The 57,671-nt window shown below is 56.5% G+C and carries 56 protein-coding genes (2 of these 56 only partly in view); 46 read left to right on the top strand and 10 right to left on the bottom strand.

All coding sequences use genetic code 11. The features are described from left to right. Positions 1-308: the 3' portion of a hypothetical protein gene (locus QP027_RS06160; protein ID WP_284826955.1), read on the top strand. Its footprint begins 157 nt before the window's first position; the window shows 308 of its 465 coding nt (coding positions 158-465); its start codon lies beyond the left edge, outside the window; its stop codon occupies positions 306-308. On the opposite strand, the gene QP027_RS06155 is transcribed toward QP027_RS06160, so the two are convergent. Continuing rightward, the gene (locus QP027_RS06155) at positions 305-790 is read right to left on the bottom strand and encodes a DUF3817 domain-containing protein (RefSeq protein WP_284826846.1); all 486 of its coding nucleotides are present in this window, start codon (positions 788-790) and stop codon (positions 305-307) included. The genes QP027_RS06160 and QP027_RS06155 overlap by 4 nt on opposite strands. A gap of 68 nt (positions 791-858) precedes the next feature. On the opposite strand from QP027_RS06155, the gene QP027_RS06150 reads away from it, so the two are divergent. The 13 genes from QP027_RS06150 to QP027_RS06090 all read left to right on the top strand — a co-directional run bounded on the left by QP027_RS06150 (position 859) and on the right by QP027_RS06090 (position 16,027). Then, complete coding sequence (locus QP027_RS06150) at positions 859-1,740, top strand: acyl-CoA thioesterase (RefSeq protein WP_284826844.1); 882 nt, start codon at positions 859-861, stop codon at positions 1,738-1,740. Between the two features lie 121 nt (positions 1,741-1,861). Next, entirely contained in the window at positions 1,862-2,617 is a 756-nt protein-coding gene (locus QP027_RS06145) for a YebC/PmpR family DNA-binding transcriptional regulator (protein WP_284826842.1), read from the top strand. 114 nt (positions 2,618-2,731) lie between these two features. Continuing rightward, positions 2,732-3,262: a crossover junction endodeoxyribonuclease RuvC gene (gene ruvC / locus QP027_RS06140; protein WP_284826841.1), complete on the top strand. Its 531-nt coding sequence runs from the start codon at positions 2,732-2,734 to the stop codon at positions 3,260-3,262. A gap of 6 nt (positions 3,263-3,268) precedes the next feature. After that, a complete protein-coding gene (ruvA, locus tag QP027_RS06135) occupies positions 3,269-3,880 on the top strand; it encodes a Holliday junction branch migration protein RuvA (protein ID WP_284826839.1) in 612 nt (203 codons plus the stop codon). Positions 3,881-3,889: 9 nt separating this feature from the next. Further along, positions 3,890-4,984: a Holliday junction branch migration DNA helicase RuvB gene (gene ruvB, locus QP027_RS06130; protein WP_284826837.1), complete on the top strand. Its 1,095-nt coding sequence runs from the start codon at positions 3,890-3,892 to the stop codon at positions 4,982-4,984. A 65-nt stretch (positions 4,985-5,049) separates the two neighbouring features. Further along, the gene (gene yajC, locus QP027_RS06125) at positions 5,050-5,403 is read left to right on the top strand and encodes a preprotein translocase subunit YajC (RefSeq protein ID WP_284826836.1); all 354 of its coding nucleotides are present in this window, start codon (positions 5,050-5,052) and stop codon (positions 5,401-5,403) included. A gap of 202 nt (positions 5,404-5,605) precedes the next feature. Next, the gene (gene secD / locus QP027_RS06120) at positions 5,606-7,423 is read left to right on the top strand and encodes a protein translocase subunit SecD (RefSeq protein ID WP_284826834.1); all 1,818 of its coding nucleotides are present in this window, start codon (positions 5,606-5,608) and stop codon (positions 7,421-7,423) included. A 2-nt stretch (positions 7,424-7,425) separates the two neighbouring features. Continuing rightward, entirely contained in the window at positions 7,426-8,607 is a 1,182-nt protein-coding gene (gene secF / locus QP027_RS06115; protein ID WP_284826833.1) for a protein translocase subunit SecF, read from the top strand. A 67-nt stretch (positions 8,608-8,674) separates the two neighbouring features. After that, positions 8,675-10,258, top strand: a complete 1,584-nt coding sequence (locus QP027_RS06110) for an ABC transporter substrate-binding protein (protein WP_284826953.1) — start codon at positions 8,675-8,677, stop codon at positions 10,256-10,258. Next, positions 10,245-10,808, top strand: a complete 564-nt coding sequence (locus tag QP027_RS06105; protein ID WP_284826831.1) for an adenine phosphoribosyltransferase — start codon at positions 10,245-10,247, stop codon at positions 10,806-10,808. Before QP027_RS06110 ends, QP027_RS06105 begins: the two co-directional genes overlap by 14 nt. A gap of 53 nt (positions 10,809-10,861) precedes the next feature. Then, a complete protein-coding gene (locus tag QP027_RS06100) occupies positions 10,862-13,135 on the top strand; it encodes a RelA/SpoT family protein (protein ID WP_284826830.1) in 2,274 nt (757 codons plus the stop codon). Positions 13,136-13,311: 176 nt separating this feature from the next. Beyond that, complete coding sequence (locus QP027_RS06095) at positions 13,312-15,369, top strand: bifunctional metallophosphatase/5'-nucleotidase (protein WP_284826828.1); 2,058 nt, start codon at positions 13,312-13,314, stop codon at positions 15,367-15,369. An 82-nt stretch (positions 15,370-15,451) separates the two neighbouring features. Then, positions 15,452-16,027, top strand: a complete 576-nt coding sequence (locus QP027_RS06090; RefSeq protein ID WP_284826826.1) for a DUF421 domain-containing protein — start codon at positions 15,452-15,454, stop codon at positions 16,025-16,027. Positions 16,028-16,083: 56 nt separating this feature from the next. On the opposite strand, the gene QP027_RS06085 is transcribed toward QP027_RS06090, so the two are convergent. Both QP027_RS06085 and QP027_RS06080 read right to left on the bottom strand, forming a co-directional pair. Beyond that, entirely contained in the window at positions 16,084-16,371 is a 288-nt protein-coding gene (locus QP027_RS06085) for a hypothetical protein (protein ID WP_284826824.1), read from the bottom strand. A 359-nt stretch (positions 16,372-16,730) separates the two neighbouring features. Continuing rightward, positions 16,731-17,603 carry a peptidylprolyl isomerase gene (locus QP027_RS06080; RefSeq protein ID WP_284826823.1) on the bottom strand — a complete coding sequence of 291 codons (873 nt, stop codon included), beginning with the start codon at positions 17,601-17,603 and terminating at the stop codon, positions 16,731-16,733. Positions 17,604-17,740: 137 nt separating this feature from the next. Here QP027_RS06080 and tpx point away from each other — a divergent pair, with 137 nt between their 5' ends. The 3 genes from tpx to hisS all read left to right on the top strand — a co-directional run bounded on the left by tpx (position 17,741) and on the right by hisS (position 20,288). Next, complete coding sequence (tpx, locus tag QP027_RS06075; RefSeq protein WP_284826821.1) at positions 17,741-18,238, top strand: thiol peroxidase; 498 nt, start codon at positions 17,741-17,743, stop codon at positions 18,236-18,238. 95 nt (positions 18,239-18,333) lie between these two features. Further along, positions 18,334-18,981 carry an MBL fold metallo-hydrolase gene (locus tag QP027_RS06070; RefSeq protein WP_284826819.1) on the top strand — a complete coding sequence of 216 codons (648 nt, stop codon included), beginning with the start codon at positions 18,334-18,336 and terminating at the stop codon, positions 18,979-18,981. Between the two features lie 11 nt (positions 18,982-18,992). Then, the gene (hisS, locus tag QP027_RS06065) at positions 18,993-20,288 is read left to right on the top strand and encodes a histidine--tRNA ligase (protein ID WP_284826818.1); all 1,296 of its coding nucleotides are present in this window, start codon (positions 18,993-18,995) and stop codon (positions 20,286-20,288) included. On the opposite strand, the gene QP027_RS06060 is transcribed toward hisS, so the two are convergent. From QP027_RS06060 to ypfJ, 4 genes are all read right to left on the bottom strand, one after another. Beyond that, the gene (locus QP027_RS06060; protein WP_284826817.1) at positions 20,289-20,963 is read right to left on the bottom strand and encodes an FMN reductase; all 675 of its coding nucleotides are present in this window, start codon (positions 20,961-20,963) and stop codon (positions 20,289-20,291) included. After that, positions 20,964-22,079, bottom strand: coding sequence for a CE1758 family FMN-dependent luciferase-like monooxygenase (locus QP027_RS06055; protein WP_284826815.1), 1,116 nt, complete (start codon positions 22,077-22,079; stop codon positions 20,964-20,966). Positions 22,080-22,147: 68 nt separating this feature from the next. Continuing rightward, entirely contained in the window at positions 22,148-22,864 is a 717-nt protein-coding gene (locus QP027_RS06050; RefSeq protein ID WP_284826813.1) for a CBS domain-containing protein, read from the bottom strand. 27 nt (positions 22,865-22,891) lie between these two features. Further along, positions 22,892-23,764, bottom strand: coding sequence for a KPN_02809 family neutral zinc metallopeptidase (gene ypfJ, locus QP027_RS06045; protein WP_284826810.1), 873 nt, complete (start codon positions 23,762-23,764; stop codon positions 22,892-22,894). Positions 23,765-23,904: 140 nt separating this feature from the next. Here ypfJ and aspS point away from each other — a divergent pair, with 140 nt between their 5' ends. The 16 genes from aspS (at position 23,905) to QP027_RS05965 (ending at position 40,606) form a co-directional block, all read left to right on the top strand. Next, positions 23,905-25,695 (top strand): aspartate--tRNA ligase, encoded by a 1,791-nt coding sequence (gene aspS / locus QP027_RS06040; protein ID WP_284826952.1) that lies wholly within the window; start codon positions 23,905-23,907, stop codon positions 25,693-25,695. A 158-nt stretch (positions 25,696-25,853) separates the two neighbouring features. After that, complete coding sequence (locus QP027_RS06035) at positions 25,854-27,104, top strand: phosphotransferase (RefSeq protein WP_284826808.1); 1,251 nt, start codon at positions 25,854-25,856, stop codon at positions 27,102-27,104. Between the two features lie 14 nt (positions 27,105-27,118). Further along, the gene (locus tag QP027_RS06030; RefSeq protein WP_284826806.1) at positions 27,119-28,480 is read left to right on the top strand and encodes a replication-associated recombination protein A; all 1,362 of its coding nucleotides are present in this window, start codon (positions 27,119-27,121) and stop codon (positions 28,478-28,480) included. Between the two features lie 52 nt (positions 28,481-28,532). Further along, positions 28,533-31,202 (top strand): alanine--tRNA ligase, encoded by a 2,670-nt coding sequence (gene alaS / locus QP027_RS06025; protein ID WP_284826805.1) that lies wholly within the window; start codon positions 28,533-28,535, stop codon positions 31,200-31,202. Between the two features lie 129 nt (positions 31,203-31,331). After that, positions 31,332-31,850, top strand: a complete 519-nt coding sequence (ruvX, locus tag QP027_RS06020; RefSeq protein WP_284826804.1) for a Holliday junction resolvase RuvX — start codon at positions 31,332-31,334, stop codon at positions 31,848-31,850. Beyond that, positions 31,837-33,000 (top strand): endolytic transglycosylase MltG, encoded by a 1,164-nt coding sequence (locus tag QP027_RS06015; protein WP_284826802.1) that lies wholly within the window; start codon positions 31,837-31,839, stop codon positions 32,998-33,000. The genes ruvX and QP027_RS06015 overlap by 14 nt, the downstream gene beginning before the upstream one ends. Positions 33,001-33,008: 8 nt before the next feature. Continuing rightward, positions 33,009-33,818: a shikimate dehydrogenase gene (locus tag QP027_RS06010; protein WP_284826950.1), complete on the top strand. Its 810-nt coding sequence runs from the start codon at positions 33,009-33,011 to the stop codon at positions 33,816-33,818. Further along, positions 33,781-34,227, top strand: a complete 447-nt coding sequence (locus tag QP027_RS06005) for a prepilin peptidase (protein WP_284826801.1) — start codon at positions 33,781-33,783, stop codon at positions 34,225-34,227. The genes QP027_RS06010 and QP027_RS06005 overlap by 38 nt, the downstream gene beginning before the upstream one ends. A 60-nt stretch (positions 34,228-34,287) precedes the next feature. Beyond that, on the top strand, positions 34,288-35,499 hold the full coding sequence (gene aroC / locus QP027_RS06000; RefSeq protein WP_284826799.1) for a chorismate synthase: 1,212 nt from the start codon (positions 34,288-34,290) through the stop codon (positions 35,497-35,499). Beyond that, complete coding sequence (locus QP027_RS05995) at positions 35,500-36,036, top strand: shikimate kinase (protein ID WP_284826797.1); 537 nt, start codon at positions 35,500-35,502, stop codon at positions 36,034-36,036. A 22-nt stretch (positions 36,037-36,058) separates the two neighbouring features. Continuing rightward, complete coding sequence (gene aroB / locus QP027_RS05990; protein WP_284826795.1) at positions 36,059-37,129, top strand: 3-dehydroquinate synthase; 1,071 nt, start codon at positions 36,059-36,061, stop codon at positions 37,127-37,129. Positions 37,130-37,132: 3 nt separating this feature from the next. Further along, on the top strand, positions 37,133-37,570 hold the full coding sequence (gene aroQ / locus QP027_RS05985; protein WP_284826793.1) for a type II 3-dehydroquinate dehydratase: 438 nt from the start codon (positions 37,133-37,135) through the stop codon (positions 37,568-37,570). Positions 37,571-37,579: 9 nt separating this feature from the next. After that, positions 37,580-38,671: an aminopeptidase P family protein gene (locus QP027_RS05980; protein ID WP_284826791.1), complete on the top strand. Its 1,092-nt coding sequence runs from the start codon at positions 37,580-37,582 to the stop codon at positions 38,669-38,671. Positions 38,672-38,715: 44 nt separating this feature from the next. Beyond that, positions 38,716-39,279, top strand: coding sequence for an elongation factor P (gene efp, locus QP027_RS05975; RefSeq protein ID WP_284826789.1), 564 nt, complete (start codon positions 38,716-38,718; stop codon positions 39,277-39,279). Further along, complete coding sequence (gene nusB, locus QP027_RS05970) at positions 39,279-39,743, top strand: transcription antitermination factor NusB (protein ID WP_284826787.1); 465 nt, start codon at positions 39,279-39,281, stop codon at positions 39,741-39,743. Before efp ends, nusB begins: the two co-directional genes overlap by 1 nt. A gap of 11 nt (positions 39,744-39,754) precedes the next feature. Then, positions 39,755-40,606, top strand: coding sequence for a PPK2 family polyphosphate kinase (locus QP027_RS05965; RefSeq protein ID WP_284826785.1), 852 nt, complete (start codon positions 39,755-39,757; stop codon positions 40,604-40,606). An 83-nt stretch (positions 40,607-40,689) separates the two neighbouring features. Here the strand turns inward: QP027_RS05965 and QP027_RS05960 are convergent, their stop codons facing one another. The 3 genes from QP027_RS05960 to QP027_RS05950 are packed head-to-tail and all read right to left on the bottom strand — an operon-like array spanning position 40,690 to position 42,977. Next, positions 40,690-41,142, bottom strand: coding sequence for a YbjN domain-containing protein (locus tag QP027_RS05960; RefSeq protein ID WP_284826783.1), 453 nt, complete (start codon positions 41,140-41,142; stop codon positions 40,690-40,692). Further along, the gene (locus tag QP027_RS05955; protein ID WP_284826781.1) at positions 41,132-41,602 is read right to left on the bottom strand and encodes a type III secretion system chaperone family protein; all 471 of its coding nucleotides are present in this window, start codon (positions 41,600-41,602) and stop codon (positions 41,132-41,134) included. Before QP027_RS05955 ends, QP027_RS05960 begins: the two co-directional genes overlap by 11 nt. A gap of 40 nt (positions 41,603-41,642) precedes the next feature. Further along, on the bottom strand, positions 41,643-42,977 hold the full coding sequence (locus QP027_RS05950; RefSeq protein WP_284826779.1) for a TIGR01777 family oxidoreductase: 1,335 nt from the start codon (positions 42,975-42,977) through the stop codon (positions 41,643-41,645). A gap of 129 nt (positions 42,978-43,106) precedes the next feature. On the opposite strand from QP027_RS05950, the gene pyrR reads away from it, so the two are divergent. The 13 genes from pyrR to def all read left to right on the top strand — a co-directional run. Then, complete coding sequence (gene pyrR, locus QP027_RS05945; RefSeq protein WP_284826778.1) at positions 43,107-43,670, top strand: bifunctional pyr operon transcriptional regulator/uracil phosphoribosyltransferase PyrR; 564 nt, start codon at positions 43,107-43,109, stop codon at positions 43,668-43,670. Then, positions 43,670-44,599 carry an aspartate carbamoyltransferase catalytic subunit gene (locus QP027_RS05940; RefSeq protein ID WP_284826776.1) on the top strand — a complete coding sequence of 310 codons (930 nt, stop codon included), beginning with the start codon at positions 43,670-43,672 and terminating at the stop codon, positions 44,597-44,599. Before pyrR ends, QP027_RS05940 begins: the two co-directional genes overlap by 1 nt. A 21-nt stretch (positions 44,600-44,620) precedes the next feature. Next, positions 44,621-45,973 (top strand): dihydroorotase, encoded by a 1,353-nt coding sequence (locus QP027_RS05935; RefSeq protein WP_284826774.1) that lies wholly within the window; start codon positions 44,621-44,623, stop codon positions 45,971-45,973. Between the two features lie 26 nt (positions 45,974-45,999). Further along, positions 46,000-47,175: a glutamine-hydrolyzing carbamoyl-phosphate synthase small subunit gene (gene carA, locus QP027_RS05930; protein ID WP_349293185.1), complete on the top strand. Its 1,176-nt coding sequence runs from the start codon at positions 46,000-46,002 to the stop codon at positions 47,173-47,175. Positions 47,176-47,191: 16 nt separating this feature from the next. Then, positions 47,192-50,539 carry a carbamoyl-phosphate synthase large subunit gene (carB, locus tag QP027_RS05925; protein WP_432418612.1) on the top strand — a complete coding sequence of 1,116 codons (3,348 nt, stop codon included), beginning with the start codon at positions 47,192-47,194 and terminating at the stop codon, positions 50,537-50,539. Then, complete coding sequence (gene pyrF / locus QP027_RS05920) at positions 50,536-51,339, top strand: orotidine-5'-phosphate decarboxylase (RefSeq protein ID WP_284826772.1); 804 nt, start codon at positions 50,536-50,538, stop codon at positions 51,337-51,339. The genes carB and pyrF overlap by 4 nt, the downstream gene beginning before the upstream one ends. A 218-nt stretch (positions 51,340-51,557) precedes the next feature. Beyond that, entirely contained in the window at positions 51,558-51,881 is a 324-nt protein-coding gene (gene mihF, locus QP027_RS05915) for an integration host factor, actinobacterial type (protein ID WP_284826947.1), read from the top strand. Positions 51,882-51,884: 3 nt separating this feature from the next. Next, positions 51,885-52,478, top strand: coding sequence for a guanylate kinase (gene gmk, locus QP027_RS05910; protein ID WP_284826771.1), 594 nt, complete (start codon positions 51,885-51,887; stop codon positions 52,476-52,478). A gap of 6 nt (positions 52,479-52,484) precedes the next feature. Next, entirely contained in the window at positions 52,485-52,778 is a 294-nt protein-coding gene (gene rpoZ, locus QP027_RS05905; protein ID WP_284826769.1) for a DNA-directed RNA polymerase subunit omega, read from the top strand. Positions 52,779-52,872: 94 nt separating this feature from the next. Then, positions 52,873-54,099, top strand: a complete 1,227-nt coding sequence (gene coaBC, locus QP027_RS05900; RefSeq protein ID WP_284826766.1) for a bifunctional phosphopantothenoylcysteine decarboxylase/phosphopantothenate--cysteine ligase CoaBC — start codon at positions 52,873-52,875, stop codon at positions 54,097-54,099. An 89-nt stretch (positions 54,100-54,188) separates the two neighbouring features. Beyond that, a complete protein-coding gene (metK, locus tag QP027_RS05895; RefSeq protein WP_284826765.1) occupies positions 54,189-55,409 on the top strand; it encodes a methionine adenosyltransferase in 1,221 nt (406 codons plus the stop codon). A gap of 21 nt (positions 55,410-55,430) precedes the next feature. Continuing rightward, positions 55,431-57,452 (top strand): primosomal protein N', encoded by a 2,022-nt coding sequence (locus QP027_RS05890; protein WP_284826762.1) that lies wholly within the window; start codon positions 55,431-55,433, stop codon positions 57,450-57,452. 68 nt (positions 57,453-57,520) lie between these two features. Beyond that, a protein-coding gene (gene def / locus QP027_RS05885; protein WP_284826760.1) for a peptide deformylase crosses the window boundary here: on the top strand, positions 57,521-57,671 show its start. Its footprint extends 362 nt past the window's final position; only the first 151 of its 513 coding nucleotides appear in the window; the start codon lies at positions 57,521-57,523; its stop codon lies beyond the right edge, outside the window.

Genomic DNA, 57,671 nt, shown 5'->3' with positions numbered 1-57,671 from the left:
CGGCGGTGTCTCCGGACGCTTCAGAAGCAGCCCGACGCGCGGAACACATGGGATTAGTTCCGGGTGAATTCGAGCAGCGTGCCGAAAGCGAGCGGGCTCTACGACGTCATATCGCAGGCAGTGGCATCAGCGGTTCGGCCGAATTGGCTGATGCGGACGCGCGAGTTATGCTTGCGCTGCGGTTTTACAACGACGCGGTGGCCGATACGCGGGCAGTAAGGCTTCGCCCTGAAGTGAAGTTATTGCGACTTGGCGGCACTGCGCGCCTTCCAGAGTTTTTCGAACTCACCTCGGACGAGCCGAACTAGCCGATACGATCGGCTACGGCGTCAGGATCATAAGGCTGACCAAGTGTAACTAGCAGAGTAAACACCAGTGCGACGATGATCAGAGCGATGATCAGTGATCGAATTGGGTGGCGGACTGCTTGTGCCAAGATTTTGTCTGGCAAGTTGGTTGGTTGCTCGGCGGGGTCGGAGAATCGCCATCCACCTTCGAGTTTGCCCTTCTTATCAGCCCACAGGGTGAAAGCAAGCGCCGCCCAAGGAATGACGGAGACGATGAGTCCCACGAGGCCGAGGCCAAAGGACCATTTATTGTTCACCCACACCAAGATGGTGAGGATGACAAAGCAGAGAAACCCGAAGCCGTGAATACCGCCGGCGATGGAGATCACGGACTCAGTGGTGCCGGAGTATTTCAATACCATGCCGACAATCAGCAGTGTCCAGGTGAAAAACTCGAGAATGCCTGCTGCGAGGTGGAGTTTCTTTGGAGTAAGTCCAGTCATAGTTGACTACGATACCTCCCGTAGTGGTTTGGTCCATAGACGTGAATTGCCTGGTAATCTGACCGACTATGAGTCCGACACCACAATCGATCATCAACATTCTCGATCTTGAGCCAATCGAGCAAGACATCTACCGCAGCAAAGCGAAAGAATCTGTGCTTTCCCGTACTTTCGGTGGACAGGTAGCTGCGCAGGCGCTCGTCGCGGCAACCCGTACTGTCGGTGATGATAAGTTTGTGCACTCTTTGCACGGCTACTTCATTCGTCCGGGTATTGCTGACCAAGACACGGTGTACATCGTCAATCGCATGCGCGACGGTAATTCGTTCGCGACTCGCCACGTTGAGGCGATTCAGAACGGCGAGATCATCTTTTCTATGCAAGCAAGCTTCCACCGTGCAGGCGATGAAGGGCCGGAGCACTCGGACTTGATGCGTACTGTCCCACACCCGGATGAGATCCCAGAGGCGCGGGACACTCTTCCTGCGAGTTCCCGCGCATTGCTTGCCGAGTGGGAAGACTGGGATATCCGCGTAGTTCCATCGGACCTATACGAGCACAACAAATACACCCCGTCACAACAGGTCGTCTGGTTCCGGTCTAAGCGAAGGTTGCCTGATGACGACACTTTCCACGTGTGCACACTTGCATATATGTCTGACATGACGTTGCTATATTCCGCGATGGTGCCACACCCAGGCCATAAGGTTCAGATGGCCTCGCTCGATCATGCGATGTGGTTCCTTCGTCCTTTCCGTGCGGATGAGTGGCTGATGTATGACCAGGTGTCCCCATCGGCGCATGGTGGCAGGGCGTTGACTCACGGCAGAATCTTCGACGCGCAAGGACGACTTGTTGCGATGGTGACTCAAGAGGGGCTGACCCGCACGTTGCGCGAAGGGGCTCAGCCTGTGCCGTCGAAACTGCCACGAAATGAGTCTCAGGACTAGTAGAGTCCAGGCACTTCAACGGCAAATGAACGCCACGCGGACCTAGGCGGGTAGTAATAATTGGGCCTTACCCGCGTATACTCGGCAAACGAACTATTGGGAAATAGAAAGGGAGACGGTCATGGCAGGCCACTCAAAGTGGGCAACCACTAAGCACAAGAAGGCCGCTAACGACGCTAAGCGTTCGAAGCTCTGGGCGAAGATGATCAAGGATGTCGAGGTGGCAGCGCGCACCGGCGGCGGCGATCCTGCAGCCAACCCAACGCTCGACGACATGATTCGTAAGGCCAAGAAGGCCTCCGTTCCCAACGACAACATTGAGCGAGCACGCAAACGTGGTTCCGGCGAAGAAGCCGGTGGCGCGAACTACGAGAACATTACATACGAGGGCTACGGCCCCAATGGTGTCGCCGTTTTCATTGAGTGTCTAACCGACAACCGCAACCGCGCCGCTACCGAGGTTCGCACCGCGATGACTAAGAACGGTGGCAATCTTGGCGAGTCTGGCTCCGTTGCCTACATGTTCACCCGTACCGGTGTTGTCACGGTGAAAAAGGGCGAGCTTTCCGAGGATGACGTTCTCATGGCAGTGCTCGAAGCCGGTGCTGAAGAAGTTCAAGACACCGGTGAAGAATTCGAAATCATTTGCCAGCCGACCGATGTGCAGGCAGTAAAGGAAGCCCTCGTCGAAGAAGGTTTTGAGGTGGAAGAAGCTGGCCAAGAGTTCCGCCCTTCCATGGAAAGCGATGTTGACGTGGAGACCGCCAAGAAGATGATGAATCTCATCGACGCGCTGGAGGACTCCGACGACGTTCAAAACGTCTACACCAACATGAACATGTCCGACGAGGTGCTAGCTGCGTTGGACGCAGATTAATCATTTGCTTGACGACGCCCCGCCCGGCAGGTTTTCCCTGCAGAGCGGGGCGTTTCACGTGTTCGTCGTCGGCGTGTGGTAGAACAAGTGTGTGAGAAACAATGGGAGGCGGGAATGAACCTCGAAGGGCTTCGGGTAATGGGCATTGACCCTGGTTTGACCCGTTGTGGCCTCTCCGTGGTCCAGGCGGGCCGCGGAAGGCAAGTAATTCCTATCGCAGTAGGGGTGGTGCGCACACCGTCTGAGGCAGAACTGGCAGAGCGATTGCTCCGAATGTCTCGCGCGGTGGGTGAGTGGATGGACGAATACAAGCCGGACGTTGTTGCGATGGAGCGCATTTTCGAACGCGGAAACGTCTCCACAGTGATGCACACCGCTCACGCTGTAGGCGTAATGGTTCTTGCCGCAGCCGAACGCGACATCCCAGTGCACATGTACACCCCTTCTGAAGTGAAGAAAGCAATTTCTGGCAACGGCCGCGCAGACAAGAAACAAATGACGATCATGATCACCCGTATTCTGGGACTCAGTGAGGCGCCGAAGCCAGCCGATGCTGCTGACGCACTGGCAATTGCTGTGTGTCATTGTTGGCGTGCACCATTGCTTGCTCGAACCGCCCAAGCCATGAAAATTCAAGGAGCGTAATCACAGGTGATTGATTCACTCAACGGAGAGGTTGTCTCCATCGGCCTAGACCACGGCGTCATCGAATGTGGTGGCGTAGGTTACCGCTTCTTGGCTACTCCGCCAACATTGGCGCGACTGGTCCGCGGCGAAAAGACTCGTGTGCTTACGTCGATGGTGGTCAAGGAAGACGCGATGACCTTGTACGGGTTTATCGACGATGACGCGCGCATGATGTTTCACCGGCTGCAAAGCGTCAGCGGACTCGGCCCAAAGCTTGCACTGGCTTCGCTAGCGGTCTTTTCGGCAGGCGAGATTGCGGGGCACATTACCAACGAAGACGCCAAGGCTCTCCAGGCGATTCCCGGGGTAGGCAAGCGGATGGCAGAACGCATGGTGGTAGAACTCAAGGACAAGCTGAAAGATATGGTCGCGGCTAAGTCTGAATCGACGCAGCCCGCTGCAGACGTCCCGGCAGGAGCAGGTGCCGTTGTGGAGCAGGTAGTGGAAGCCCTCGTGGGGTTGGGTTTTACCGACAAAGCGGCCCGTCCTGCAGTAGAGGCCATCGTTGCCGAGCAGCCTGACCTGGAAACCGCAGCGCTCCTGCGCTCAGCATTGACCCAACTCGGCCGGAACTAGGGGTAAGAATTGTCTGACGTTGAGAAAACAGAATTTAGCCTGCCGGAGGGACTACTCAACCGGGGCGGGCAAGGACGTGACGACGACGCTGCAGTTGATGCCCGAGAGCAGGTGGATGATCGTGACATCGAAAAGACTTTGCGCCCTAAAGCCCTTGAGGAGTTCATTGGGCAGCCAAAGGTTCGCGAACAGCTCGACTTGGTCCTAACCGGAGCAAAGCGACGTGGGGTCACCCCTGACCATATTTTGCTATCGGGCCCGCCTGGCCTTGGCAAAACAACGCTGGCAATGATCATCTCGCAAGAGCTGGGAACGTCATTGCGTATGACATCCGGACCAGCCCTCGAGCGCGCCGGTGATCTTGCTGCAATGCTGTCGAACATTATGGAAGGCGATGTCCTTTTCATCGACGAAATTCACCGCATCGCACGTCCGGCGGAAGAAATGTTGTACATGGCAATGGAGGACTTTCGCATCGATGTCATCGTCGGAAAAGGCCCCGGTGCCACCTCAATTCCGTTAGAGATTCCTCCGTTTACCCTTGTCGGCGCGACGACAAGGGCAGGCATGTTGACAGGGCCGCTGCGCGACAGGTTTGGTTTTACCGCTCAAATGGAGTTCTACGAGGTAGAAGATTTGACGCGAGTGGTAACTCGTGCAGCATCCATCTTGGGAGTCAGCATCGACAACGATGCGGCCGTGGAGATCGCCTCCCGCTCGCGTGGCACTCCACGAATTGCCAATCGGCTCCTGCGCCGTGTGCGCGATTGGGCGGAAGTTAACGGAGATGGGCATGTCGACATCCCAGCAGCACAGGCGGCCCTTCGGGTCTTTGATGTCGATGAACTTGGACTGGATCGCCTGGACCGCGCAGTATTAGGGTCATTGATTAAGGGACATGGTGGTGGTCCCGTCGGTGTGAACACGTTAGCCATCGCCGTGGGGGAGGAACCCGGAACGGTAGAAGAAGTCTGCGAACCTTACTTGGTTCGTGCCGGACTAATGTCGCGCACTGGTCGGGGTCGCGTTGCTACCGCCGCTGCATGGCATCACCTTGGGCTCACCCCGCCTCCTGAGGCTCCGGGCCAGCTGAATTTCCGGTAGGAGTTTGCCAATCAACCACCATGCGGTTCTGCCACGTGGTGGTGGGCGTGTCACAATGGGACGTTATGGAACTTCTTACTCTTGTCCTCATCCTCGCTATTTTCCTTCTGCCGTCCATTTTCATGATGCGTAGTCAGAAAAAACGTCAGTCCGAAATGATGGCGCTGCGCAACTCTTTGGTACCCGGTGATCGCATTGTCACTGTGGGTGGTCTACACGGAAAGATCGTTGCATCGCGTGATACCGAAGTTGATCTTGAAGTGTCCCCGGGCGTAGTCATCACGATTGACTCCGCAGGAATCATGCGCAGAGCTGAACCACAAACGACTGAACCGCAGGCTACAACCGAAAGCTACTGGGAGAATCGCGAAGCGAGACCAGACGCAACTGATGGACAGTCGCACCCTGAGAATAACTAAGGGGCGTGCGCAGGTTTTCTGCACGCTATGACGTACGATGTTGGTTTGTGCGCTCTCTCAGATTCCGTGGAATCTTTTCCCTGAACTGAAAGAGCCAGAACCAGAACTAAATCCCAACACTCACACAAACCGTGTTTTCTAGGCCACAAGACCTTCCGACGCGTAAGACCGGTGAGCGTTTCATCTGGAGGAGTAACCTTAAGTGTCCGTTTCAAATCGGCGCACGAGCGAGCGCGCGTCGCGAAGAGCATGGCCAAAGCGAGCCCTTGCCTTCTTCCTTCTGCTCGTGGCAATCGTGTGGGCGCTGGTGTTTTTCACCGGTGACCGTCAAGCATCACCCAAACTAGGTATCGATCTCCAAGGCGGTACGCGTGTAACACTTGTGCCACAGGGCGAGGAACCTACCCAAGAGCAACTCGACCAGGCGCGCATCATTCTGGAGAATCGTGTCAACGGTATGGGTGTCTCAGGCGCCGACGTGGTGGTCGACGGCAACACCCTAGTAATCACCGTCGCTGGCGACGACACCTCCGAAGTACGCTCGATCGGCCAGACCTCACAACTGATGTTCCGCCCTGTCGCTCAACCTGGCGTGCCAGGTGAAAACTTCGCCGAACTCTTGGGAGAGACGGCGAACGATTGGGTTGAATACGGAATCATCACCAAAGATCAGGCGACGGAATCTCTGGATCAGATCGCATCCAGCCTGCAAGAGATGCTTGGCGACGAGGGCGCGATCGAAGTACCAGAGATTACAGCCGAGCCCCTAGACGAGCCTGCAAACTCCATTGAGGCAGGGGATCGTCGACAAGCACTCAATGAGATGCTGCGTGAAGATCGCCAATCCGAAGATCCAACGCAGCAGCTCGCAGCCATGTCGCTGATGCGCTGTGACCCAGATTCCACCGACCCGCTAGCTGGGACAGACGAGCCACAACTGCCCTTGGTGTCCTGTGATCCAGGTGCTGGCACTCCGTTGATGCTCGAGCCTGTTCCGCTGCTCAGCGGCGTGACTGATGAGAACGGCCCGCGTTTGACAGGTAGCCAGATCGATACTGGTCAGCCGATCACTGGTGGCCTTAACACTCAAACTAGCCAGATGGAAATCAGCTTTGCATTTAGCCAGAAGGGTGAGTTCAACGGCTCCCAGACGTGGGCCGAACTCACGAGCAACTTGATCGGCCAGCAGATTGCGATCACTCTTGACTCCCAGGTGATCTCCGCACCAGTAATCCAAGGTGCTACTCCAGTGGGCTCTGCGACGTCCATTACGGGTGACTTCACTCAGGAGGAAGCACAGAACCTAGCGAATAACTTGCGCTATGGCGCTCTGCCACTGTCGTTTGCCGGTGAAAACGGCGAACCTGGTGGTACCGCTCAAACCGTCCCACCATCTTTGGGTGAGGCCTCGCTGAAGGCTGGCTTGATCGCTGGCCTTGTCGGGCTCGCTTTGGTCGCGGTATTTGTCTTCGCCTACTACCGAGTATTCGGGTTCGTGTCTTTGCTGACACTGTTCGGCGCAGGCCTGCTTGTCTACGGATCGCTGATCTTGCTGGGTCGCTGGATCGGATATTCCCTTGATCTTTCGGGTGTGGCCGGTTTGATTATCGGTATCGGCACCACGGCCGACTCGTTCGTCGTCTTGTATGAGCGCATTAAGGATGAAGTCCGCGAAGGAAAAACTTTCCGCTCGGCCACCGCCCGCGGTTGGGATCGCGCAAAGCAAACTATCGTGACAGGCAACATGGTCACCTTGATCGGCGCTGCGGTGATCTATTTCCTCGCGGTGGGCGAAGTCAAGGGCTTCGCATTCACCATGGGGCTGACCACCATCTTCGACCTTGTTGTGACCTTCCTAGTCACCGCACCTCTGATGATTTTGGCCTCGCGCAAGCCGTTCTTCGCTAAGCCAGCTGTTAACGGTATGGGCAAGATGTTCGCACTAGCAGATGCGGATCGCAAGGAATCTCGTGAAGCTGCTCAAACTGAGGCAGTTGCCGTTGAAGGCGAGGAGAAGTAGCAATGACAACATCTACAACCACCACTCCAGTACAGAAGCCGAATAAGTACAATCTCAACTTCTTCGACAAGCTATATACCGGTGAAGGCGGCTTCGACTTCATTGGTCGATCGAAACTGTGGTACCTCATCACGCTGTTCTTCGTCGTCGTGAGCATCGCATCCATGGCGTTTCGCGGGTTCGACCTTTCGATCGATTTCGAAGGCGGCACCAAGATGTCCATGCAGGCAGGTGACCTCGTCGCCGAGCAGGTGGAGGAGACTTTTACCGAGGCCACCGGCGTCACCCCTGAAATCACCCAGATTGTGGGTGCCGGAGATTCCCGCACGCTAGAGATCAATTCCGAACACCTGTCGCAAGATCAAATCAACGCGGCTCGCGAAGCAATCTTCGAGGAACACCAGCCGCTCGATGCGGAAGGCAATCCGACTCCAGACGCGATCGGCGATTCCACCGTGTCTGAATCCTGGGGTTCCACCATCACCCAACGCATGTTGCTGGCTTTAGGAGTCTTTCTCCTTGCAGCAGCGGTGTATGTTGCTGTCCGTTTGAAGCGAGAAATGGCTGTGGCGGCTATGGCCGCATTGCTGGTTGACGGCATCGTGATTCTCGGTCTGTACTCGGTGTTTGGGCTTGAAGTGTCCCCAGCAATGATCATTGGTTTGCTCACCGTATTGACGTTCTCGATCTATGACACCGTCATCGTCTTTGACAAGGTAAATGAAAACACCGAAGGCATTTTGGGTTCGCGGACTTCAACCTATTCAGAACAAGCGAACCTCGCAGTGAACCAGACGGTTATGCGTTCGATTTCGACTTCGGTTATCTCGGCGCTGCCGATTGTCGCACTTCTGGTCGTGGCCGTATGGCTGCTTGGCGTTGGCACGCTGAAGGACCTCGCGTTGATCCAGCTGATTGGTGTGGTCGAAGGCATCTTCTCCTCGCTCCTTCTCGCCACACCACTCTTAGTAACGTTGGTCAATCGACAGAAGAAGTATCAGGAACATAACAAGCAGGTCGCCGAGTTTCGCGCGCAGGCTTCCAGCGGGGAGCTTGACGACGAATCCTTGGCGGACGCGACACCTGCAGCAAAGCGCACAGTGCACACTCCGGTGCACCACTCCGTCGATGGTGACGATGATTTACCTCACCGCACATCGACGTGGCGCCCAGACAGAGGTTAGGAGGCCATTCTTGGCAAGTCGACGGAAGAACTCGAAAGCACTAGGCAGTCTTATTGCTTCTGCCGCGATGGTGGCAAGCCTTGTTGCTTGCTCAACTCCGGAACCCGAGCCTGCTCCCGAGCCAAAGTCCACTGACTACTTTGGCTATCAAATTAACAACCCGCTGCTGACCACAAATGCAGCAGCCAACGATGGTGTGGCGACGAACGCCCAGGTGCTATCCGGTCGCCTCTATCCCGCCCCTTTTGTGCCGGGACCAAGTGGTCAGACGATCCCGAATTCGGATTTGGTCACCACTCAAATGCTTCCTGGTGCAAACCGACAAGTAATTTACACTTTGTCGGCGGATGCAGTTTTCTCCGACGGCAAGCACGTCACCTGCTCGGATTACCTCTTGGCGTATGAGGCTGGATCTAATCCTGAGCTGTTTGGCTCGCACCTGCCTCTGATGGAACAAGTGGAAAAGGTGACCTGTCTGCCGGGCGCGAAACAGTTCACCGTGGTCTTCAAAGAGGGCGAGGGAAGCCGTTGGCGCGAACTCTTCGGGCCCGGCACAGTGCTTCCTGCTCACGCCGTGGCGAAGAAGGTTGGCATGGATTCGACCGCGTTCTTTGAGGCGCTACAATCTGACGACCCTGATCAGATCAGACCCATCGCGGAAGCTTGGAGAAATGGCTTTACGCTCGATGAGTTCGACCCCGAAATGCAGGTGTCCTTCGGCCCGTTCCGAATCGAAAGCGTCGGTGACGAGGGGGAGGTCAAGCTTGTCAGTAATGAGCATTACTATGGCGACCAACCTTCCATTGAGACTCTCGTCGTGTGGCCGAGTACTGCAGACTCCAAGGAACTCGTCGATAAGAAGGCTTTGCGCATCGCCGATGGTTCGGCGGCTGAACCGCAGTGGCTGGACCTCAACGCTGAAGGCAGTCCCTATGACATTGAGACCAGCGTGGGCGAGCTGACCGACACCTTGCGATTTGAGAATGCCGGTGAGTGGGCTGACCAGGACGCCCGTCAGGCCCTGGCTAAGTGTATTGACCCAAACACGGTGGCAGGCGAATCCTCGCGAGTTTCTGGCGTCGATGTTCGTCCGGTGGGAGTGCATGTGGTGAAACACAATGATCCTTTGGCACGCCACTTCCAAGATATCGTCGGGCCGCATATGGCCGTTGACCATGAAGGAGCCGAGAAGGCCCGAGGTATGGAGATCAAGGTGGGCTATTCCCGCGAGGATGAGCGCAAAGCTGCGATGGTCGAAGCTATGCGTGTCTCGTGCGAGCCATCCGGCATTACCGTCATCGATGCGACCGAGGAAGGCAAGACTCTCGACGACCTAGGCAAAACCGGGATCGGCGAGTGGGGCGAAGAAACCGTTGAGGATGGATCCATTGATGCCTTCCTCGGTGCGGTAGACCCCATGGTCGAGTACAACACCGTAGATGCCCGCGCGAATGAGATGGAGAAGTTGCGCGAGGCCGAAGAGAAACTCTGGGAGGAGCTTCCCGCGATTCCCCTTGCTGCCCAGCCCCGTGCGTTCGTTATTGATAGAAATGTGAGTAACGTAGTTGTGTACACGGGTGCAGCCGGCATTGGCTGGAACATGGACCGTTGGCAAGTAGCGAATGAGGAACCAGCTAGTGAAAACGAATAAGTATGCCTCGGCGCGTGATGCACTCGCCGATAAGATGCGTTTTGTACAAGACTTCCCTGAAAAAGGCGTTTTGTTTGAGGATCTCACCCCAGTACTGGCTGACGGTGATGCTTTGCAGATCGTTGTCGATGAGCTCTCCGTGGCATGCCAGGAGATGGGCGCGGACATCATCGGCGGACTCGACGCTCGAGGATTTTTGCTCGGATCTGCAGTCGCGTACAACTTGGGTCTTGGTGTCTTGGCAATTCGCAAAAAGGGCAAACTGCCTCCACCTGTAATTACCCAGGAATATGAACTTGAGTACGGAACCGCTGCTTTGGAGATTCCAGCAGATGGCTCCGACCTTCATGGCAAAAAGGTAGTGCTTGTCGACGACGTGCTGGCCACAGGTGGCACTCTCGTTGCCGCGACGGACCTGATCGAACGGGCCGGTGGTTCTGTCACAGGTTACGTCGTAGTTCTTGAAGTGGATGGTCTTGGTGGTCGCGCACGCCTTGGAGATGCCCCGTTAGTCGTCCTTAACGGCGATAGCGCAGCAGCATCCTTGTAGAATAAAGCTTCTCATTTCATTCCCGAATTAAGACGCAAAAAGGGGAGACCACTATGACGCAGGAGAAAACGCAACGTATCTCAGGAATGCGCAGTGTGTCTGCTCGCCTCGCCCGATCGCTGACTGGCGGTCGATCGCGTACGAATCCCGTACTAGACCCACTGCTTTCAATTCATCGCCAGTTTCACCCCAAAGCTGATGCCGAAATTCTGACTCGTGCCTACGACACCGCGGAAGAGCTGCATGAAGGCGTCTACCGAAAGTCCGGCGATCCTTATATCACGCACCCACTAGCGGTAGCGACAATCTGTGCCGAAATCGGCATGGATACGACGACACTCGTGGCTGCGTTGTTGCATGACACGGTGGAAGACACCGACTACTCACTCGATGATCTCACCGTAGATTATGGCCCAGAGGTTGCGCGCCTTGTTGATGGTGTGACCAAGTTAGACAAGGTTGCTCTCGGTGCGGCCGCGGAAGCGGAGACAATCAGGAAGATGATCGTCGCGATGGCGCACGACCCCCGCGTCTTGGTGATCAAGGTTGCCGACCGGTTACACAACATGCGCACGATGCGCTTTCTTCCCCCAGAAAAACAGGCAAAGAAAGCGCGACAGACGCTAGAGGTCATTGCTCCACTAGCTCACCGTCTGGGCATGGCGAGCGTCAAGTGGGAGCTAGAGGACCTATCGTTCGCGATTCTCTATCCGAAAAAGTACGAGGAGATCGTCCGACTTGTCGCAGATCGTGCTCCGTCGCGCGACCAGGCGTTGCAAGAGATCTCTAACAAGGTCAGCTCGGAATTAAAGGCCAACAACATCAACGCCGAGGTGATGGGTCGGCCGAAACACTATTGGTCGATTTATCAGAAGATGATTGTTCGCGGCCGTGAGTTTGACGAGATCTTTGACCTTGTCGGAATTCGGATTCTTGTGGATAACATCAGCGATTGCTACGCAGCGATCGGTGTTGTGCACTCGATCTATTCGGCGCTGCCAGGGCGCTTCAAGGATTACATCTCGAACCCACGCTTTGGCGTGTACCAGTCGCTGCACACCACTGTGATGACCGATGGTGGCCGCCCGCTTGAGATCCAAGTGCGTACCCACGAGATGCATTACAACGCTGAGTTCGGAGTGGCTGCGCACTGGCGTTACAAGGAAACGAAAGGTTCACACAAAGGCGATCAAGCTGAAGTTGATCAGATGTCGTGGATGCGACAATTGCTGGACTGGCAAAAGGAAGCAGCTGATCCCAATGAGTTCCTCGACTCCTTGCGTTATGACCTGACTGCGCAACAGATCTTCGTGTTCACTCCGAAAGGCGACGTGATCAACTTGCCTGCGGGATCTACCCCCGTGGACTTTGCCTACGCGGTGCACACTGAGGTGGGGCACAGGTGTATTGGCGCCAAAGTCAATGGCAAGCTTGTTGCCTTGGAATCGAAGCTCCAATCTGGCGACCGCGTCGAAGTGTTTACCTCCAAAGACATCAACGCCGGCCCATCCCAAGACTGGCAAGACTTCGTCGTTTCTCCTCGCGCCAAGGCGAAGATCCGTCAGTGGTTTGCCAAGGAGCGTAGGGAAGAGCATCTTGAGCTGGGGCGCGATGCGCTGGCCACCGAGGTCCAACGTGGTGGCTTGCCGATGCACCGTCTGTTTACTGCAGAGTCAATGCGGACCGTTGCCACTCAACTGCACTATCCAGATGTAGACGCTTTGTATACCGCCATCGGTGCAGGACACGTCTCTGCGCAGCACGTGAGCCATCAGCTGATGGCCTTGTTCGGCGACGAAGACGATGCCGTCGATGCTTTGACTGCGCGGACACCGATGTCGAAGCTGGTGACTCCAGAAAACAAGCCGACTACCGAGGGTGGAGTACTCGTAGACGGCACACCGGATGTCATGGCGAAGATGGCTAAGTGTTGCCAGCCGGTGCCTGGCGACGAAATTCTCGGTTTTGTGACACGAGGTGGAGGAGTTTCCGTCCACCGCACCGACTGCACAAATGCCCCGAAGTTGTTGGAGGAACCTGAGCGGATTATCGAGGTTCAATGGGCGACCGATGGCTCCGATGGAAATGGATTCAACGCGACGATGCAGTTGGAAGCTTTGGACCGTCACGGACTGCTGGCCGAGCTCACCAAGGCGCTGAGTGAGCAGAAACTTTCGGTGGTCGAGTTGTCGTCGCAAATTGGTGATGACCGCATTGCCACAGTTCGGTTTACCCTCATGGTGTCTGACACAAAGCAGCTGGGGTCTCTTATGAACCAGATCCGCAACATTGAAGGAGTCTTCGACATTTACCGCGTGACAGCCTAGTTTATTGGTTCCTGTGTGAAATGAGGGTCAATCCTCGGTGTCCTGAAGATGAATTCTTTGGGGTGGTTGGGTAAAGAACTGGGGAAATACATGTTCATACATGTGCCCTTATGTCTCTTTTGGGTTAATACTGTAAAGGAACTGAAGTTTCTCTACTAAAATCCGAGGAGATTTACGTGTCTAAATTCCGTCGCATGGGACACCTGATCGCCGCAGCAACCACCACTGCGTTGGTTGCACAGGGCGTTGTCGTCGCGCAGGCACAGGAAGAAAATCCTGACCTGGTCACCATTTCTATTTCCAACTTCACTGACTTCCACGGTCACCTAGAAAGCGGCATCGACCTAGCCGAACTGGAAGCTGGCCAGGAAATGGGTGCAGCAAACATTGCTGCTCTCATCGAGTATGTCAATCAGGGCTCTGACGTCTCCATCGCTACCACCACTGGCGATAACGTTGGCGGTTCCGCGTTCGTCTCCGCAATCTCCAACGATGAGTACACCCTGGATGCGCTGAACGCCATGGGCATCGACGTTCACGCTGCCGGTAACCACGAGTTTGACCAAGGTCAGAACGACTTGGTAAACCGTATCGTTCCGCAGTCAGCTCCAATTCTCGCAGCGAACGTGTACAAGGCTGATGGTAGCCGCCTTCTCCCGGCTTCTCAGGTTTTCGACCAGGGTGGGGTGAAGGTCGGCATCGTCGGCACCACTTCGAACCTGACTCCACAGAAGGTTTCCCCTGCTGGCATCGAGGGCCTAGTGTTCAAGGATGCTTCTGAAGAAGCAAACAAGGAAGCACAGCGTCTGAAGGAAAGCGGGGAAGCAGACATCGTAATCGTTCTGCAGCACGACCCAGCTGAAGTAGATAACCTGAAACTGAATGCTGAATACGTTGACTTCCTGTTCGGTGGCGACACCCACCTGCAGCAGCTTGACACCACTGCAGATGTTCCTTACGCGCAGTCGTGGGACTACGGCAAGATGGTCTCCGACCTTGACATCACCTACAACAAGGCGACCGGCGAGATCGTTGAGTTGACCGTAGAGCAGTACGACGCGACTGATTTTGTCGCTCTTGGTCTCGAACCTAATGCTGAAGTTGCGACAATCGTTGCAGCGGCAGTTGCACAAGCCGAGGAACTCGGTTCTGAGGTACTCGCAACTACTACCGAGTCCTTCTACCGTGGCTCCAACCCAGGTGAAACCCCAGGTTCTAACCGCGGCGTTGAATCGACTGCGAACAACATGCTCGCTGAGTCCAACCGCCAAGCAATGTCTGACTTCCTGGATGTAGACATCGACCTGGGTCTCATGAACGCTGGTGGCGTCCGCTCCGATCTCCCAGCTGGCGACGTCACCGTGGAAGATGCGAAGACCATGCAGCCATTTGGCAACGAGCTGGTTTACGCAACCATGTCCGGCGCTGCAATTATTAAGACTCTTGAAAGCCAGTGGCAGGATCCAAACTCCGGACGTCCTCGTCTTTCCCTCGGCGTTTCTGACAACGTAAGCTACGTTTACGATCCAACCAAGCCAGACGGTGAACGTATCACTCACGTCACCATCAACGGCGAGGCACTTGACCCTGCTAAGGATTACACCGTCGCTACAGCGACCTTCCTCTTCGAAGGCGGAGATCGACACATCGATCCTGCCGATGTACGCGACATTGTCAACGTTGGTTACCTCGACGTCACAGCATTCAGCGACTACTTGAAGTCCGGCGAGGCACACGTCCGTCAGGGCCAGGGCGAGGTCGGCGTAGTTCTCCCAGAGGGAGGCCTCGTTGCGGGTGAGACCGCAACCATCGAGCTGTCTTCTCTGAACTACTCCTCCGAGGGCGAGCCAATGGCAGAGACCGTCACTGTGAAGCTGGGCGACACCGAGGTCACTGCTGAGATCGACAACTCGAACGCAGCTAAGGGCTACGGCGAAAATGGAAAGGCGACCATCGAGCTGGCGGTTCCTGCGGGACTTTCTGGTGAGCAAACCCTGACCATCACAACTGATGCTGGCACTGACATCTCGATGCCAGTAACCGTCGGCGCGGGCGACACCGACACCCCAGGTGACGACAACAAGGGTTCCACCAGCCCATTTTCCTACATCATCACCAAAATCATGGTGATGCTTCAGGCATTCCTGGGTACCACCATCTTCGCTAAGCTTTTTGCTCCGAAGTTCAGCGTTGTTCCATCCAGCTCTCTGGTAGGTCTTTCTAGCCTTCGCTAGGTAACGCCACAAGCTAAAGAGATGCCCCAGTGTCCCGTAGTGGACGCTGGGGCTTTCTGGTTGCAGGGTATCGTCGATAAGCATGAGCGTTGAACAAACCTGGTGGGAGATGGCAACTGAGCAGTGGGGGATAGAGCTTGCGCGCATTCCAGTTGTCATGGTTTCGGCGTTGGGTATCTATCTCGCCTTTATGCTGTTGGTCAAAGCGTTTGGGTCTCGGATTCTGACACCAATGAACGCCACTGACACGGTCGTGGTGATTATGTTCGGCGCAGTAGCGGGACGCGTCATTATCGGGCATCCTCCGTCGCTTGCTGCAGGTATCGTCGGTCTATCGACTCTCATGGTGCTGGAGGCGGTATTCGGTACCGTTCGTCGCAACACCCATGTGTACCGACTCTTTGATCGCGCGCCGATCCTTGTCCTTGCACACGGTGAGCCGATTCAGGAACTTATGGACTATGCGCACGTTAGCGATCACGATCTGCAAGCTGTCGCTCGGTCGGCGGGTGTGGGGAGCACCAGCGACTTTGCCGCCATCGTTCTCGAACCTACAGGGAACTTCTCGACGATTCGGCGGGGCGTCCAGATCCTGCCAGAGACTTTTGAAGACGTGAAAGGTGCTCAGAAATACCTATTCAGTGAAGCCCACGAATAAGTAGAGCCACTCCCTATCGCGGGGAGTGGCTCTACTTAGTCTCGAGTAAGTAGTTCTTACTTGATGATGTACTTGGTGACGAATGCGAAGAGCGCGCCGAGTGCGGAGATGACAGCGGTGAAAACACCGATCCAGTTCTTGATGTCGTCAGGGTCAGAGGAAGCGTCGGTTGCCTCAGCATCGTCTTCTTGAGCACCGTCTTCTGGGGTGTCTGCGGAGGAAAGGGAAGCGGAAGCTGCCGGAGCCAGGGTATTGGTCTCTTCAGCGAAAGCTGGTGCGGAAACGCCAGCGGTTACAACGGTCAGGGCGGTAGCAGCTGCTACTAGGGACTTACGGATCTTCATGAAATTCCAATCTTAAGAAGAGGATCAATTACTGTTTAGTAACAATAGACACGAACTTTAGAGTCCGCAACCGTTTCAGACAGTCCCTACCCTTGTCGAATCTCCGCACTTACCAGCAAAAATGTATTGCTCAGGTAATTTTACGGTAATAAGTAAGCGGCTGGGGGTCGGCTGGAGATAGTCCGAGAATGATTGACAGGGGCAGTATCGTGCGGATTCTGCAGGAATTACGTCAACGGCGCTCAAGCAAAAAGAGTTGACCAAATAATTAGGTGTCCATAATTACAAGCCTGAACGACACAGCAGAAAAGGAAACCCCGGCAGCTACGGGGGTAGTGCCGGGGGAGAGTCAGTAGAGATTACTCAGCGATTGTGGCCTTTTCAATGCGAACCTCTTCTGCCGGTGCGCCGTCGCCGGGTCCCATGGCTTCGGTGGCTGGATCGACGCCCTTCTCGGCGATAGCGTCGAGGGTGTTTAGGCCTTCGTCGTCAATCTTGCCAAAGTAGGTGTACAGCGGTGGCAGGGTGCTCTCGCCGTAGTTCAAAAAGAACTGGGAGCCGTTGGTGTCGGCTCCTGCGTTGGCCATTGCGATGGTGCCGCGCTCGTAGATGAGTGGCGTGTTGGTGTCCTCAAGCTCATCGGTAGGGTACTCATTGGCAAATTGGAAGCCAGGGCCGCCAGAGCCGGTGCCGGTCGGATCGCCACACTGAAGAACCTTGAGGCCTTCGCTCGTGGTCAGGCGGTGGCAGACGGTGTCGTCGTAATACTCGTTCTTTGCAAAGTGCTCGAACGCGTTCACGGTGCAAGGCGCAACAGAGCGGTCGAGTTCCATTCCAATTGGTCCGGCGGAGGTTTCCAAATTGATGGTGACGGTGCCCTCGGTCGAAATGCCCTCGGTCTCTGGCAAGCCGATCTCGCGTGCAGGTTCGCCCAACTCTTCGTATGAGCACGACACCTGAGGTTCGAGTGCAGTTGCACGCTCGGTAGCCAGAGGCTCGTAGGTTGGTGCCTCGGAAGTCTCAGAGGTGGAAGTTTCTCCGTCTGCCACGATCTCTTCGTCATCGTTTGTGTAAGTCGCAGCCCAGTAGATGCCGCCGACGATCGCCACGATTGCTAGTGCTGCCAGAAGAACAACCGTCAGCGGTTGAGTCTTCTCTTTGCGATCTCGTGCGTTGAGCTCATGCTCAAGTGCTTTGAGAGCTTCCTTGCCTCGTTGTTCGTTGCTACTCACCGGGAAGAACCTCACTTGTAATCGGTACGGCGGACATCATGTCAGAAACTTTTCCGCTCATACTCTACCCTGCGCTTTCAGGTTCTTAACATCAGGGATCATGGCACGATGGCACCGACATCATTACTGTGGGGCGCATGGCTAACGTAACTTTTGATTCCACTCCAGCAACTACCGCGGGCGAACTTCCAGCAGTTGGCGACCAGCTCCCAGCATTCGAGCTCGTCGGAACCGATCTACAAAACGTAACCAACAAGGGTTTTGAGGGTAAGCGACTCGTCCTGAACATTTTCCCTTCCATCGACACCGGCGTGTGTGCGGCTTCCGTGCGCAAGTTCAACGAGCTCGCTGCCGGTGCGGACAACACCGCAGTTCTGTGCATCTCCAAGGATCTTCCTTTCGCCCAGGGCCGTTTCTGCGCAGCTGAGGGTATCGAAAACGTCACCTCCGCGTCCGCATTCCGTTCCACCTTTGGCGAGGACTACGGTGTGACCTTGCAGGATTCTCCGCTCCAGGGTCTGCTGTCTCGTTCTGTCGTGGTGACCGACGAGAACCATAAGATCGTTTACACCCAGCTTGTCGACGAAATCACCACCGAGCCTGACTACGACGCAGCTCTCGAAGCTGTGAAGTAGACACACTTTCGACAAGAGTTTTTCCAGCGGCACCGAGAGGTTTTTCGGGGCCGCTGGTCGTCGTTAAGCACACGTGAGCGCTAGGATGATCGACTATGGACATCGCTGGTTTTGCTGCAGGCCCGTACAAAACGAACACCTACGTTGCGATCAACGGTGGGGAAGCCTTTGTGGTTGATCCCGGGATGCATACCCATGATCGCACTGTTGAGTACCTCCAACAGGAAAACGCGACGCTCCAAGCTGTGCTTTTGACTCATGGTCATTTGGATCACACGCGCGATGCGGGCTCGCTTGCGACGCAGTTCAATGTTCCCGTATATATCCACCCCGATGACGAATTCATGCTGTCCGGCGGCGAAGGCGTGTCCGATCACACGAAACTGCTCTTCGATGCTGCAAACATGACTCCGATCCGCAAATTGCGATATTTCGAGGACAACACCACCATCACTATCGCCGGTATCTCGCTTGAAGTTAAGCATGCTCCGGGGCATTCTCCGGGCTCCGTTTTGCTTATCGACGAGCGCTTCGTTTTCTCCGGGGATGTCCTTTTCCGCGGAACTATTGGCCGGACAGATCTGCAGCACTCTGATCCCAAAGCAATGGATCGAAGTCTCGCAGGTCCCGTGTGGAGCCTTGATGACAACCTAGCGGTCTTGCCTGGACATGGCCCAACGACGAGCATGCGCATGGAGCGAACAAGCAACCCGTATCTCCGCATGGCGCATGACAACCGCTAAGATTTGGCTCTGTGAGCGAAAACAAGTCTGAGAAGCAAGAGAAGTTCAAGGCGCTGTCGGCCCCGAAGGGCGTACCTGACTATGTTCCACCGGCCTCGTCGACGTTTATCGCGGTGCGCGATGAGTTTGTACGCCAGGCTCATCTGGCTGGCTATCAGCATATTGAGCTGCCGGTCTTCGAAGACACCACCTTGTTCGCACGTGGCGTGGGCGAGTCCACCGATGTTGTCAGTAAGGAAATGTACACCTTCGCCGACCGAGGTGATCGATCCGTGACCTTGCGTCCGGAGGGCACCGCTGGTGTCATGCGTGCGGTGATCCAGCACAACTTGGATCGTGGCTATCTGCCGGTCAAGCTGAACTACTACGGTCCGTTCTTCCGCTACGAGCGTCCGCAGGCTGGTCGCTACCGGCAGCTGCAGCAGGTGGGCGTGGAAGCCATTGGTGTAGACGACCCGTTCCTCGACGCAGAGGTCATCGCGCTCGCGGACCGCTGCTACCGTTCAGTCGGTCTAAAGGATTTCCGTCTAGAGCTCACCAGTCTTGGTGATAGCAACTGTCGTCCGGCATACCGTGAGAAATTGCAGGAATTCTTGTTCAATCTTCCTTTGGATGAAGAGACACGTCACCGCGCGGAGATCAACCCACTGCGTGTACTCGACGACAAACGCCCCGAGGTCCAGGAAATGACCGCCGATGCGCCACTCATGTTGGACCATCTTGATTCCACCAACCGCGAGCACTTTGAGACGGTCACTGGCACCCTCGATGACATGGGTATTGCATATGTGATCAACCCACGGATGGTGCGCGGCTTGGACTACTACACCAAGACCTGTTTCGAGTTCGTCCACGACGGCCTTGGTGCTCAGTCGGGCATTGGCGGTGGCGGGCGCTACGACGGCCTCATGGCTCAAATCGGCGGCCAGGATCTGTCCGGTATCGGCTATGGTCTGGGTATCGACCGCACGGTGCTCGCGCTCGAGGCGGAGGGCGTGACCCTCGACGGGGTTGACCGTCGAGTTGATGTTTTCGGCGTTGCGTTGGGCGCAGATTCTCGCCGACGCATGAGCCTGCTTGTCGACGAGCTCCGGGCCGCAGGGGTGTCCGCCGACATGTCCTACGGCGACCGTGGTCTCAAGGGAGCCATGAAGGGCGCAGATCGGGCCGGTGCACGATTCACCTTGGTGCTTGGCGATCGTGAACTAGAAGCGGGAGAGGTCTCCGTGAAGAACATGGAAGACCACTCCCAAGATCCGATTGCGCTGGATGAGGTAGTAGCCACGCTTCGCGGAAAGCTGGCTTAGTTAACTATTTCCATCATGGCCGGCGAGCAACTCGGAGAAGGGAACTAGATTCTCCTCCGGGTCAACGCCGGTTTTTCTTCTGCGTGTCATGCCTTGGCCTTCTGCTGTGACCCCGCCGAGGCCACCAACAGAATCATTGGATGCAACCATCAGGTTTGCCAGCTCGCCGGCTGCGCGTGCGATGCGGCGCTCCAACGATTGTCCTTCTTCGCCTCCGAAGTCATCTGTGGCGGCAAAAAAAGAGGTGGGGACTACGACGGCTCGCATATAGGTCATCAATGGGCGCAGCGCGAATTCCGTGACCAACGAGTGGCGTGGAGTACCCGCGGTTGCCGCAATGATCGTCGGCATGCCGTTGAGCGCGTCGGCATCGAGCGCGTCGAAGAACATCTTGAACAAGCCTGAGTAACTTGCTTTGAACACTGGCGTTACAGCGACGAGACCGTCGGAGCTTGAAACCAGGGTCTTAACTTCGTCGAGGCGCGGTGTAGACATGCCCGTAGTAAACACTTGGGCTAGGTCGTTGACTAGCTCCCGCAGTTCGATAGTGGTGACCTCGAGCGCCTCGCCGCGCGCAGTCACGGCAGCATTGACGGCCGCAGAGATTTCGTCTGCAACCTGGCGTGTCGACGACGGTGTGGAGAGTCCGGCCGTGATGACGGTAAGGGTTCTCATCTAGTTCTCCTCTGCGCCCGGATTGACCTTGAAGTGTGGCATGTCTCGATTGTCCCTGAGGGTGGCAAACGTCGGAGGGTTGGACGGAACGTGCTCTGGGCGGCGCTCCTCCATACGGCGACGCACCTCGGGAACGACCTGGGTGCCGAGGATCTCGACCTGCTGCAAGACGACCTCGAGAGGCAGGCCGGCATGATCCATGAGGAACAGCTGCCGTTGGTAGTCGCCGACCCAGTCAGCAAACTCCATCGTGCGCTCGATGACCTGCTCGACAGTACCCACGGTGAGCGGGGTAAGAGAGGTAAATTCTTCCAGGGACGGACCGTGACCGTAAACTGGGGCGTTGTCAAAGTACGGGCGAAATTCCTTTTTCGCCTGTTCCTCGCTGTCGGCGATGTAGACTTGGCCGCCAAGACCGACGATGGCTTGATCCGCTTGGCCGTGGCCGTACTTTTCAAAACGACGGCGGTAAATGCCGACCATCTTCGCGGTGTGCTCCTTATTCCAGAAGATGTTGTTGTGGAAGAAGCCGTCGCCATAGAACGCTGCCTGTTCTGCAATCTGTGGGGAGCGGATGGAACCGTGCCAAACAAACGGAGGAACGTCTTCCAGTGGACGTGGGGTAGAGGTAAAACCGTTCAGTGGAGTGCGGAACTTGCCTGACCAGTTGACTACGTCCTCTCGCCAGAGACGTCGAAGCAGATGGTAGTTTTCTACGGCGAGAGGGATGCCTTCACGAATATCCTTGCCAAACCACGGGTACACAGGGCCAGTGTTGCCTCGGCCCATCATGAGATCCATGCGACCACCGGAAAGATGTTGCAGGAAGGCGTAATCCTCCGCGATACGCACAGGATCGGTGGTGGTGATTAATGTCGTGGCTGTAGACAGGTGAATGTTTTTCGTCTGCGCGGCGATATAAGCTAGGTGAGTTGTCGGTGCCGAGGGGATAAATGGCGGGTTGTGATGCTGGCCGGTAGCAAATACGTCTAAACCGACCTCTTCCGCTTTGAGCGCGATCTGGGTAATTGCGTTAATACGCTCGTGCTCAGTAGGGGTGATTCCTGTTGTTGGATCCTTGGTGACGTCACCAATGGTGAAGATTCCGAACTGCATAATGTCACTAACTCCTTAATGTTTAAAGTAATGACAAGAGTATATGACACGACAACATCCGTCAAGGATTAGGAAGCGTCGAGAAGCGCCTTGATGTCGCTGCCGCCAATTACGCGGAGCGGTTTCTGAGTTACCTTGCCATGCTCGGTGATCACAGCCGCACGCGGCAACCCGCCCTCTGGGAAAGGCGTCATCATCGCATCTAGGGCGGCAGCTGCGGTTATATCGCGAGGAAGGAACACCGCACGGTCGGAGTTCTCGGCGTATTCCAGCACTTCGCGGACGGTGCGGGCATCTAAGTGGTCATTATCATCTAGATCGGCGGAGACCCAGCGGGCGATGGTGTTCGTCGTCAGTATTCCTGTGCATTGACCACCGTCGTATACCGGGAACTGGGAGATCGTCGTGCGGCGTACCCATGAGAGAGCTTCGCGCACGTCATCGTCGGGGTGAACAGTAATAACTTCCTGTGCCTGGAGAACTTCCATTGCCAAAGGGGGATGGAGAAGTAGATCGCGAATGTGCTCGATCTCGTCCACGGTTTCTTGAAGGGGTTCTGCAATCGGAGCAAAGTCGCGGTAGGCACCGTGGCTAATCGCATTGCGGAGGTCTGCGAATTCCTTGAGATCAGCGGCTTGATCGCCGGTGACGAGGTGCTTGCGCTCTGCGTGGCGCAGCATCCAAGAAAAGCCGTCCGATTTCTTGGCGTTGAGCTCGTCGCGAAGAAAGGCTTCGATTTCGTTAAAGGCGGAAAGAAAAGCAGTGGCGCGATGAGGGGTGGTCATGCCCACCCACTCTAGTGGCGATCGGACTTAGCTGCGGTAGTTGCCAGTCTCTAGGTAGTCACAAGCAGCCATTGTGCCCTCGTTGTAGCCCTTGAGGAATGCATCCTGGCGCTGCTGGGACGAACCGTGCGTCCATAGGTCAGGCTGGACTTCGCCGGTAGAGCGCTTCTGGATATTGTCGTCACCTACCGCGCGTGCAGTGTTGATCGCGGACTCCACCTGTTCAGGAGTGACCTTCTCTAGCGCAAATTCTTGGTCCTCATCTGCACGGTTGACCCACATACCCGCGTAGCAGTCAGCCTGAAGTTCGAGCTTTACGGCGGTTGAGTCTTCGCCAGGGTTGTTGTAATCGATCATGCCGATGGTGCCTTCAAGCTTCTGGATGTGGTGGCCAAACTCGTGTGCCACGATGTACATCTGGGCCAGAGGAGCATTGTCGCCACCAAGACGTTCCAGCTGATCAAAGAAGCTGACGTCGAAATACGCCGAACTGTCGCCACCACAATAGAAAGGTCCAGTGTTCGAGGAAGCAAAACCACAGCCAGACTGAGTCTGTCCTTCGAAGACAACAAGACCAGGTTCTTCATATTCGATTCCGGCTTGCTGCGGAAGGACCTCTTCCCACATGGCATCTAGATTGAGCGCAGTAAATTCAACACGACAATCCGCGTACTTGTTCGCGTCGTCAGTGGTTTTGCAGTGGACAAGGCCAGGGTCTTCGCCCTGTGGCTGCTGACCGCCACCCGTAATTTGTCCCAAGTCCGCTGGGTTGCCACCCAAAAGAAGAAACAGACCGACCATCAAAAGGCCGCCGATGCCTCCGCCGACAGCCATCTGTCCGCCGCGACCACCGGTGCGCGCGCGGTTACTACTCTTTTCAATACCGCCTTTAAACGTCATGAGCTGATCATGCCACAAAATTGATCGTTCATGGAACAACAAAGCAGCTAAACATGGGGTGGAACCAGAAACTCTGGAGGCGAGGGGGTAGACTTTCGTCCGTTCATAATCTCTACACGTGGAAGGACGTGGAAGAAACCGTGCTGCGCACTCACCTCGCGGGTGACCTCCGCAAAGACATCGCTGGCCAGTCCGTAACTCTGACTGGTTGGGTAGCTCGCCGTCGCGATCATGGTGGCGTGATCTTCATTGATCTGCGCGACCGCTCGGGCCTGGCACAGGTTGTGTTCCGCGAGTCCGCGGTTGCAGAGGCAGCCCACGATCTTCGTAGCGAATACTGCATCCAGGTCACCGGTGTCATCGAACCTCGTCCAGAGGGCTCTGAGAACCCGAATCTCGCGTCCGGCGAGATCGAGGTCAACGTTACTGACCTGACTGTCCTGAACAAGGCTGCGGCTTTGCCATTCCAAATCGAGGACTTTTCGAACAACGAGGTTGGCGAGGAAACCCGGCTGAAGTACCGCTACCTTGACCTGCGCCGCGATCGCCAAGCTGATGCACTGCGCCTGCGCTCCGCAGCGAACCGCGCAGCACGTCAGGTACTGGATCAGCACGATTTCACCGAGATTGAAACCCCAACGTTGACGCGTTCCACGCCAGAGGGCGCACGCGACTTCCTAGTTCCAGCTCGCCTGCGTCCGGGTTCTTGGTACGCGCTTCCGCAGTCGCCGCAGCTGTTTAAGCAGCTGCTCATGGTAGCGGGCATGGAGCGCTACTACCAGATCGCTCGCTGCTACCGCGATGAGGATTTCCGCGCAGACCGCCAGCCAGAGTTCACCCAGCTTGACGTAGAGATGAGCTTTGTGGATCAAGACGATGTGATCGCTTTGGCCGAAGACATCCTGAAGGCACTGTGGAAGCTCATCGGATATGAGATCACGACTCCGATCCCACGCATGACCTACGCAGACGCAATGGAGAAGTACGGCTCCGACAAGCCTGACTTGCGTTTTGATATCCAGCTGGTCGAGTGCACCGAATTCTTCAAGAACACCACCTTCCGCGTCTTCCAGAACGAATATGTTGGCGCTGTGGTCATGGAAGGTGGCGCATCGCAGCCTCGCCGTCAGCTGGACGCATGGCAGGAGTGGGCGAAACAGCGTGGTGCCAAAGGACTTGCGTACATCCTGGTCGGCGAAGATGGCGAGCTCGGTGGCCCAGTGGCCAAGAACATCACCGAGGAAGAGCGCGCAGGTATTGCAGAGCACGTCGGTGCAAAGCGAGGCGACTGCATCTTCTTCGCAGCAGGAGAAACCAAGTCTTCTCGCGCACTGCTTGGCGCCGCGCGCGGTGAGATCGCCCAAAAGCTTGGTCTGATTAAGGATGGCGATTGGGCATTTACCTGGGTCGTCGACGCACCGTTGTTCGAGCCGGCCGCAGACGCAACCGCTTCTGGCGACGTTGCTTTGGGCAATTCCAAGTGGACCGCAGTCCACCACGCATTTACCTCGCCAAAGCCTGAGTTCATCGACAACTTTGACAAGGAACCGGGCGAGGCACTGGCGTATGCATACGACATCGTCTGCAACGGCAACGAGATCGGTGGTGGCTCTATCCGAATCCACAACCGCGACGTTCAGGAACGTGTTTTCAACGTTATGGGGATTACCGAAGAAGAGGCTCGCGAAAAGTTCGGCTTCCTCCTCGATGCGTTCGCGTTCGGCGCACCGCCACATGGTGGCATCGCCTTCGGCTGGGATCGCATCGTCTCTCTTTTGGGCGGATTCGACTCGATCCGCGACGTCATCGCTTTCCCTAAGTCTGGTGGCGGCGTAGATCCGCTTACCGACGCGCCTGCGCCGATCACCCCAGAGCAGCGCAAGGAAACCGGCGTTGACTTCAAGCCAAAGAAGGAAAACGCCGAAAAGTAGTCTGACACTACACACACCTTCCTTGTCGTTTTGCCGTGGCAAACCCACACGCTGGGTGAATCGCCTCGAGGCAAAACCATAAGGAAGGTTTGTTGTGTTCTGAGCCATAAAAGGTCTTTAAATGAGGCACACTGGTAGGGACACGAAGGAGAAGAAACGTGGACACCCAAGAGATCGTCACTCTCGCTGAAGATTTACTTACCCGTCGCTATGGCGGAGCGTTGAAATTTCACGATGTGACCCAGCTTTCTGGTTCGGGAACCGCCGTGGTTCTGCAGGCTAAAGTGTCCACGAACCCATTTTTTCCGCACAGATCGGTCGTCGTTAAGCATTCGCCGGTAAGCGGTGATGTGATCGACGATGCCGCCTTCCTGCGTGAGGTAGTGGCGTATCAGTTCACCACCTCGCTCGCCGAAGAAGTCCGCCCAGGCCCGGTCCTGTTTGCTTATGACCTACAAGAGCGAATGATCGTCATTTCGGATTCCGGCGAAGGCGACAATTTCGCGGATCTACTCCAAGAGGGCGATCCCGAAAAGCGCGTACAAGTGCTGCGCAACCTAGGCACAGCTTTGGGCAAGATGCACGCAGGGACCGCGAGCAAGGAAGATGCTTTCACCATTTTGTTCAAGCGCATGCTGCGCCAGCATCCAGAGTTTGCGCGGATCCAGGAACTCAGAGAAGGCCTTCTTGACTATGCAACGCGTTCCGGCATGGATGCGATAACTGAGTCGGGCATCGAGGTGCCCGCGGCGGTCAAAAGCGTAGTGAACAACATCCAAGATCGTGTTCGTCATGGTCGCAACCGAGCGTTCACGCCGTTCGACCTCGCTCCAGACAACATTATCGTGGGCGAGCGCACTGAATTCTTAGACTATGAGTGGGCCGGTTTCCGCGATGTGTCTTTTGATCTGGCTTGCGTGATTGGCGGATTCCCGCAGTTCATTTCGACGCGTCCGATCGCCGACGATGAGGCAGTTGCATTCGTGGAGGCTTGGGTCCAAGAAGTCAATGAGTTGTGGCCTGCGGTAACCAACGAAGATACCCTGCACGCACGCATTACCGCTGCGCTCATTGCATGGGCATTTGCCTCCGTTTCACTGATGTACCACGGATCCATTGCTCGAGGGATCGCTCTTCGCGAGGATGCGCGCGAAGCCCTGCAGCTGACAGACGAAGAGATCACCAACCTAGGTTTGATCACTCCCGACAACTTCGAAGTCAACACCAATATCCTGCAACCTGCATTTGAAGCAGATTTCAACCAAGACGAATTGCTTATCCGCAGGGACCTGTATGAAACGTTCGAGGCATTGAGCCGATTCGCAGCTGCAGGGCGTGATTCCAGTTACGCGGTCATCTCCGAGTTTGCCTTCGAACTGGCGGAGCGAATCAACGACCAGCTGATCTAGGTAGGCTCGTCTGTATGCAAGAAGGACTGTTTGGGGATCCTGGGCCCCAGGAGCCCGACTCTCCGCACCGCGGTTCGGCCTTGTTTGAAGCAGGCGCAGGGGCGCCACTGGCTGCGAGAATGCGTCCTCGCTCGCTTGACGAGATCGTTGGTCAACGCCACCTACTCGGTGAGGGCAAGCCACTGCGACGTCTCATCGAAGGTTCCGGCGATGCTTCCGTGATTCTCTACGGCCCACCGGGCACCGGCAAAACGACGATTGCGTCGTTGGTTGCCCAAACTATGGGACAGAACTTTGTCGGGCTTTCTGCTCTGTCATCGGGCGTGAAACAAGTGAGGCAAGTTATCGAAACCGCGCGGCGCGACCTCCTCCGAGGCCACCGGACCGTGCTATTTATCGATGAAGTCCACAGATTTTCCAAGACCCAACAAGATGCACTGCTGGCTGCGGTAGAAAACCGTACCGTCTTGTTGGTCGCAGCAACCACAGAAAATCCGTCCTTTTCCGTCGTCTCACCGCTGCTGTCGCGCTCGCTTTTGCTGCAGCTTGAACCTCTTAGCGAGGATGACCTGCGCCACGTGATCGCCCGAGCAGTGGAGGATCCACGAGGGCTAGACAATCGCATTACGCTTGACGACGAAGCCCTCGAACAACTTGTCTTGCTCGCAGGCGGGGATGCGCGTAGATCATTGACGTACCTGGAAGCTGCGGCAGAAGCTGTAGAAGACGGTGGCACTCTTACGCTGGATACTGTGCGCCACAACGTTAATCGTGCGATCGTGCGATACGACCGCGATGGCGATCAACACTATGACGTTGTTTCAGCATTTATCAAGTCCATACGTGGTTCGGATGTTGATGCGGCCCTGCATTATCTTGCCCGCATGATTGAGGCGGGGGAAGACCCTCGCTTCATCGCGAGACGTCTTGTGGTCCATGCCTCCGAGGACGTCGGCATGGCCGATCCTTCAGCCCTTCAGACCGCCGTAGCGGCTTACCACGCAGTGAGCTTCATCGGAATGCCAGAAGGGCGATTGGCGCTGTCTCAAGCCACGATCCATCTTGCAACGGCGCCCAAATCCAACGCGACGTATGTCGCTATTGATCGTGCATTGGCCGATGTCCGCGAAGGTAAAGCTGGGCATGTCCCTGCGCACCTACGTGACGGACATTATGAGGGTGCGGCGCGCATGGGTAACGCCGTAGGTTATGTCTATCCGCATGATGCACCCCTTGGAGTAGTGCAGCAAAGATACATTCCTGAAGGCTTGGACGATGCCGTGTATTACGAGCCTACGGACCATGGTGCCGAGAATCGGATCCGTGATTTCGTCGGCAAGCTACGCAGAATCGTCCGTGGAAAGTCGCGCGGGTAAGCTGTACCACGTTCATTAGATTCGACCAGATTTTTATCGGAGGAAACCGCTCGTGCAGACCCATGAGATTCGGGACCGTTTTACTCGACACTTTGTAAAGTCCGGCCACACCGCGGTGCCGAGCGCCTCTTTGATTCTCGACGATCCCACCCTGCTGTTTGTCAATGCAGGCATGGTGCCATTTAAGCCATACTTCTTGGGTCAGCAGAACCCGCCGTTTGAAAACAGCACTGCTACTTCGATTCAGAAGTGTGTGCGCACCTTGGACATCGAAGAGGTGGGCATCACCACCCGTCACAACACATTTTTCCAAATGGCGGGTAACTTCTCCTTTGGCCAGTACTTTAAGGAAGGCGCGATTCGCCACGCGTGGAGCTTGCTCACAAGCTCTGTAGACGAGGGTGGCTTCGGCCTTGACCCAGAGCTCCTTTGGGTCACCGTTTTCCTCGACGACGATGAAGCCGCAGAGATTTGGGAAAAGGAAATCGGCGTACCCAAGGAGCGCATTCAGCGTCTGGGCATGGAGGATAATTTCTGGCACATGGGCGTGCCTGGACCTTGTGGTCCGTGCTCCGAGATCTACTACGACCGCGGCCCTGAGTATGGCATCGAGGGCGGCCCAGAGGCGGACGATAACCGCTACATGGAGATCTGGAACCTGGTCTTTATGGAGTCCATTCGTGGTGAGAGCGATGCCAACGGCAACTTTGAAGTTGTCGGCGAACTACCAAAGAAGAACATCGATACCGGCATGGGCGTTGAGCGCGTCGCATGCCTCTTGCAGAACGTGGAAAATGTCTACGAAACAGACTTGCTCCGCCCCGTCATTGAGGCCGCTGAAGACCTCACCGGAACCAAGTATGATGCTGGTTCCCAGCAGAATGACGTGCGCTTCCGAGTGATCGCGGACCACTCTCGTACCGGCATGATGATCATCCTGGACGGTGTCACTCCATCGAACGAAGGCCGCGGATATATCCTTCGCCGCTTGCTGCGCCGCATCGTTCGATCGGCTCGGCTCCTCGGGGCTACGGGCGAAACCCTTGAGACCTTTATGAACACCATTATGGACACGATGACCCCGTCATTCCCAGAAATCGCTGACAACCGAGAGCGCATCATTCGCGTTGCGGTGAACGAAGAGCGCGCGTTCTTGAAGACTCTGGAGTCCGGAACCCAGCGATTTGATGTCGCGGCCACCGCGGCAAAGGAAGAGGGCGCTCAGGTCCTATCTGGAGAGCAAGCTTTCGAACTCCACGACACGTATGGTTTCCCGATCGATCTGACGATGGAGATGGCTCGCGAAGCCGGTCTTGAAGTGGATATGGCTGCATTTGATCGTGCGATGTCTGAGCAGCGCAACCGCGCAAAGGCTGACAACCGTGCGAAGAAGCATGGTGCCGCAGACGAGTCCCTTTACCGTGACTGGGTGGACAACCAGCCGACGGAATTTGTCGGCTATGACAATTTGGTGCATGACTCCAGAGTGATCGGGCTTGTCCGCGACGGCGAGACCGTCAACGAGGCCAAGGCCGGCGACGAAGTCGAAGTCATTTTGGATGTGACTCCAATGTACGCAGAGTCCGGTGGCCAAACTGGTGACCGTGGCCGCATCGTCATGGGTGACACGGTATTAAGCATCAATGACGTGCAAAAGATCGGCAAGAAACTCTGGGTACACAAGGGCGTCGTTGAAGCCGGTGGACTCGATCTTGGATCTACCGTGCGTACCGAGGTGGATGAGAAGTGGCGCCACGGTGCCCGCCAAGCTCACACAGCGACACACTTGGTCCATGCGGCGCTGCGCGAGGTGCTTGGGCCAACCGCCGTCCAGGCTGGATCCTTGAACAAGCCGGGATATCTACGCTTCGACTTCAACTACACCGAGCAGCTCACCGACGCACAGTTGGAAGAAATCACCACGATTGCCAACCAGGCTGTCGATGCTGACTTCGCGGTGAACACGCTGGAAACTAGTCTCGAGGAAGCCAAGGCGATGGGTGCCATGGCGCTCTTTGGCGAAAACTACGGCAATGAAGTTCGCGTCGTCGAGATCGGCGGCCCATTCTCGATCGAGCTGTGTGGTGGCACACACGTAGCGCACTCTTCGCAGATCGGCCCAATTGCCGTCTTGGGCGAATCGTCGGTCGGTTCCGGTGCTCGCCGTATCGAAGCGTACTCTGGCATGGATTCCTTCCGCTACTTCTCCAAGGAAGCGGCTCTAGCGTCCGCTCTGGCTCAGGAGTTCAAGACTCCGTCCGAAAAGCTGCCAGAACGCATCGCAGAACTGGCGGACAAACTCAAGGCAGCCGAAAAAGAAATTGCCCAGCTGCATCAGCAACAGCTTCTGTCCAACACGGCTGATCTGGTGAACCAGGCGGAGACTATCGGCGAGTTCGCTGTGGTGACGGTCAAGCTTCCCAATGGGGTGAACGCCGGTGACCTGCGCACCATCGCGCAAGATTTGCGGGGCCGAATGGTGGAGCAGGCAGCGGTGATCGTCGTGGCTAGCGACAATGGCGGCAAGGTACCCGTCGCAGTAGCCGTAACTCCAGCTGGTGTAGACAAGGGCATCAAGGCTGGGGACATGATTAAGCTCATTGGTGGCTACATTGATGGCAAGGGTGGCGGAAAGCCAGACTTGGCTCAAGGCTCCGGCTCCAATGTGGAGGGCCTGGATGATGCATTCCGCGCGGTCAAGGACGAGATTTTCACTAAGTAGCCCCAGATCGGGTATTGTAACGAACTGATTACGGACACGCCGGTATGTCTACGCATTACCACCGGTTTGTCAGTTAGGTTTATCAGGAACGAAGATCAATGTTGCCTACAGGAGACTTTCCCACCCCTTATGTCCCAACGCATTAGCCCTGATACTCCAGGTGTCGATGACCCAGGCCCAGGCCGGCGCATCGGCATCGACGTGGGCACAGTGCGCATGGGGGTTGCCTCATCGAATCGCGAGGCAACGTTGGCTACTCCGGTGGAAACAGTTCAACGTCAAACTGGCTTTAAAGATCGTGACAAAGCTGACATTGACCGGCTGCTTGAGATCGTCAATGAGTACGACGCTGTCGAGATCGTAGTGGGATTACCGCGAGATCTTCAGGGGCATGGTTCTAGCAGCGTCAAGCACGCCAAGGAGATTGCCTTTCGCCTCAATCGTCGTCTCGGCGGATCGATACCAGTGCGCATGGCAGATGAGCGGCTGACAACCGTCGCAGCCACCGCTGCGCTGCGGGCGTCTGGTGTCTCAGAAAAGGCTGGTCGGAGCGTCATAGACCAAGCCGCAGCGGTAGAAATCTTGCAATCGTGGCTCGACGGTCGCATTGCTTATCTAAATAAGGAGATGCCTCATGACCACGCGTAGAACTACACGATCACGCACCACAGGGCTCGCTGTGTTTGTGACGTCTCTGTTGCTCATCGTCGGTGCGGTGGCGTACATCGGCTACGCGCTCACGTCGTCGTCAAGCGAGGCAGTACCGAGTGACTTCGAGGGCACCGGCAACGGTGTAGAAAAAGTCGTGCGTGTTCAAGAAGGCGATTCCATGTCGGCGCTAGGACCACGGCTTGAAGAAGACGGCATCATCATGAGCACCGCAGCTTTTGAAACTGCCGCGATGAATAACCCAAACTCGGGGGCGATTCAGCCGGGCTTCTATCGTCTGCAGGAGGAAATGAGCGCCAAATCCGCTGTTGAAGCACTTTTGTCTCCTGACAATAAGATCGATCTACTAGACATTCCCGGTGGAGCAACGCTCAACGACGTCGTCGTGGTCGGAGGGGACACCCGCCTGGGTATCTACTCCCAAGTCGCGGAGGCAAGCTGTGGACACAATGGCGAAACGACATGCGTCTCCAAGGAAGAACTGGAAAACGTGGGAGCAAACGCTGATCCCGGTGCACTTGGTGTTCCTGAGTGGGCTCTGGCGCAGGTTAGTGCTCATGCTGGTGACCCAAAGCGACTCGAAGGTCTGATTGCTCCCGGACAGTACGTAGTTGACCCAGAGATGTCTGCTCAGGACATTCTCACTGATCTGATTACGCGCACGGCCAATAAGTACAACGAGACCGGAATCGTGGAGCGTTCGAGCGCCATCGGTTTGTCGCCATACGAACTGCTCACCGCCGCATCCTTGGTTGAGCGTGAAGCGCCAGCAGGGGAGTTTGACAAAGTGGCGCGCGTCATCTTGAACCGTTTGGCAGAGCCGATGCGCCTTGAGTTCGACTCTACGGTTAACTATGGCTTAGAAGACGTGGAGATCGCCACCACAGATGAAGACCGCGCGCGTGTGACCCCTTGGAACACGTACGCGATGGATGGCCTGCCAGCGACACCAATTTCTTCGCCATCGGAAACTGCTATTACATCGATGGAAAACCCCGCCGAAGGCAACTGGCTCTTCTTCGTCACGATCAGCCAAGATGGCACTACAGTATTCAATGACACCTACGAGCAGCACCTCGTCGATGTTGAACGCGCCCAACAATCCGGCGTATTGGACTCCAACCGATGAACCGACCGATGAAAAGGGCAGCTATTCTCGGGTTTCCCGTAGAGCACTCTTTGTCGCCGATTCTGCACAACGCGGGGTATACCGCGGCCGGACTCGACGACTGGATCTACGAGCGCATTCCCTGTACAGAAAAAGACCTGCCCCGTATCGTCAGCCAGGCGGATGATAGTTATCGTGGCTTCTCCGTGACGATGCCTGGCAAATTTGCTGCTCTGCAGTTCGCAGACGAGGCAACTGAACGCGCGCGGTTGATCGGCTCCGCCAACACTCTCACACGCACAGAACATGGGTGGCGTGCTGACAACACAGACTGCGAGGGGATTCAAGCAGCCCTCGATGAGCTTATCGACGACACCGTGTTACCAACGCGCGCCGTACTTATCGGCGCTGGCGGCACTGCTCGTCCGGCCATCTGGGCACTGGGGCAGCGCGGCATCACACACCTCACGGTAATTAACCGTTCTGATCGTCGCGCCGAGCTCCAATCGCTTGTTGAGCACTTTGGTTTGGACTGCGGGTTCACTTCATTTGACGATGACATTGAGCAGATCACGATGGCAGCTGATGTGATCATTTCTACAGTTCCCTCGGCTGGAATTGAACCGCATATTGCGCAGTTAGGTCACGCGCCTACTTTTGATGTGATCTATGAACCGTGGCCAACGCCATTGGTGGTGCGTTCCGCGGCAAATGGGCACCGCACGGTCGGCGGTCATGTGATGCTAGCTGCGCAATCATATAGCCAATTTGAACAATTTACGGGCATTTACGCTCCCCGCGATGCCATGCGCCAAGCGCTGGAGGCGTACCTCAGTTAGGCTGCCCGATGTGTGGGTACTCGGGGGAATACTCTGGTCGGTTGCGTTGTGCCACTTTGACGTGACCCAAAGGCGCCTGCCCAATTGGTTGACGGTGCCAGCTGCCATCGTCGCTTTAATATTCGCGGCAATAGTTGCACCACATTCCTTTGCTGGGTTGATTTGGCCGCTAACCTACCTCTTCGTCGGTTTAGTACTTGGTGGTGTGGGTGGGGGCGATATCAAGCTTGCGATCTCGCTGGGCATCGTCGTGGCTTTCCATGCAGGCATTCTTGGAGTGTGCGTGGCTATGGCAACCTCAAGCATGATCACAGCGCTCGTGGCTTGGGCACTGAAACAAGCAGCAACCGCCCACGGGCCTTCGATGCTGATCGCAAGCTGGCTGTGCGCAATAATCGTGCACCATTGATGGTGCTACTGCCTAGGCCACAAAGTGGTGAAAACAACTCCATGTGCGATAATACTTGGCATGCTTCGTTGGACTACTGCAGGTGAATCCCACGGCCAAGCTCTCATCGCCATGATGGAGAACATGCCAGCGGGAGTTCCCGTAACCAAAGACGATATTGCCTACCAGCTTGCGCGTCGACGCCTTGGCTATGGCCGTGGCGCACGCATGAAGTTTGAGGCAGACGAACTCACCTTGCTCACAGGTTTTCGCCATGGATTGACCCTGGGTAGCCCAATCGCTGTCATGATCGGTAACACCGAATGGCCAAAGTGGACCACAATCATGTCTGCGGAACCACTCGACATGGAAGACCCTGAAAACCAGGAAGCAATGTCTTCTGGTCGTGGAGCCAAGCTCACACGTCCACGACCAGGGCACGCAGACTTCTCGGGAATGGTCAAGTACGGCTTCGATGAGGCTCGCCCTGTGCTCGAACGGTCGTCGGCACGCGAAACTGCAGCCCGCGTCGCTGCGGCGACAATTGCCCGCAACTTCCTGCGCGAGACGCTTGGGGTTGAGGTGTTCTCCCACGTCATTTCCATTGGTGAGTCAGCGCCTTACCAGGGTGATTCACCTACTTTCGACGACATCACTGCAATTGACGAGTCGCCGGTGCGTGCGTTCAACGCCGAATCCGAGGCCGATATGATCTCGTGCATTGAGTCAGCCAAGAAGGCGGGAGACACGCTCGGCGGAATCGTCGAAGTAATTGTGGATGGTTTGCCCATCGGTCTTGGTTCGCATGTCTCAGGTGACAACAGACTTGATGCACAGCTGGCTGCAGCCCTCATGGGTATCCAAGCCATCAAGGGTGTCGAAATCGGTGACGGTTTTGAGGAAGCACGACGCCGCGGCTCCGAAGCTCATGATGAAATGGTGCGTAACGACGAAGGCGTGCGCCGCTTGACCAACCGTGCAGGCGGTATTGAGGGCGGCATGACCAACGGCGAGCAACTTCGTGTGCGAGCAGCCATGAAGCCAATTTCGACGGTCCCTCGTGCCCTTCGCACGGTTGATATGTCCACCGGTGATGCCGCAACGGGTATCCACCAACGTTCCGATGTCTGCGCTGTTCCAGCCGCGGGCGTAGTCGCTGAGGCGATGGTTGCCCTGGTGCTAGCCCGAGCGGTACTTGACAAATTCGGTGGAGATAGTCTTGAGGAAACAAAGCGCAATATTTCCGCCTACAAAAACTACGTGGAAAAGCGCCTAGCGTTCGGAGAAGAGTAAATGGAAGCGCTTTCACATTCTGTTTGTCATTCACGGCCACGCGTCGTATTGGTAGGCCCTCCAGGAGCGGGGAAATCGACCATCGGTCGCCGACTTGCGCGTGCTCTTAATCTTCCGTTGGTGGACTCTGATCAACTGTTGGAAGAGGGCGAAGGTCTAGCCTGCGGAGAGTTTTTCTCCAAAGTAGGTGAAGAGAAATTCCGCGAAGTCGAAGCCGGGTATGTGGCTCAAGCTCTAATGACTGGGGGAATCGTGTCGCTGGGTGGTGGGGCTGTGTTGACAGAATCCACGCGTGATCTGCTGCAAGGCCACACAGTGGTGTGGATCGACGTGAGCCCAGAAGAAGGAATTCGACGCACAGCACGCGAGGCGACTCGCCCGGTGCTAGCGTCGAAGGACCCGTCAGCGCATTACCGTGCACTGTTGGAACGCCGAGAACCGTTGTACCGTGAAGTAGCGGATTACCGCGTGCGTACCGACGAACGCCCACCACAAAGAGTTGTTGCTGAAGTCCTAGGGATCATCGAAGCCGAATAGGCCCACAGAAAGGTGTTGACTCATGGCAACCATCACAGTTAAGGGCCCAAGTCCCTACGATGTTCAGATCGACCGTGACCTCACTGATCAGGTGGCCGCACGCGTCAAAGAACTCGGAGCAGGGCAGGCCGCGATCGTTCACCAGCCCACCCTTGCCGCACCCGCGCGTGCCCTGGCCGAGGTGCTCAACGCTGCCAACATTCGTGTCACGATGGCCCCCGTGCCCGACGCAGAAGCCGGTAAAACGCTCGAGGTCGCAGGCAAGCTCTGGGATACGCTTGGCAACGAAGCCTTCACACGTCACGATGTGATCATTGGTTTCGGCGGAGGGGCTGCGACCGACCTCGCAGGCTTTGTCGCTGCCGCGTGGATGCGTGGCATCAAGGTAGTCCAGGTGCCGACGACGCTATTGGCTATGGTCGATGCTGCTGTAGGTGGAAAAACCGGTATCAATACTGAGGCGGGTAAGAATTTAGTCGGGGCCTTCCACGAGCCCAGCGGTGTCTATATCGACCTTGATCGGATCTACACTCTTGATCCTGACGAGCTCATCGCAGGCAGCGCGGAGGTAATCAAAACGGGCTTCATTGCCGACGAGCGGATTTTGGAGATTTTCGAAGCGGATCCAGAAAAGGCACTCGACGTCGATGGCGATCTCCCGGAACTCATTGAGCGATCTGTCGTGGTAAAAGCGAAGGTCGTGGGTGAAGACCTGAAGGAGTCCGGCCTGCGCGAAATGCTGAATTACGGACACACCTTCGGTCACGCCATCGAAAAGCGTGAAAACTATCAGTGGCGTCACGGCCATGCTGTTGCTGTCGGCATGATGTTTGTTGCGCACCTCGCCCACAACCGAGGCTTGATCAACGACGAGATCGTTGAACGCCACCGCGACATTCTTCAATCGGTCGGTCTTCCCACCACCTATCCGGCCGGCGCGTTTGATGAGCTTTACGAGGGCATGCTCCACGACAAGAAGAACCGCGACGGGTTGATTCGTTTTGTCGCACTGACTGGTGTTGGTGAGGTCACCCGTATTGAAGGACCATCCATCGAAGAGCTACAAGCCGCATACGACGCGATTTCGGAGTAGAACATGAAGGTTCTTGTACTCAATGGCCCCAACCTGAACCGGCTGGGCAAACGGCAGCCAGAGATCTACGGTTCGACGACCTTGGAAGACGTTGAGATGTTCGTCGCCAAGCGTGCTGAGGAGCTCGGTTTGGACGTCGAATGTCGCCAGTCCAACTACGAAGGTCAGTTGGTCGAGTGGGTACACGAGGCAGCGGATCAGAAGTGGGCAGTGATCATCAATCCCGGTGCCTACACCCACACCTCGGTTGCGTTGCGCGATGCTTTGGTGGAGCTACAGGACAATAACGGTTTTGTAGAAGTCCACATCTCCAACGTGCACGCCCGGGAGGAATTCCGAAAGCACTCGTACGTGTCGGACATTGCCCGTGGCACCATTGCGGGGTTGGGAATTCAAGGTTATCTGCTTGCCTTGGAGTATTTTGCGTCACAAGCAAGCTAAGCTTTCCGTATGGCTTTAGCAGATACACGTTTTGCTACTCGACGACGCAAGCTCTCCGCGAAGCTCGCGTCCATGCGTATCGACGACATGTTGGTCACACACATGACTCATGTACGCTATCTCTCGGGCTTTTCTGGTTCCAATGGCGCATTGGTGCTGTCAAAAGACTTGTCGGCGGAAATCGCAACTGATGGGCGCTACACCACACAGATTGCTGAAGAAGTCCGCGACATAGAGGCACTGATAGAACGTCCATGCGCCGAAGCCTTACTGCAGCGGATCGAGCCCGGGCGTCGTGTCGGATTTGAGGCAGATTATGTGTCAGTTGCCGCATTGGAACGCCTGAAGAAGGTGCTTCCAGAAGACGTGACGCTAGTGCCTGTTTCCGGAGCGATTGAGGAAATCCGCATTACGAAGGATCCCATCGAGCTGGCCAACCTAACTGAGATTGCGGCGTTTACTTCGGCTGCCCTCGAAGCACTTGTCAACGCAGGCGAACTGCGCGCAGGCCGCACCGAGCGTGAAGTAGCAGCTGACCTCGAGTACCGTCTGCGGCTCGCAGGAGCAGAGCGCACGAGTTTTGATACGATCGTCGCCTCCGGGCCGAACTCGGCAAAACCACATCATGGGGCTGGCGACCGAGTGCTGGAAGATGGCGACCTGGTCACGATCGATTTTGGCGCACACCGGGCTGGTTTCAATTCGGATATGACTCGTACCTTTGTCATCGGCGAGGTGACCGATTTCGCCCGCGAGATTTATGAGGTGGTGCTTGCAGCGCAGGCCGCAGGCGTTCGTGCGGCGACGCCGGGCCGCGCACTTGTTGATGTGGACAAGGCGTGCCGTGACATCATCGAGGAAGCCGGTTACGGAGATTTTTTCGTGCACTCGACAGGCCATGGGATCGGTCTTGATGTGCACGAGGCTCCCAGCGCCTCGACAACTGGTGTGGGTGAACTGACCGAGAATATGACTCTGACAATTGAGCCGGGAATCTATGTACCGGGCAAGGGTGGAGTGCGGATCGAAGACACATTGATTATTACGTCAGGTGCCCCGAAGATCATCACCGGTGCTAGCAAGGCGCTAACAGTGGTGTAACATAGGGCCGTTCACATCGCAGCAACTTTGAGGGAGATAACTCCGTGGCTAGTACCGCCGATTTTAAGAACGGCCTTGTGCTGAAGGTTGATGGAAAGCTTCAGCAGATCGTCGAATTCCAGCACGTCAAGCCAGGCAAGGGCCCGGCTTTCGTACGCACCAAGCTGAAAGACGTTGTCTCCGGAAAGACTGTGGATAAGACTTGGAACGCTGGCGTCAAGGTTGATACCGCTACCGTCGACCGCCGCGACATGACCTACCTGTACAACGACGGTACCTCCTACGTTGTTATGGATGACAAGACCTACGAGCAGTACGAGCTTTCCGCGGACAAGTTTGGCGACGCTGCAAAGTTTTTGCTGGAAAACATGCAGGTCCAGGTCTCCTTCCATGAGGGTGAGGCACTGTTTGCCGAGCTGCCAATCTCCGTTGACCTGAAGATTGAGCACACCGAACCGGGTCTGCAGGGCGACCGCTCCACTGGTGGCAACAAGCCTGCAACCCTAGAAACCGGCGCTGAGATCCAGGTGCCGCTGTTCCTGGAAACCGGCAACGTGGTCAAGGTTGACACCCGCACTGGCGAGTACCTCTCGCGCGTAAACAACTAATGGCTGATTTCAAACGCCACGGTGCCCGCTACAGGGCACGCCGTCGCGCCGTCGACATCATGTTTGAGGCTGAAGCACGCGACCTTGATCCAGTGGGGATTGTCGACGAGCGCGCGCAGCTGGCTCGCGACCCGGAGAACGCCGTAGCGCCTATTGCGGACTACACACGGCAAATTGTCACCGGTGCCGCAGAAAAGTTGGATGATCTTGACGAGTCTATCGAGCGGTTTCTCTCAGACGACTGGGAGCTGGGGCGACTTCCCGCGGTTGATCGGGCGATTCTTCGCGTTGCAGCATGGGAAATCATGTTTAACGACGAAGTAGACGGCCCAATTTCAGTTGTCGATGGGGTAGAGATGGCCAGTCAGTACTCCGACGACCAAGCGCCACCGTACATCCACGCGGTGCTAGACGACATTCTGCAGGCGCAAGCTGCAAATGCACCGACCAAAGAGGACGAGTAAAATAGGCGGGCATGTCCGATTTTACGATTGACGATGCCCTAGCCCTTCGCGTCGAAGAGGGTTTTCACCTCTCCGACGTCGACCCGTCGGAAACTCCTGGTTTTGAGGGTGATTCCGACGAACTCGACGAGGCTTTCCACTCCTTTAACGATCTTCTCGATGAGGAGCAGGAAAAGCTTTTCGCCAATGGGCGTAAACACCCCGAAACAACAGGTGGCATCCTGTTGGTATTGCAGGGAATGGACACGTCCGGAAAAGGCGGTGTCATTCGCCACGTCGTGCGCCAACTAGATCCACAAGGCGTACACACGGTGGGCTTTGGCCGACCGACCGAGGAAGAAGCAGCACATGACTTCTTGTGGCGCGTTGAAAAGCACCTTCCCGGCCCCGGCTTGATTTCGGTTTTTGACCGTTCGCATTACGAAGACGTACTTGTTCAACGCGTAAACGCTCTGGCCCCTCCCGAGGAAATCGAGCGTCGCTATGGCGCGATCGTTGACTTTGAGTCTCGAGCAGCAGCGAATGGCATCACAATCATCAAGGTGATGCTTCACATCTCCCGGGCCTTTCAAAAGAAGAACCTGATGGAGCGGCTGGAGCGACCAGACAAGCACTGGAAGTATGATCCGGGCGACCTGGAGGATCGTGCGAAATGGGAGCGCTACCAAGCCGCATACCAGATCGCTTTGGAACGGACCTCGACCGACGATGCACCCTGGTACTGCGTTCCCGGGGACAACAAAAAGTACGCGCGCATGGTGGTCAAGGCACTCATCGCCGACGCGCTCAAGTCCATGGAGTTGGAATGGCCTGAGGCCGATTTCGATCCAGAGGAAGAGAAGAAGCGACTCAAAAAGTCCTAACTGTTTCAGCCCTGTTTGCGAAAAAGCCCGCTACGCCGATCACGGCTAGTAGCGGGCTCGTATTGTCCGAAGGGGAAAAAGGACTAAGAGTTGATGTCCTTCATGATCTCTTCGAAGTGCTCGATAACCGTCACCATGGCGTCTTGAGACGCCAGCACTGCGTCTACGGCGGACTTGAGGGTGGTGGACAGCTGCTCGTCGTTAAGCCCCGCTGCGATCGGAAGTTCACGCTCTGTGCGTACGACGAGTTTCTCTGTGCGGTTGACGACGACTGCGCGCGCGCCGAACGCTGTGGAGTTGACCTGATTAGCGGCGAGGTAAAGAGTCGCATTGGGATCATCGTTCGGAATGTCGGTCATTGCATCGGCGCGGACGATTAGCACGGAGGACAGTAAAGCAAAACCGACCAGGAAACCGTTGAGGTTGGCTGTTGCCATGTCGCGGCTATCATCGCGGGCAAGTTCTACGCCGTGTTCTTTCATCGCTGCTTCGATGCGATCTAGTGTGACTGGCGCGACAGGTGAACTAGTGGTCATGGTTTTCCTCCCAGGTAACTAGGTCAGGGAACTGTTCGGAGAGGAAATCGAAGGCCCCGACAGTGGCGTCCAAAGTGGACAACACAAAGGCTCCCACCTGGTTCAAGGATGCGCCCTGTGAAACGTCTAGGACCCGGAAAGCATTAGCGGCCACGTGGTGCTCGCCACTTTCGTAGAAGCGGAGGGTCGGTGCGAACTGTTGTTGGTTGTACTCGTTGCAGGCAAACAGAAGATTTGTCGCGAGTGCCTTGGGGAACTCACCGCGCCACAGCGCCTCACACACGAGATTGTTTCCCTCATGCACGAATGCGATCGCGGAGTCTGCGAATCCTGTGCGAATGACTTGCGTAGTCCCATCGGGGGTCGGAACTTCTTCGAGCCTGTACTGCAGATTCTCCTCTGCGAGGATGTCTCCCACGCGTTCGATATTGAACGCCTCGGGAATATTGTTCTCGTCCATTCCACAAGGGTAGCAACGAGCGCGACCGGCCGGTTGGATGCTACGCGCCGAAAAGCTTCTCGGTTCCCAGTTCGTGTGCCAAAGCTTCGGTCAAATGTGGGTATCTAAACGTATGTCCAAGGGTTTGCAGCACGCTGGGGGTAACGTTCTGGTCTGCGAGGACGAGTTCCTCAGCGCCTTCCTTACCTAGGAGGATGCGCGGTCCAAAGGTGGGAACGGGGATCAGGGTCGGAGTTTTCAACGCGGAAGAAATTTCTCGAGAAAGCTCGCTGTTCATCACAGGAAACGGCGCGGTTGCATTGACGGGGCCGGCGAGACGGTCGTCGATAAGCGCTGTGAAGTAAATGTCGGTGAGGTCATCGAGGGCGATCCACGACATCCAGAATTCTCCATCCCCGAATCGACTTGACAGGCCCGTTGCGGAAACGGCGCGGAAAATCGGCAGAACACCACCGTTGCTGGCCAACGCAATGCCGGAGCGAATGTTCACCACGCGGATCCCGGCATCGCGTGCTGGTTGGGTTGCATTCTCCCAATCTGCGACGGTGTCGGCGAGGAAGCCATCGCCGCGTTCGGTTGTTTCGTCAATGGGGGATTCGCTACCGCCTGGGCCGTAGTATCCAATGGCAGAAGCCGAGACGAACACTTTCACGTCCGACTTGGCTGCAAGCTTGGAAAGCATGTGCGTCGGTTTCACCCTAGACGAGTAGATCGCCTCTTTGTGAGACTCGTTGAAGCGGCCGAAGAGTGGCTCTCCGGCAAGGTGCACCACTGCATCGACTCCTTCTAGTAGGTCGGATGCGGGGTGCGTCGGATGCCAGTGGCGTTGGCCAGACTTGGGCTCATTGCGTACCAGCTGAATCACCGTGTGTCCGGCCGTGGTCAGCTGAGCGGTCAGGGCACGACCGACATGTCCGCGCGAGCCGGTCATCGCGATGGTCAATGGCTCGTGCTCACCACTTCGGTGAAGAAAATCCAAATCCTTGAGCAGCTGCTGTTGCCTGTATGCGATGACGGGCTCGAGCGTGCGAGCGGGAAGGCGACTGGAGATTTCGTCGGTAATGCGTGTGCCTTCATCGTCGTCGGAAAAGCGGTGGACATGCTTCCAGTTGGCTACTGCTCGAATGGGGGCATTGATGCAGACATCCGTAAATACGTGGCCCGCTTGATACCCAGACAAATCGTGGCGGGCGACCCACTTCAAACCAGCTGGAAGCGAGAAAATCGTTGTGCCGTTGGAGAGGCGCTCGGCTTGCTTTACTGGTTTCAATGGGAGGAAGTTCGGAGTGAGGCGTGCGACGGCTCCAGGGCGGGTATGCCAATCCCACACCGTTGAGCGCTCGAATGGGACGAGATGATCAGCAGTAATGCCCATGAGTGATTCCTCCGTCCGAGTGCGGTTATATGCTAAAGTAACAACCGTTCTAAGCATTCAAGCATAGACAATCTAATTCAACATTGACATCCTTTAATGACCGCACAGTGAGGCGGGGAAGGAGGTTCGATGAGTGATAACGACAACCGCGTGACCGTCGAGCTTTTAACAGCCGATGAGGTCGCGCGCACTGTTGCACGCATCGCGCACCAAGTGATCGAAAGAACAGCGCTTGACGACGAATCCGACGTCATCCTGCTTGGCATTCCCTCGGGTGGAGTACCGCTGGCTGAGAAACTCGCCGCATCCATCCGAGATTTCTCCGGTGTCGAAGTGCCCGTGGGAAGTTTGGACATAACCCTTTACCGCGATGACCTTCGCGATAAGCCACACCGAGCTCTTCAACCGACTAGGATTCCGGCGCCGATCGACGGGGCTACAGTCGTGCTTGTCGACGACGTCTTGTTCTCGGGTCGAACCATCCGCGCAGCCCTGGATGCGTTACGTGACCTCGGAAGACCGCGCGCGATCCAGTTAGCAGTGCTGGTGGATCGCGGACACCGCGAACTCCCGATTCGCGCGGATTATGTGGGAAAGAACATCCCCACTGCCCGCAACGAAGATGTCTCTGTGACCTTGCAGCCTCTTGACGAGGCGGATGCAGTCTTGCTGACCCGCGAACAGGAGAACTAATGAAGCACCTGCTTAATATCGGCGATCTAACACGTGACGAAATCGTTGGACTAATGGATGAGGCCGATCGCTTTCGCGAGGCGCTCGAAGGCCGTGAAGTGAAAAAGCTCCCGACTCTGCGGGGCAGGACCATTTTCACCCTATTTTATGAAAACTCCACCCGTACTCGCGCGTCTTTTGAGACAGCGGGTAAGTGGATGAGCGCTGATGTCATCAATATCTCGGCTTCATCGTCATCGGTAAAGAAAGGCGAGTCCCTCAAAGACACTGCGCTGACTCTGAGCTCGATCGGCGCTGACGCGATCGTCATGCGACACCCTTCGTCGGGCGCAACCCAGTTGATTGCGGATTGGGTGGCACCGGGTGGTAACGGCCCTTCGGTAATCAACGCGGGAGATGGGTCACACCAGCACCCAACTCAAGCGCTCCTGGACGCGGTGACGATGCGCCAGCGACTGGGCAATATCGAAGGCCGCAAGGTCCTCATCGTGGGTGACTGCCTGCATTCCCGCGTGGTGCGCTCAAACGTTGACCTGCTGTCGAAGCTTGGTGCCGAGATCGTGCTTGTCGCGCCGCCGACGCTGCTGCCTTGGGGAGTGGATACATGGCCAGTGCGTACTTCCGTCGATTTCGACGCGGAAATCGCTGATGCCGATGTCATCATGATGCTGCGAGTACAGCAAGAGCGCATGAATGGCGGTTTCTTCCCATCGCATCGCGAATACGCCACCTTGTTTGGTCTGTCAAAGGCCCGCGCAGCGATGATGAAAGACGATGCGATCATCATGCATCCAGGTCCGATGCTCCGCGGCATGGAAATTAACCACGCGGTTGCGGATTACGACGAAACCGCAGTCCTGCAGCAGGTAAGCAATGGTGTCCATGTCCGCATGGCTGTGTTGTTTACCCTACTGGCGGCCGGAAACTAACAGGGAAGCGAGGAATTAGTCATGACAGACAAGAACTACCCAGCAACCGGCACTCTGGCTCCACCAGCTGCGCAGGACGTTGTGATAGTAAACGTTCGGCCATATGGCGAAGGCGATCCGGTGGATATCCTGATTCGCGATGGAGTCATTGCCGAGATCGGATCAGTTGACACCTCTGGGGCACACGTGATCGATGCCCAGGGCAATGTGTTGTTGCCCGGTCTCGTCGACATTCACGTCCACCTGCGTGAGCCAGGCCGTGAAGATACCGAAACCATTGCTACTGGTTCGCAAGCTGCGGCGAAGGGCGGGTTTACCGCGGTATTCACGATGGCAAACACGCTTCCGGTCATGGACCAACCAGTGATTGCAGAATCCGTGTGGATGAAAGGACAGGCGTACGGACTGTGCGATGTGCATCCGATTGGCTCAATTACCCTGGGGCTTGAGGGGAAGCAACTCACTGAATTCGGGATGATGGCGCGCTCCGAGGCGAAGGTCCGCATGTTCTCCGACGATGGCAAGTGCGTCAACGACCCGCAGATCATGCGACGCGCCGTTGAATACGCCAAGGGATTCGACGTTTTGCTCGCGCAGCACTCCGAAGACATGCGTATGACCGAAGGGGCCGTAGCCCACGAGGGACCAACCGCATCCCGGTTGGGCCTGCGCGGTTGGCCTCGCGTTGCCGAGGAATCAATCGTTGCTCGCGATGCGATCATGTCACGCGACTACGGCGGACGTATCCATTTGTGTCACGCCTCTACTGAGGGGTCGATCGATCTGATCCGTTTGGCAAAAGAGCGAGGGGCGCAGGTCACCGCTGAGGTCACTCCGCACCACCTCGCGCTTACCGACGAAATGCTCGAATCCTACGACGGTCGGTACCGTGTCAACCCTCCGTTGCGTGAGAAGCGTGACGCTGATGCCCTGAAGCAGGCCTTGCTCGATGGTGTTATTGACTGTGTCGCGACCGATCACGCGCCACATGGCTCGGAAGAAAAGTGCGTTGAGTTCGACCATGCAAAACCGGGGATGCTGGGACTGGAAACCTCACTGTCTGTGATTGCGAAAATCTTTGTGGAGTCCGGCTTGGCAGACTGGCGTTTCGTCGCCAAGGTGATGAGCGAAAAGCCTGCGGAGATCGTCCGCCTTCCAGGCCATGGTCGCCCAATTGAGGTCGGGGAACCTGCGAACCTCACTATCGTGGATCCTGACTCGCCGTGGACTGTCCGAGGCGAAGACATGGCATCCAAAGCGGAAAACACCCCTTATGAGGGCATTGAATACAAGGCGAAAGTCACCCACACCATTTTGCGTGGTCGTGTGACTTGTGCTGACGGCGAGGCCTGCGTGCCCGAGACCCACCAGTAGCCCCTGATCGCATACAATACAAAGCAATGAATAATTTACAGTCTGAAAGGCATACTGTGACTGAATCTCGCACTCCCGCCATCTTGGTGTTAGGCGATGGAACAACGTACCCAGGATTCGCGTTCGGCGCACAAGGCGAAACTTTTGGCGAGGCCGTCTTTACAACCGCAATGACCGGCTACCAAGAGACCATGACCGATCCTTCCTACCACCGCCAGATCGTCGTTACTACGGCACCACAGATTGGCAATACTGGTTGGAATGATGAAGATAATGAGTCCCGCGATGGCAAAATCTGGGTCGCCGGCCTTGTTATCCGAGACTTGTCCAAGGGGGTCTCCAACTGGCGAGCGGACCGTTCGCTCGAAGATGAATTGACCGCGCAAGGCATCATCGGGATCTCTGGTATCGATACCCGAACTGTCGTTCGTCGGATCCGCGACTTCGGCTCTATTCCCGCAGGCATCTTCTCAGGTGACGCCGCACTTCTCGACGCTCAAGAGCTCGTCGATAAGGTCAATGCGCAGCCGTCGATGGCAGGCGCAGATCTTTCCGCCGAGGTGTCTACCGATGCTCCGTACACCTTCGAAGCCGAGGGGGAGAAGCTCTACACCGTCGTCGCCTATGACATGGGAATCAAAACTGCAACCCCGAAGCAGTTCTCGGCGCGCGGCATCGAAACTATCGTCGTGCCAGCGAACACCCCAGTAGAAGAGATCAAGCAGTACAGCCCAGATGGCGTGTTGATCTCCAACGGTCCGGGTGATCCAGCGACCGCGGATGCGATGGTCGAGATCACCAAGCAGATCATCCGCGTTGGAGTGCCACTATTCGGAATCTGCTTTGGCAACCAGATTCTCGGACGTGCGCTCGGCATGAATACGTACAAGCTCAAGTTCGGTCACCGTGGCATCAACGTACCGGTAAAGAACCACCTCACGGGCAAGATTGACATCACCTCCCAGAACCACGGCTTCGCGCTCGAAGGCAAACCAGGGGAGACCTTCGATACCGAGTTTGGACCAGCAGTGGTTACCCACACCTGCCTTAACGACGACGTAGTGGAAGGCGTGGCTCTAGAAAGCGGTCGCGCATACTCCGTGCAGTACCACCCCGAGTCTGCCGCTGGCCCTCACGATGCGAACCCACTATTTGACCAGTTCATCGCGTTGATGGACCAGTACTCGCCAAACAAGAAGTAACCAGGAAGGTAAAATCATGAAACGCGAAGATATTAACCACGTCCTGGTGATCGGCTCCGGCCCTATCGTTATCGGCCAGGCATGCGAATTCGATTATTCCGGCACCCAAGCGTGCCGCGTACTGAAAGAAGAGGGACTGCGCGTCACTCTGATTAACTCCAATCCGGCAACGATCATGACGGATCCAGAGTTCGCCGACCATACCTACGTTGAGCCGATCGAGCCTGAGTACATCGACAAGATTCTGGCCAAGGAAGCAGCTGAAGGTCACAAGGTTGACGCTATCTTGGCTACGCTTGGTGGGCAGACAGCCCTGAACGCAGCGATACAGCTGGACCGCATGGGCCTTTTGGAAAAGCACGGCGTTGAGCTCATCGGCGCAGACATCGACGCTATTGAGCGAGGCGAAGACCGTCAGAAGTTCAAGGACATCGTTGAGAAGATCGGTGGCGAGTCTGCTCGCTCCCGCGTGTGCTACACGATGGACGAGGTCCACGAGACTGTCGAGGAACTCGGCTTGCCGGTTGTCGTTCGCCCTTCGTTTACCATGGGCGGTCTAGGCTCTGGGCTTGCCTTCACGATGGAAGATCTAGAGCGGATCGCCGGTGGTGGCTTGGAAGCTTCCCCTGAAGCAAACGTCCTAATTGAAGAGTCCATCCTAGGTTGGAAGGAACTCGAGCTCGAGCTGATGCGCGATGGCGATGACAACGTCGTAGTGATCGCCTCTATCGAAAACGTTGATGCGCTTGGTGTTCACACGGGTGATTCTGTCACCGTGGCACCTGCTTTGACGCTGACCGACCGCGAATTCCAGAAGATGCGTGACCAAGGCATCGCTATTATTCGCGAAGTCGGTGTGGATACCGGTGGCTGTAACATCCAGTTTGCCATCAACCCGAAAGACGGCCGCATCATCACCATTGAGATGAACCCTCGCGTGTCCCGCTCCTCGGCACTCGCATCGAAGGCAACGGGCTTCCCAATCGCAAAGATTGCGTCAAAGCTAGCGATTGGCTACACACTGGACGAGATCACCAACGACATCACCGGTGTTACACCAGCGGCGTTCGAACCGACCTTGGACTACGTGATCGTCAAGGCGCCACGCTTTGCGTTTGAGAAATTCGTTGGTTCCGACGACACCCTGGGTACCTCGATGAAGGCCGTCGGTGAAGCGATGGGTATCGGCCGCAACTACATTCAGGGCTTGAACAAGGTCCTGCGCTCGATGGAGACCAAACCCGCGGGATTCTGGACCAAGCCTGATGAGTACTTCGCGGGCGAGCGTGCCAACGATGTCCACGCAGTACTTGAAGACCTGCGCCGCCCAACCGATGGCCGTCTCTACGACGTGGAGTTGGCAATGCGCCTCGGCGCCACTGATGACGAGATCTACGAGGTTTCCGGTATCGATCCTTGGTTCTTGGCCGAGCTGCGCGCCCTTGTTGAATTCCGCACTGTGTTGGAAAACGCTCCAGTCCTCGACGCTGATCTGCTGCGCGAAGCAAAGGTCTTTGGCCTGTCCGATGCCCAAATCGCTGCACTTCGCCCTGAGTTGGCTGGCGAAGACGGGGTCCGCTCCCTGCGTTGGTCTTTGGGAATTCGCCCTGTGTACAAGACCGTCGATACCTGTGCTGGTGAGTTTGAGGCACAGACTCCGTACCACTACTCGGCATACGAATACGATCCGAACGCTGAATCCGAGATTGCGCCTCAGACCGAAAAGGAAAAGGTCATCATCTTGGGCTCCGGCCCGAACCGCATTGGCCAGGGCATCGAGTTCGACTACTCGTGTGTCCACGCTGCGCTGGAACTGTCCCGTATTGGGTACGAAACTGTGATGGTTAACTGCAACCCAGAAACAGTCTCAACCGACTACGACACGGCAGACCGTCTCTACTTTGAGCCACTGACCTTTGAAGACGTGATGGAGGTCTACCACGCCGAGACCCAGTCAGGCACCGTCGCTGGCGTCATCGTCCAGCTGGGTGGGCAGACTCCGCTAGGTCTCGCACAGCGATTGGCCGATGCCGGCGTTCCGGTCGTAGGCACCACCCCTGAGGCGATTGATCTTGCAGAAGACCGTGGAGAGTTTGGTGAGGTGCTTGCAAAGGCACAGCTTCCGGCTCCGGCGTTTGGCACCGCAACTAGCTTCGAAGAGGCGAAGCAGGTTGCCAACAGCATCGGCTATCCAGTATTAGTTCGCCCGTCGTACGTTCTTGGCGGTCGCGGCATGGAAATCGTCTACGACGAAGCTTCGCTGGAGGATTACATCGACCGAGCCACCGAGCTCTCGCCAGACCACCCAGTACTCGTCGATAGGTTCTTGGACTCTGCGATCGAAATCGATGTTGACGCACTCTGCGACGGGGAGAATGTCTACCTAGGCGGAGTTATGGAACACATCGAAGAGGCTGGTGTGCACTCTGGTGACTCCGCTTGTGCATTGCCACCGATGACGCTTGGCCCCGAGACCATCGAGCAGGTGCGCCGATCCACCGAAGCCCTTGCTCATGGAATTGGTGTCAAGGGCCTGATGAACATTCAGTTCGCTCTGAAAGACGACATCTTGTACGTCATCGAGGCCAACCCTCGCGCGTCCCGCACCGTACCATTTGTCTCCAAAGCAACCGGCGTCCACTTAGCAAAGGCAGCCGCACGGATCATGCTTGGTGCAACAATTCCAGAGCTTGTCGACGAAGGCCTCCTACCTTCCAACTATGACGGCGGCACCCTGCCGTTGGACCACCCGATTGCCGTGAAGGAGGCCGTCCTTCCATTCACTCGATTCCTGCGAACCGATGGCACCTTGCTAGATACCATCCTGGGGCCCGAGATGAAATCCACCGGTGAGGTCATGGGCTTGGCACCAAGCTTTGGCGAGGCTTACGCAAAGTCCGAGGCAGCCGCATTCGGTGAACTACCTACTGAAGGCACTGTGTTCGTCTCTGTGGCCAACCGCGACAAGCGCACCCTGATCTTCCCAATCCAGCGTCTTGCGACGATGGGATTCAAGATTTTGTCAACGTCGGGTACCGCACAGATGCTTCGTCGTAACGGCATCGACTGCGAAGTCGTCCTGAAGGCTTCTGAGGCACGCGAAGGTGCTGAAGGTACCTCGATCATCGATCGCATCAAGAACGGTGAGATCGACATGATCCTCAACACTCCTGCAGGATCCTCGGGTGCCCGTAACGATGGCTACGAAATCCGTGCGGCAGCAGTCTCGTCCAACGTGCCACTCATGACCACCGTCCAAGGTGTTACCGCCGCAGTTCAAGGCATTGAGGCGATCAAGGCCAACGAGATCACCGTCCAGTCGTTGCAAGAGCTTGATCACACTGCGGAGGGCGGTTTGCGATGACCTTCGGTGAACGCCTCGCTGCAGCGGGCGAACGGTACGGCAGGTTGTGCGTAGGCATTGACCCGCATGCGTCGCTGCTCCATTCGTGGGGACTCCAAGACTCCGTGGAGGGTTTACGTGATTTTTCACGCCGCTGTGTTGAGGCATTCTCCGGGCACGTCGCTTTGGTCAAGCCACAAGTAGCGTTTTATGAACGGTTCGGCGCCCACGGTTTTATGGTGCTCGAAGAGACAATCGCTTCGCTTCGTGAGACTGGCACATTGGTCGTCGCAGACGCGAAGCGTGGCGACATCGGGTCTACCATGGCTGGTTACGCCGAGGCGTGGCTGGGGGAGACGTCGCTGCGTTCGGATGCGGTGACAGTGTCCCCCTACCTGGGCGTTGGTGCCTTGAAGCCAGTTTTCGACGAGGCTCAAAAGCACGAGGCTGGGGTATTTGTGCTCGGAGCAACATCGAACCCGGAGGCCGTTGCATTTCAATCTCAGCGGTTGGAGAACGGGAAAACAGTGGCACAGTATATGGTCGACGAATGTGCGGCGCTCAACGTAGGTGAGACGGTTGGGTCCGTCGGCGTCGTCGTCGGTGCAACCCTGGAGAACCCACCGGTTCTCGACGCGCTCAACGGCCCGGTTTTGATGCCTGGTGTCGGTGCTCAAGGCGGTACTGCAGATGACGTGGCTAGGATTGCTGGAAAGAATTTTTCCAACGTTTTTCCAAGTGTTTCTCGGTCTGTTTTGGCTGCTGGTCCCGATGTTCGCGACCTGCGGAAACATGCAATTGACCAGGCAAAACAGTATTAGCGGGGAAGTATTTCACCACTTTTATAAAAAGCCTGGTAGCTTAGTACCGTCAAGGCTATGACGTGGCGAAACGCCGACGTCGTTATCCTGAAACAGCAAACCCAGTGTTAAACTTGCCGGAGTCAGTGAGTCACACCGTTGAGATTCGACGGTGTGGTGAACTGTAGCCAGTGCAATAGCTGGGAGTAATGACTACTACGAAAGCATGGAGGAACCCCGTGGCCCTTCCCAAGTTGACCGATGAGCAGCGTAAGGAAGCCCTTGCAAAGGCTGCTGAAGCACGCAAGAAGCGCGCAGAGCTCAAGGCATCCCTGAAGCGTGGCGAAACGAACCTCAAGGAGGTGCTGGACAAGGCAAGCACCGATGACATCATCGGTAAGACCAAGGTCTCCGCACTTCTCGAGGCACTTCCAAAGGTGGGCAAGGTTAAGGCTCGCGAGATTATGGAAGAGCTTGAAATCGCTCAGACCCGTCGTCTGCGCGGTCTGGGTGACCGTCAGCGTCGTGCGCTGTTGGAGCGCTTCGGCTTCTCTGAGGACTAATCCGTGCCAGAGGAAGTCAAGCCACTCGGGCGACTGGTTGTTCTAGCTGGTCCGTCCGCTGTGGGCAAGTCGACCGTGGTTCACCGACTACGCGACGATATCAAGGACATGTATTTTTCAGTGTCCATGACTACGCGTTCACCACGGCCTGGCGAGCGCGATGGTGAGGATTACTTCTTCGTCTCCCCGGAATATTTCCAAGAGCGCATCGACGCCGGCGAAATGCTAGAGTGGGCCGACATTCACGGCGGTCTGCAGCGTTCCGGAACACCAGCGGGACCCGTTCGCGAGGCGTTGAGCCAGGGGCGCCCTGTCTTGGTTGAAGTTGACCTCGAGGGGGCTCGCAACGTGAAGGCCTTGATGCCTGAGGCTGTGACAGTATTTCTGGCACCTCCTTCGTGGGAGGAGCTAGTCGATCGCCTCACTTCGCGTGGCACAGAGTCGGCGGATGTCATCCAACGTCGCCTGGATACCGCCCGGGCAGAGCTGGCGGCAAAGGAAGAGTTCGATGACATCGTGGTTAACGATGACGTGGATTCAGCCGTAGCTGCTATCGGTGCTATCCTATTGGGCGGAAATACGAACAACTACGAGTAGGTGTATGTGAGCAACGTAACCAACGAGCTGGGTGCGTCTGACGACCTGGTGTATGACACCCCGGAGGGCATTACCGCACCTCCGATCGACGAACTGCTGTCTAAGGTTTCGTCGAAGTACGCGCTGGTGATTTTTGCAGCTAAGCGCGCACGTCAGATCAACAGCTACTACCAGGAACATGACGAGGGCGTTTTCGAGTTCATCGGACCCCTCGTTACTCCGGAACCAGGCGAGAAGCCTCTATCCATCGCATTGCGTGAGATTCAGGCCGGTCTGCTCGAACACGAGGAAGGCCAGTAGCCACTCAGTATTAACCCGCTATCTACGACCACGTAGATGGCGGGTTTTTCAGTACCATCGGAAGAAAAATCTCAAGCGAAAGTGAGGCGCGAGCATGTCTCCGCGAAAAATCGTTGTTGGTGTGTCAGGCGGGATCGCAGCGTACAAGGCTTGTGCCCTAGTTCGTGACCTTAAGGAGTTTGGGGATGACGTTCGCGTCGTGCCAACACCGAGTGCGCTGAACTTTGTCGGTGCCGCGACTTTTGAGGCATTATCCGGCCATCCTGTGTCGACCACGGTCTTTGATGCGGTGGATGAGGTGCAGCACGTTCGCGTTGGCCAAGAGGCTGATTTGATCGTCATTGCTCCGGCCACTGCCGACGTGATGGCCCGACTCGTCGCCGGACGTGCCGACGATCTCCTTACCGCTACGGTCCTCGTTGCAACTTGTCCCGTCGTAATTGCCCCGGCGATGCATACCGAAATGTGGAACAATCCGGCGACGGTGGCCAACGTAGCCACGCTGCGTGAGCGTGGAATTATTGTCCTTGAACCAGCACATGGTCGCCTGACTGGGAAAGACTCGGGTCCCGGCCGATTGATGGAACCGGCTCAGATTGGCGAGATTGCGCGCACCATCCTGTCGGGGGTTGAACTTCCTCAGGACCTTAGGGGAAAAAAGGTCGTAGTTTCTGCCGGTGGAACGCAAGAAAATATTGATCCCGTCAGGTTCATCGGTAATCGAAGCTCCGGTAAGCAAGGATTCGCTTTAGCAGATATCGCCGTGCATCGCGGGGCCGAGGTGACCATCGTCGCTGGTGATACCGACCAGCTAGAAACGCCGCCGGGAGCGACTATCGTTCGTGTGCGTTCCACCCGAGATATGGAGGCGGCAGTGCACAAACACGCTGCCGATGCAGATCTAGTCATTATGGCGGCAGCCGTGGCTGACTTCCGTCCAGTTTCACAGGCTGATTCTAAGCTGAAAAAGGGCGCGGACGAGTCTGCCTTGACGACGATTACGTTGACGGAAAACCCTGACATTCTCAAAGGCCTCGTCGAAAAGCGTAGGGCAGGCGAGATCACCGCGGCGATCGTGGGTTTTGCCGCCGAGACTGGCGATCACGAGTCGAGCGCCTTGGATTATGGCAAGGAAAAGCTGAAGCGAAAAGGCTGCGACCTCTTGATGGTCAATGAGGTTGGAGACGGCAAGGTGTTCGGCGAAGACCGCAATCGAGGCTGGCTGTTGGGTAAGGATGGTTCCGTCACGGAAGTAGATGATGGTTCTAAGCAGATGGTGGCTGCGCAGATCATCGATGCTTCGGTGCGGTTTGTGTCCTAGTATTGCCGAGTTAGACAGCTTGGTCTATATTGGGTCTGGTACTTTATGTACCCACTTCTATTGTTGAAAAAGAAAGAAAATCAAAGCTAGTGTCTTCTAACGAGAATTTTTACCGCCTGTTTACTAGCGAATCTGTCACTGAAGGCCACCCAGACAAGATCTGTGATGCGATTTCGGACACGGTCCTGGATGACATGCTGAAACAGGATCCCCAGTCGCGTGTCGCTGTGGAGACTCTGGTGACAACTGGGCAGGTCCATGTTGTAGGCGAGGTAACAACCGCGGCTTATTCAAACATCGCGAAGCTCGTGCGCGACAAGCTCGTCGAGATCGGCTTTACCTCTTCGGATGTTGGATTTGACGGAAATACCTGTGGCGTCAGCATCTCCATCGGTGATCAGTCAAAGGAGATTTCCGACGGTGTGACCAATTCGCAGGAGGTGCGTGAGAACAAGTCCACCGGCGACAGCGACCAGACTGGCGCAGGCGACCAAGGACTGATGTTTGGTTACGCGACTAACGAAACGCCAGAGTTTATGCCACTTCCGATCTCCACCGCGCACCGCCTAGCTCGACGTTTGACGCAGGTTCGCAAGGAAGGCATCGTCCAAGGCCTACGCCCAGACGGAAAGACACAGGTGACGTTTGCTTACGACGGCAATACCCCCGTGTATCTTGACACCGTGGTGATCTCCACTCAGCACGACGACGACTTCACCGGAGCTGAGCTTGAAGCGGCAATGCGCGAAAACGTCTTGGATTGGGTTATCAAGGACGCGGGCCTTGAGGAATATGTCACCGAAGACCTCACTCTGCTGGTCAACCCGTCAGGTTCTTTCGTTCTAGGTGGCCCGATGGGCGATGCCGGATTAACGGGGCGCAAGATCATCGTCGATACGTACGGTGGCATGGCACGCCACGGTGGTGGCGCCTTCTCGGGCAAAGATCCTTCAAAGGTGGACCGCTCTGCGGCTTACGCTATGCGCTGGGTAGCGAAGAATGTTGTCGCGGCCGGTTTGGCAGATCGAGTAGAAGTACAGGTTGCTTACGCGATCGGTCGTGCAGCACCAGTGGGCTTGTATGTCGAAACCTTTGGCACCGCGGCCGACGGACTCTCCGACGCTGATATCCAACGTGCAGTCGAGGCCGTGTTTGATTTGCGCCCAACCGCGATCATTCGTGAACTTGATCTTTTGCGTCCGATCTATGCGCAAACCGCAGCGTACGGCCACTTCGGCCGCACCGACATTGACTTGCCATGGGAGCAGTTGAACAAGGTGGATGCCTTGCAGGAAGCAATCAAGAAGTAAAAGCATGTAAGATATTTCCGCATGACCAACACCCGCGCCACGATGACCATGCCCGTGGCGCGGGTGTTGCCTCTTTTGGGTCTCCCGCAGTTAGATCGCACTTTTGACTACTTGGTCACCGAAGACCAAGACCAAGCGGCTCAGCCCGGCGTCCGAGTGCGCATCAGGTTTGGTGGCAGGCTTGCTGACGCCATCGTGCTCGAACGTGCTCCATCCTCCAATCACGACGGCAAGCTTCGCTACATAGAGCGAGTGATTTCGCCCGAGGTCGTGTATCCGAAGCGCATGCACGCAGTAGTCGATGCTCTGGCGCAGCGCTATGCGGGAGTGCGTTCCGACATCATCCGATCGGCTGTTCCGGCACGTCACGCGAAAGCAGAGGAGACCGATTCCGACACCCCGTGGGAAAAGCTGGGAAATGAGACGGAACCGGATTTGTCTTCGTGGAGTGCTTATACCAATGGGGAATCATTCGTTGACGCCATCGTCGGGGGAAAGCTCGCGCGCGCTGCATGGCAAGTAGCCCCCGGCGATGACTGGCCCACTGCGATTGCGGCCCTAGCAGGCAAGGTGGCGATGGAAGGCGGTGGCGCACTGATCATTGTGCCGGATCAGCGCGACGTCGACCGTTGCGAAATGGCGCTGCGCCAGATCGTCGGCCCGCGCCAGATTACTGTGTTGACGGCAGCGCTGGGCCCACAAGCTCGCTACTCACGCTACTTATCCATTTTGCATGGACAAGGTCGGTTGGTCGTCGGCACGCGGTCTGCTGCGTTCGCACCTGTTACCGATTTGCGCCTCATGGTGTTGATGCACGACGGAGACGACAACCTTGTCGATCCGCGGGCGCCTTATGTGCATGCACGGGAAGTGCTGACCACGCGTTCTGCTGTGGAAAAGGCGTCTTTGGTGATTGGTGGGCACACGCGGACAGCGGAAACCCAGCTCTTGGTCGAATCAGGTTGGGTCCATGAATTAGTGGCCCCTCGCTCGGCCCTGCGGGTGCGTTCCCCGTACATTCACGCGGCTGGCGACTCTGAATTCGAGCTTGCACGCGATCCCAGAGCAGGTGCAGCGCGTTTGCCGTCAGTTGCTTTTGAGGCTGCGCGCAGAGCACTTGCAAAAGGGAAACCGGTTTTGTTTCAGGTCCCTCGCACCGGATACGTTCAATCCCTTGCGTGTGGGCAGTGCCGAACCCCGGCGCGCTGTCGCTGGTGTAACGGGCCCTTGGGGCTGCCGAGTGGCGCGGAGGCGGCAGCGCCGACGTGCCGTTGGTGTGGAAGGATGGATGCAAGTCACTCCTGCCAGGAGTGCGGTTCGCGTCGGCTGCGCTCTGTCGTCGTCGGTACCGAGCGCACGGCAGAGGAGTTGGGGCGCGCGTTTCCCTCCACAAAGGTCGTGTCCTCGTGGGGTGATCGTGTTCACGACACGATCAACGACGAGCCGATGATCGTTGTATCCACGCCGGGCGCGGAACCCTATGTTTTGGGAGACGACCACCATTATGGAGCAGCGATCCTGCTTGATACTTGGGCGCTCATGGGGCGGCCAGATCTGCGCGCAATGGAGGAGACTTTAGATAAGTGGGCTGCGGCCGCAACATTGGTTGCGCCTCACTCGACAGGCGGAGAAGTAGTCGTCGTGGCAGATCCTGCGGCGCCCGTGGTGCAGCACCTGATTCGCTGGGACATGCAGGGACATGCCGCCTTAGAACTAGCGCAGCGCAGGGAAGTGGGCTTTCCTCCCGCCGTGCACATGGCGGCTATCGACGCACCGGCGCGTGTGCTGGAAACCTTCCGAGAGTCCTTGGAGTTGCCCGATGGGGCTGAGATTCTCGGCCCCGTGGAGTTGCCACCGGGAAATGACCTCCCTGGCCAGTGGGATACCAAAGAGTTTGGGGCCGCTGAACGGATGCTGGTCCGCATGCCTCTGCAGGGGAGGAATGCTTTAGGATCCGCACTGCGATCGGCCTCGATCCGACGCGCCCTACGCAAAGAAGACGCTCCTATGCGTATTCAGGTAGACCCGATCCACATCGGTTAAGCCCATGCCCTGCCAAGTACACTTGGGACGAATCCGTTTCCTTGGCAGAAAGGTCATAGACGTAGACCATGACGATCCGCGAAATCCGCCTTTTCGGCGACCCTGTGTTGAACACGGAGGCCACCGAGATCACAGAGTTTGATAGCTCCCTGGCAGTGCTTGTCGACGACATGCTGGAAACCATGGATGCTGCCGGCGGTGTCGGGCTAGCCGCCAATC

It is taken from the genome of Corynebacterium breve, from assembly GCF_030252165.1.
In the GTDB taxonomy this organism is placed as follows: Bacteria; Actinomycetota; Actinomycetes; order Mycobacteriales; family Mycobacteriaceae; genus Corynebacterium; species Corynebacterium breve.
Note: the sequence above shows the minus strand (reverse complement) of the source record. Positions and strands in the feature narration are given on the sequence as shown.

What these genes read in the sequence shown, in the direction of transcription:
- pyrR (WP_284826778.1), top strand. Translation starts at nt 43,107, where the DNA reads ATGAGTGATAACGACAACCGCGTGACCGTCGAGCTTTTAACAGCCGAT.
- QP027_RS06145 (WP_284826842.1), top strand. Translation starts at nt 1,862, where the DNA reads ATGGCAGGCCACTCAAAGTGGGCAACCACTAAGCACAAGAAGGCCGCT.
- coaBC (WP_284826766.1), top strand. Translation starts at nt 52,873, where the DNA reads ATGTCTCCGCGAAAAATCGTTGTTGGTGTGTCAGGCGGGATCGCAGCG.
- QP027_RS06090 (WP_284826826.1), top strand. Translation starts at nt 15,452, where the DNA reads ATGAGCGTTGAACAAACCTGGTGGGAGATGGCAACTGAGCAGTGGGGG.
- QP027_RS05960 (WP_284826783.1), bottom strand. Translation starts at nt 41,142, where the DNA reads ATGACCACTAGTTCACCTGTCGCGCCAGTCACACTAGATCGCATCGAA.
- QP027_RS06155 (WP_284826846.1), bottom strand. Translation starts at nt 790, where the DNA reads ATGACTGGACTTACTCCAAAGAAACTCCACCTCGCAGCAGGCATTCTC.
- QP027_RS05980 (WP_284826791.1), top strand. Translation starts at nt 37,580, where the DNA reads ATGGCTTTAGCAGATACACGTTTTGCTACTCGACGACGCAAGCTCTCC.
- QP027_RS06100 (WP_284826830.1), top strand. Translation starts at nt 10,862, where the DNA reads ATGACGCAGGAGAAAACGCAACGTATCTCAGGAATGCGCAGTGTGTCT.
- pyrF (WP_284826772.1), top strand. Translation starts at nt 50,536, where the DNA reads ATGACCTTCGGTGAACGCCTCGCTGCAGCGGGCGAACGGTACGGCAGG.
- QP027_RS05890 (WP_284826762.1), top strand. Translation starts at nt 55,431, where the DNA reads ATGACCAACACCCGCGCCACGATGACCATGCCCGTGGCGCGGGTGTTG.
- aroB (WP_284826795.1), top strand. Translation starts at nt 36,059, where the DNA reads ATGGCAACCATCACAGTTAAGGGCCCAAGTCCCTACGATGTTCAGATC.
- QP027_RS06150 (WP_284826844.1), top strand. Translation starts at nt 859, where the DNA reads ATGAGTCCGACACCACAATCGATCATCAACATTCTCGATCTTGAGCCA.
- yajC (WP_284826836.1), top strand. Translation starts at nt 5,050, where the DNA reads ATGGAACTTCTTACTCTTGTCCTCATCCTCGCTATTTTCCTTCTGCCG.
- QP027_RS06055 (WP_284826815.1), bottom strand. Translation starts at nt 22,079, where the DNA reads ATGCAGTTCGGAATCTTCACCATTGGTGACGTCACCAAGGATCCAACA.
- QP027_RS06030 (WP_284826806.1), top strand. Translation starts at nt 27,119, where the DNA reads ATGCAAGAAGGACTGTTTGGGGATCCTGGGCCCCAGGAGCCCGACTCT.
- carB (WP_432418612.1), top strand. Translation starts at nt 47,192, where the DNA reads ATGAAACGCGAAGATATTAACCACGTCCTGGTGATCGGCTCCGGCCCT.
- QP027_RS05940 (WP_284826776.1), top strand. Translation starts at nt 43,670, where the DNA reads ATGAAGCACCTGCTTAATATCGGCGATCTAACACGTGACGAAATCGTT.
- QP027_RS05995 (WP_284826797.1), top strand. Translation starts at nt 35,500, where the DNA reads ATGGAAGCGCTTTCACATTCTGTTTGTCATTCACGGCCACGCGTCGTA.
- QP027_RS05965 (WP_284826785.1), top strand. Translation starts at nt 39,755, where the DNA reads ATGTCCGATTTTACGATTGACGATGCCCTAGCCCTTCGCGTCGAAGAG.
- carA (WP_349293185.1), top strand. Translation starts at nt 46,000, where the DNA reads ATGAATAATTTACAGTCTGAAAGGCATACTGTGACTGAATCTCGCACT.
- QP027_RS06010 (WP_284826950.1), top strand. Translation starts at nt 33,009, where the DNA reads ATGAAAAGGGCAGCTATTCTCGGGTTTCCCGTAGAGCACTCTTTGTCG.
- QP027_RS05935 (WP_284826774.1), top strand. Translation starts at nt 44,621, where the DNA reads ATGACAGACAAGAACTACCCAGCAACCGGCACTCTGGCTCCACCAGCT.
- QP027_RS06015 (WP_284826802.1), top strand. Translation starts at nt 31,837, where the DNA reads ATGACCACGCGTAGAACTACACGATCACGCACCACAGGGCTCGCTGTG.
- aroQ (WP_284826793.1), top strand. Translation starts at nt 37,133, where the DNA reads ATGAAGGTTCTTGTACTCAATGGCCCCAACCTGAACCGGCTGGGCAAA.
- tpx (WP_284826821.1), top strand. Translation starts at nt 17,741, where the DNA reads ATGGCTAACGTAACTTTTGATTCCACTCCAGCAACTACCGCGGGCGAA.
- QP027_RS06070 (WP_284826819.1), top strand. Translation starts at nt 18,334, where the DNA reads ATGGACATCGCTGGTTTTGCTGCAGGCCCGTACAAAACGAACACCTAC.
- nusB (WP_284826787.1), top strand. Translation starts at nt 39,279, where the DNA reads ATGGCTGATTTCAAACGCCACGGTGCCCGCTACAGGGCACGCCGTCGC.
- QP027_RS06110 (WP_284826953.1), top strand. Translation starts at nt 8,675, where the DNA reads ATGGTGGCAAGCCTTGTTGCTTGCTCAACTCCGGAACCCGAGCCTGCT.
- aroC (WP_284826799.1), top strand. Translation starts at nt 34,288, where the DNA reads ATGCTTCGTTGGACTACTGCAGGTGAATCCCACGGCCAAGCTCTCATC.
- ruvC (WP_284826841.1), top strand. Translation starts at nt 2,732, where the DNA reads ATGAACCTCGAAGGGCTTCGGGTAATGGGCATTGACCCTGGTTTGACC.
- ruvX (WP_284826804.1), top strand. Translation starts at nt 31,332, where the DNA reads ATGTCCCAACGCATTAGCCCTGATACTCCAGGTGTCGATGACCCAGGC.
- QP027_RS05950 (WP_284826779.1), bottom strand. Translation starts at nt 42,977, where the DNA reads ATGGGCATTACTGCTGATCATCTCGTCCCATTCGAGCGCTCAACGGTG.
- QP027_RS05955 (WP_284826781.1), bottom strand. Translation starts at nt 41,602, where the DNA reads ATGGACGAGAACAATATTCCCGAGGCGTTCAATATCGAACGCGTGGGA.
- QP027_RS06060 (WP_284826817.1), bottom strand. Translation starts at nt 20,963, where the DNA reads ATGAGAACCCTTACCGTCATCACGGCCGGACTCTCCACACCGTCGTCG.
- QP027_RS06085 (WP_284826824.1), bottom strand. Translation starts at nt 16,371, where the DNA reads ATGAAGATCCGTAAGTCCCTAGTAGCAGCTGCTACCGCCCTGACCGTT.
- QP027_RS06050 (WP_284826813.1), bottom strand. Translation starts at nt 22,864, where the DNA reads ATGACCACCCCTCATCGCGCCACTGCTTTTCTTTCCGCCTTTAACGAA.
- QP027_RS06005 (WP_284826801.1), top strand. Translation starts at nt 33,781, where the DNA reads ATGCCATGCGCCAAGCGCTGGAGGCGTACCTCAGTTAGGCTGCCCGAT.
- secF (WP_284826833.1), top strand. Translation starts at nt 7,426, where the DNA reads ATGACAACATCTACAACCACCACTCCAGTACAGAAGCCGAATAAGTAC.
- ypfJ (WP_284826810.1), bottom strand. Translation starts at nt 23,764, where the DNA reads ATGACGTTTAAAGGCGGTATTGAAAAGAGTAGTAACCGCGCGCGCACC.